The 57,671-nt window shown below is 69.5% G+C and carries 50 protein-coding genes and 1 pseudogene (1 of these 51 running past the window's edge); 26 read left to right on the forward strand and 25 right to left on the reverse strand.

From position 1 onward, the window contains the following. Positions 1-658, reverse strand: a 658-nt coding sequence (locus tag VJT49_RS19205; protein WP_324166227.1) for a hypothetical protein, incomplete at its 3' end; no start/stop codon positions are given. Positions 659-920: 262 nt separating this feature from the next. Further along, positions 921-2,303, reverse strand: coding sequence for a recombinase family protein (locus VJT49_RS19210; RefSeq protein ID WP_324166228.1), 1,383 nt, complete (start codon positions 2,301-2,303; stop codon positions 921-923). A gap of 309 nt (positions 2,304-2,612) precedes the next feature. Here VJT49_RS19210 and VJT49_RS19215 point away from each other — a divergent pair, with 309 nt between their 5' ends. Together VJT49_RS19215 and VJT49_RS19220 are read left to right on the forward strand one after the other, a co-directional pair. Further along, the gene (locus tag VJT49_RS19215) at positions 2,613-3,377 is read left to right on the forward strand and encodes an alpha/beta hydrolase (protein ID WP_324166229.1); all 765 of its coding nucleotides are present in this window, start codon (positions 2,613-2,615) and stop codon (positions 3,375-3,377) included. Between the two features lie 25 nt (positions 3,378-3,402). Further along, positions 3,403-4,278, forward strand: a complete 876-nt coding sequence (locus VJT49_RS19220; protein WP_324166230.1) for an alpha/beta fold hydrolase — start codon at positions 3,403-3,405, stop codon at positions 4,276-4,278. Here VJT49_RS19220 and VJT49_RS19225 read toward each other — a convergent pair. From VJT49_RS19225 to VJT49_RS19240, 4 genes are read right to left on the reverse strand one after another with little or no spacing between them, the layout of a single operon-like run. After that, complete coding sequence (locus tag VJT49_RS19225; RefSeq protein ID WP_324166231.1) at positions 4,172-4,699, reverse strand: GNAT family N-acetyltransferase; 528 nt, start codon at positions 4,697-4,699, stop codon at positions 4,172-4,174. The two genes, VJT49_RS19220 and VJT49_RS19225, sit on opposite strands and share 107 nt — an antisense overlap. Further along, positions 4,692-6,815 carry an NAD-dependent DNA ligase LigA gene (gene ligA, locus VJT49_RS19230; RefSeq protein WP_324166232.1) on the reverse strand — a complete coding sequence of 708 codons (2,124 nt, stop codon included), beginning with the start codon at positions 6,813-6,815 and terminating at the stop codon, positions 4,692-4,694. The genes VJT49_RS19225 and ligA overlap by 8 nt, the downstream gene beginning before the upstream one ends. 11 nt (positions 6,816-6,826) lie before the next feature. Further along, on the reverse strand, positions 6,827-7,534 hold the full coding sequence (locus VJT49_RS19235; RefSeq protein WP_324166233.1) for a hypothetical protein: 708 nt from the start codon (positions 7,532-7,534) through the stop codon (positions 6,827-6,829). A 10-nt stretch (positions 7,535-7,544) separates the two neighbouring features. Beyond that, positions 7,545-8,564: a methionine synthase gene (locus tag VJT49_RS19240; protein WP_324166235.1), complete on the reverse strand. Its 1,020-nt coding sequence runs from the start codon at positions 8,562-8,564 to the stop codon at positions 7,545-7,547. Positions 8,565-8,817: 253 nt separating this feature from the next. On the opposite strand from VJT49_RS19240, the gene VJT49_RS19245 reads away from it, so the two are divergent. After that, the gene (locus VJT49_RS19245) at positions 8,818-9,441 is read left to right on the forward strand and encodes an LURP-one-related/scramblase family protein (protein ID WP_324166236.1); all 624 of its coding nucleotides are present in this window, start codon (positions 8,818-8,820) and stop codon (positions 9,439-9,441) included. A 70-nt stretch (positions 9,442-9,511) separates the two neighbouring features. Then, complete coding sequence (locus VJT49_RS19250) at positions 9,512-10,576, forward strand: MBL fold metallo-hydrolase (RefSeq protein ID WP_324166238.1); 1,065 nt, start codon at positions 9,512-9,514, stop codon at positions 10,574-10,576. A 43-nt stretch (positions 10,577-10,619) separates the two neighbouring features. Here VJT49_RS19250 and VJT49_RS19255 read toward each other — a convergent pair whose 3' ends face one another. Both VJT49_RS19255 and VJT49_RS19260 read right to left on the reverse strand, forming a co-directional pair. Then, positions 10,620-12,443 (reverse strand): ABC transporter ATP-binding protein, encoded by a 1,824-nt coding sequence (locus VJT49_RS19255; protein ID WP_414636035.1) that lies wholly within the window; start codon positions 12,441-12,443, stop codon positions 10,620-10,622. Positions 12,444-12,484: 41 nt separating this feature from the next. Further along, the gene (locus VJT49_RS19260; protein ID WP_324166239.1) at positions 12,485-14,218 is read right to left on the reverse strand and encodes an ABC transporter ATP-binding protein; all 1,734 of its coding nucleotides are present in this window, start codon (positions 14,216-14,218) and stop codon (positions 12,485-12,487) included. 200 nt (positions 14,219-14,418) lie between these two features. Here VJT49_RS19260 and VJT49_RS19265 point away from each other — a divergent pair, with 200 nt between their 5' ends. Then, positions 14,419-15,018 (forward strand): TetR/AcrR family transcriptional regulator, encoded by a 600-nt coding sequence (locus VJT49_RS19265; protein WP_324166240.1) that lies wholly within the window; start codon positions 14,419-14,421, stop codon positions 15,016-15,018. A 23-nt stretch (positions 15,019-15,041) separates the two neighbouring features. Here VJT49_RS19265 and mnmA read toward each other — a convergent pair whose 3' ends face one another. The 7 genes from mnmA to VJT49_RS19300 form a co-directional block, all read right to left on the reverse strand. Then, complete coding sequence (gene mnmA / locus VJT49_RS19270; RefSeq protein ID WP_324166241.1) at positions 15,042-16,163, reverse strand: tRNA 2-thiouridine(34) synthase MnmA; 1,122 nt, start codon at positions 16,161-16,163, stop codon at positions 15,042-15,044. Further along, a complete protein-coding gene (locus VJT49_RS19275) occupies positions 16,163-17,350 on the reverse strand; it encodes a cysteine desulfurase family protein (protein WP_324166243.1) in 1,188 nt (395 codons plus the stop codon). Before VJT49_RS19275 ends, mnmA begins: the two co-directional genes overlap by 1 nt. Before the next feature lie 26 nt (positions 17,351-17,376). Next, positions 17,377-18,741, reverse strand: a complete 1,365-nt coding sequence (locus tag VJT49_RS19280; protein WP_324166244.1) for an MFS transporter — start codon at positions 18,739-18,741, stop codon at positions 17,377-17,379. Next, entirely contained in the window at positions 18,738-19,607 is an 870-nt protein-coding gene (locus VJT49_RS19285) for a lysophospholipid acyltransferase family protein (protein WP_324166245.1), read from the reverse strand. Before VJT49_RS19285 ends, VJT49_RS19280 begins: the two co-directional genes overlap by 4 nt. Beyond that, the gene (locus VJT49_RS19290) at positions 19,604-20,377 is read right to left on the reverse strand and encodes a GNAT family N-acetyltransferase (RefSeq protein ID WP_324166246.1); all 774 of its coding nucleotides are present in this window, start codon (positions 20,375-20,377) and stop codon (positions 19,604-19,606) included. Before VJT49_RS19290 ends, VJT49_RS19285 begins: the two co-directional genes overlap by 4 nt. 354 nt (positions 20,378-20,731) lie before the next feature. Further along, positions 20,732-21,691: an electron transfer flavoprotein subunit alpha/FixB family protein gene (locus VJT49_RS19295; RefSeq protein WP_324166247.1), complete on the reverse strand. Its 960-nt coding sequence runs from the start codon at positions 21,689-21,691 to the stop codon at positions 20,732-20,734. A gap of 18 nt (positions 21,692-21,709) precedes the next feature. Next, a complete protein-coding gene (locus VJT49_RS19300; protein ID WP_324166248.1) occupies positions 21,710-22,495 on the reverse strand; it encodes an electron transfer flavoprotein subunit beta/FixA family protein in 786 nt (261 codons plus the stop codon). Between the two features lie 213 nt (positions 22,496-22,708). Here VJT49_RS19300 and VJT49_RS19305 point away from each other — a divergent pair, with 213 nt between their 5' ends. The 4 genes from VJT49_RS19305 (at position 22,709) to VJT49_RS19320 (ending at position 26,299) form a co-directional block, all read left to right on the forward strand. After that, the gene (locus tag VJT49_RS19305) at positions 22,709-23,551 is read left to right on the forward strand and encodes a DegV family protein (protein ID WP_324166249.1); all 843 of its coding nucleotides are present in this window, start codon (positions 22,709-22,711) and stop codon (positions 23,549-23,551) included. Between the two features lie 65 nt (positions 23,552-23,616). After that, the gene (locus VJT49_RS19310) at positions 23,617-23,928 is read left to right on the forward strand and encodes a hypothetical protein (RefSeq protein ID WP_324166250.1); all 312 of its coding nucleotides are present in this window, start codon (positions 23,617-23,619) and stop codon (positions 23,926-23,928) included. Between the two features lie 71 nt (positions 23,929-23,999). After that, positions 24,000-24,776: a class I SAM-dependent methyltransferase gene (locus VJT49_RS19315; RefSeq protein WP_324166304.1), complete on the forward strand. Its 777-nt coding sequence runs from the start codon at positions 24,000-24,002 to the stop codon at positions 24,774-24,776. Beyond that, positions 24,773-26,299, forward strand: coding sequence for a glycoside hydrolase family 57 protein (locus tag VJT49_RS19320; RefSeq protein ID WP_324166251.1), 1,527 nt, complete (start codon positions 24,773-24,775; stop codon positions 26,297-26,299). Before VJT49_RS19315 ends, VJT49_RS19320 begins: the two co-directional genes overlap by 4 nt. A gap of 37 nt (positions 26,300-26,336) precedes the next feature. On the opposite strand, the gene VJT49_RS19325 is transcribed toward VJT49_RS19320, so the two are convergent. After that, on the reverse strand, positions 26,337-28,085 hold the full coding sequence (locus VJT49_RS19325) for a glycoside hydrolase family 2 protein (protein ID WP_324166252.1): 1,749 nt from the start codon (positions 28,083-28,085) through the stop codon (positions 26,337-26,339). Positions 28,086-28,228: 143 nt separating this feature from the next. Here VJT49_RS19325 and VJT49_RS19330 point away from each other — a divergent pair, with 143 nt between their 5' ends. Next, positions 28,229-29,482: a glycosyltransferase family 4 protein gene (locus tag VJT49_RS19330; RefSeq protein ID WP_324166253.1), complete on the forward strand. Its 1,254-nt coding sequence runs from the start codon at positions 28,229-28,231 to the stop codon at positions 29,480-29,482. A gap of 144 nt (positions 29,483-29,626) precedes the next feature. Here VJT49_RS19330 and aceB read toward each other — a convergent pair whose 3' ends face one another. Then, complete coding sequence (gene aceB, locus VJT49_RS19335; RefSeq protein ID WP_324166254.1) at positions 29,627-31,270, reverse strand: malate synthase A; 1,644 nt, start codon at positions 31,268-31,270, stop codon at positions 29,627-29,629. A 70-nt stretch (positions 31,271-31,340) separates the two neighbouring features. Next, positions 31,341-32,621, reverse strand: a complete 1,281-nt coding sequence (gene aceA / locus VJT49_RS19340) for an isocitrate lyase (RefSeq protein WP_324166255.1) — start codon at positions 32,619-32,621, stop codon at positions 31,341-31,343. A 213-nt stretch (positions 32,622-32,834) separates the two neighbouring features. Between aceA and VJT49_RS19345 the strand changes: the two genes are divergently transcribed. The 3 genes from VJT49_RS19345 (at position 32,835) to VJT49_RS19355 (ending at position 35,866) form a co-directional block, all read left to right on the forward strand. Next, entirely contained in the window at positions 32,835-34,259 is a 1,425-nt protein-coding gene (locus VJT49_RS19345; protein ID WP_324166256.1) for a short-chain fatty acyl-CoA regulator family protein, read from the forward strand. 95 nt (positions 34,260-34,354) lie between these two features. Beyond that, a complete protein-coding gene (locus VJT49_RS19350; RefSeq protein ID WP_324166257.1) occupies positions 34,355-34,894 on the forward strand; it encodes an NADPH-dependent FMN reductase in 540 nt (179 codons plus the stop codon). Between the two features lie 228 nt (positions 34,895-35,122). Next, positions 35,123-35,866 (forward strand): GON domain-containing protein, encoded by a 744-nt coding sequence (locus tag VJT49_RS19355; RefSeq protein WP_324166258.1) that lies wholly within the window; start codon positions 35,123-35,125, stop codon positions 35,864-35,866. A 413-nt stretch (positions 35,867-36,279) separates the two neighbouring features. Here the strand turns inward: VJT49_RS19355 and VJT49_RS19360 are convergent. Together VJT49_RS19360 and VJT49_RS19365 are read right to left on the reverse strand one after the other, a co-directional pair. Beyond that, a pseudogene (locus tag VJT49_RS19360) lies at positions 36,280-36,734 on the reverse strand (DUF2332 family protein). Positions 36,735-36,856: 122 nt separating this feature from the next. Then, positions 36,857-37,612 (reverse strand): acyltransferase, encoded by a 756-nt coding sequence (locus VJT49_RS19365; RefSeq protein WP_324166260.1) that lies wholly within the window; start codon positions 37,610-37,612, stop codon positions 36,857-36,859. An 89-nt stretch (positions 37,613-37,701) separates the two neighbouring features. Between VJT49_RS19365 and VJT49_RS19370 the strand changes: the two genes are divergently transcribed. Further along, positions 37,702-38,664, forward strand: a complete 963-nt coding sequence (locus VJT49_RS19370) for a nucleoside hydrolase (RefSeq protein WP_324166261.1) — start codon at positions 37,702-37,704, stop codon at positions 38,662-38,664. A gap of 1 nt (position 38,665) precedes the next feature. Here VJT49_RS19370 and VJT49_RS19375 read toward each other — a convergent pair whose 3' ends face one another. The 3 genes from VJT49_RS19375 to VJT49_RS19385 all read right to left on the reverse strand — a co-directional run bounded on the left by VJT49_RS19375 (position 38,666) and on the right by VJT49_RS19385 (position 42,056). Further along, on the reverse strand, positions 38,666-40,174 hold the full coding sequence (locus VJT49_RS19375) for a plasmid pRiA4b ORF-3 family protein (protein WP_324166262.1): 1,509 nt from the start codon (positions 40,172-40,174) through the stop codon (positions 38,666-38,668). Positions 40,175-40,204: 30 nt separating this feature from the next. Further along, entirely contained in the window at positions 40,205-41,794 is a 1,590-nt protein-coding gene (locus tag VJT49_RS19380) for a glycoside hydrolase family 13 protein (RefSeq protein ID WP_324166263.1), read from the reverse strand. A 100-nt stretch (positions 41,795-41,894) separates the two neighbouring features. Then, entirely contained in the window at positions 41,895-42,056 is a 162-nt protein-coding gene (locus tag VJT49_RS19385) for a hypothetical protein (RefSeq protein WP_324166264.1), read from the reverse strand. Positions 42,057-42,293: 237 nt separating this feature from the next. On the opposite strand from VJT49_RS19385, the gene VJT49_RS19390 reads away from it, so the two are divergent. After that, positions 42,294-47,738, forward strand: a complete 5,445-nt coding sequence (locus tag VJT49_RS19390) for a carboxyl transferase domain-containing protein (RefSeq protein WP_324166265.1) — start codon at positions 42,294-42,296, stop codon at positions 47,736-47,738. A gap of 67 nt (positions 47,739-47,805) precedes the next feature. Here the strand turns inward: VJT49_RS19390 and fxlM are convergent, their stop codons facing one another. Next, the gene (fxlM, locus tag VJT49_RS19395) at positions 47,806-49,011 is read right to left on the reverse strand and encodes a methyltransferase, FxLD system (protein WP_324166266.1); all 1,206 of its coding nucleotides are present in this window, start codon (positions 49,009-49,011) and stop codon (positions 47,806-47,808) included. 39 nt (positions 49,012-49,050) lie between these two features. Here fxlM and VJT49_RS19400 point away from each other — a divergent pair, with 39 nt between their 5' ends. The 7 genes from VJT49_RS19400 (at position 49,051) to VJT49_RS35335 (ending at position 54,095) form a co-directional block, all read left to right on the forward strand. Beyond that, the gene (locus VJT49_RS19400; RefSeq protein WP_324166267.1) at positions 49,051-49,455 is read left to right on the forward strand and encodes a hypothetical protein; all 405 of its coding nucleotides are present in this window, start codon (positions 49,051-49,053) and stop codon (positions 49,453-49,455) included. A 484-nt stretch (positions 49,456-49,939) separates the two neighbouring features. Continuing rightward, entirely contained in the window at positions 49,940-50,344 is a 405-nt protein-coding gene (locus VJT49_RS19405; RefSeq protein ID WP_324166305.1) for a MarR family winged helix-turn-helix transcriptional regulator, read from the forward strand. Positions 50,345-50,357: 13 nt separating this feature from the next. Beyond that, on the forward strand, positions 50,358-51,158 hold the full coding sequence (locus VJT49_RS19410; RefSeq protein ID WP_324166268.1) for an ABC transporter ATP-binding protein: 801 nt from the start codon (positions 50,358-50,360) through the stop codon (positions 51,156-51,158). Continuing rightward, a complete protein-coding gene (locus VJT49_RS19415) occupies positions 51,118-51,912 on the forward strand; it encodes an ABC transporter permease (RefSeq protein WP_324166269.1) in 795 nt (264 codons plus the stop codon). Before VJT49_RS19410 ends, VJT49_RS19415 begins: the two co-directional genes overlap by 41 nt. A gap of 92 nt (positions 51,913-52,004) precedes the next feature. Beyond that, positions 52,005-52,562 (forward strand): DUF4383 domain-containing protein, encoded by a 558-nt coding sequence (locus VJT49_RS19420; protein ID WP_324166270.1) that lies wholly within the window; start codon positions 52,005-52,007, stop codon positions 52,560-52,562. Between the two features lie 18 nt (positions 52,563-52,580). Then, entirely contained in the window at positions 52,581-53,318 is a 738-nt protein-coding gene (locus VJT49_RS19425; protein WP_324166271.1) for an SDR family NAD(P)-dependent oxidoreductase, read from the forward strand. Positions 53,319-53,522: 204 nt separating this feature from the next. Continuing rightward, complete coding sequence (locus VJT49_RS35335) at positions 53,523-54,095, forward strand: AAA family ATPase (RefSeq protein ID WP_414636032.1); 573 nt, start codon at positions 53,523-53,525, stop codon at positions 54,093-54,095. A gap of 306 nt (positions 54,096-54,401) precedes the next feature. Here VJT49_RS35335 and VJT49_RS19440 read toward each other — a convergent pair whose 3' ends face one another. Then, a complete protein-coding gene (locus tag VJT49_RS19440; RefSeq protein WP_324166272.1) occupies positions 54,402-55,409 on the reverse strand; it encodes a hypothetical protein in 1,008 nt (335 codons plus the stop codon). Between the two features lie 198 nt (positions 55,410-55,607). Here VJT49_RS19440 and VJT49_RS19445 point away from each other — a divergent pair, with 198 nt between their 5' ends. The 4 genes from VJT49_RS19445 to VJT49_RS19460 form a co-directional block, all read left to right on the forward strand. Beyond that, positions 55,608-55,790: a hypothetical protein gene (locus tag VJT49_RS19445; protein ID WP_324166273.1), complete on the forward strand. Its 183-nt coding sequence runs from the start codon at positions 55,608-55,610 to the stop codon at positions 55,788-55,790. Positions 55,791-56,004: 214 nt separating this feature from the next. Continuing rightward, entirely contained in the window at positions 56,005-56,532 is a 528-nt protein-coding gene (locus VJT49_RS19450; protein ID WP_324166274.1) for a hypothetical protein, read from the forward strand. Between the two features lie 14 nt (positions 56,533-56,546). Continuing rightward, on the forward strand, positions 56,547-57,026 hold the full coding sequence (gene bcp, locus VJT49_RS19455) for a thioredoxin-dependent thiol peroxidase (protein ID WP_324166275.1): 480 nt from the start codon (positions 56,547-56,549) through the stop codon (positions 57,024-57,026). Positions 57,027-57,287: 261 nt separating this feature from the next. Continuing rightward, positions 57,288-57,671, forward strand: partial view of a phytase gene (locus tag VJT49_RS19460; RefSeq protein ID WP_324166306.1) — the 5' portion only. 132 nt of this gene lie beyond the right edge of the window; 384 of the gene's 516 nt are visible here — the first part of the coding sequence; its start codon is at positions 57,288-57,290; its stop codon lies off the right edge, out of view.

The following is a 57,671-nucleotide window of genomic DNA, read 5'->3' on the forward strand; positions in this document are numbered from 1 at the left end:
GCTCGGACCGGATGCCAGTACTACCAGCATTTCCATAGCTCAGATGGATCATTGAAAGCATCCGAGGTGTCATGACGTCGTCGCAATGCAGGCGCTCAAGTAGGTCATCCAGGCTTCCTGAAACGGTTGGCCGTTGCACTCTGAGATAATTCTCAAAGGTCAACTCCGGAACTAAGTAGCCCGCCTTCAAGATTTCTCGATCGGGAATCTCTGGCAATAGACCTAGACACGCCGCATAGATGTCCCTCCATGGATCTTCGTCTTCTAGCGCGACACTCTCTAGGGTCTGATATTTGTCCTGCTGCCCAGGCTGTAGCAGGGCAACCGCCAACTGATAGCCATGGGCAGATTGCTGCTGCTCTGCCGGTTTCAATTTTATGGAACGAAGATGGAACAGATGAAACGCGCTAGCGCCGGAGATTCGATCGACTGCGGCGCCAGTAAGAACGCTGGCATAATCCCTGTTTAAACTACCATCTTCTTCTACTGGAAGGATGGGGTTAATCGCCCCGCCCCAGATTTGACAGATATAGCGAACGATGGATGATATAGACGTCTCTCGACTTTTGAACAAGGGGATTCCCACACGTTCGGGCCGATATGTGAGTTGAACTTCGTGCGCCCCGTCCAAAGTTTGGTCGTCAAGTAAGCCTCTCATCAAACCTCCTCGCCGCGTGACGCATCAGGGTAGCTCATGCGCACCCGCGTCAACGCGACGACACGGTGACACTTTCAGGCAATTGTGAATCAACCACGATTCGCAGAGAGAGCGAGAAAACGGCGGCCAGGTCTCGCCCGGCTCCGGCCAGGCGAGTTGGCCGACTATGCAACGACTCAGCCCTGGCTGCCGACAGATCTGCCCACTCCCGGAGAACCTGTCCCGACGGTCGGAGGGGCTGTCGCCTGCGACTGGTGGAAAGTCAGTCGTCTTCGTTGCGGAAAATAGGCTTGATTTGGTCAGGATGGAATCGGATGCCTTTCCCGGCTGATGCGATCACCACAGCAGTCAGAGTCTCGGCAATCGCCGCTTGCTTCAATTCGATGGTGAAGCTCGGCTTTTCCCATTGCTCGGCAAGGTTTGTGATCGCCGAGTTGCGGGCATCCTGTCGCGCCGCGTACCTGCGCTTTTCGCGTTTCAAGTTGGCTTCTGTGACTTCCATACGCGCCAGGCTGGGGAAGTAGTTTTCCGCCGAGTAGGTGCCAGCCTCGTACCGCATGGCCGATTCTCGCATCCGGGTTTTCAGGTCGGCAAGTTCCTTCTCTTTCGGCCACGGCGGCAGCTTTTCCAGCTTTCGGGACTGGATCTTCTGATGTTCGGCGAGAACCAACGCGCGGATATAGGCGTCCACGGGTGCCGCGTCCCGGGAGGTACTGGCGCACCCGCCTTGCCCTTTTGATGGGCACCGGTAGATTTCGACCAGTTCTCCGGATCGCTGGTTACGCCTGCTGGAACCGACCATGCGGGCATTGCATTTGCCGCACCGGACGAACGGTGACAGCAGATGATTGGTCCGATACCCGCGTCCCTTCCCGCCGACGCGGGACTGATCTCGCTCCTGCGCGGGACTCCAGGCGCGCACAACGGCCGCGTGCTGGTCATCGGTGAGAATCGGCTCCCATTTCCCGCGAACCGGCTCGCCGTCCTCCCCGTTGAGAACCGCGCCACGGTAGATGACCTTTCCGCACATGCGCGGGCGAGTGAACATATTCCTCACTGTGGCTGCCCGCCACTCAACCCCGGTCACGGTGGGAATCTTGCGGTCGTTCCATTCCCGTGCCAAAGTGAGCGGACTTAGTCCCGCGATGATGCGAGGCACGGCGGCGAGGATATGTTTTGCTTCCCGCTTGTTCACGGCGATTCGGTCCTTGCGCCAGCCGAACGGACGATTGGGGCCTCCGTGAGTCTTACCGGCCTGAGCGGCGTGACGTTTCCCGTCGGTGACGCGACGCGACGTGTTGCGGGATTCGGCGTTACGTTGATTGACCAGCCGTCGCGCGGAGTCGATTCCCTCATCGGTCGTCAGATTGATGTTTCCGGTCATGCTGACGACGTAGATTCCGTACAACTCGACCGCGTCAATGAGGTCTTCCAAGATGCGCGGGTCGCGAGTCGCCCGGTCGATATCGGCGGAGGCGAGGGCGTTGCATTCACCACGGCGCAAGGCGGTGAGAATCGACTCCCAGTCCGGGCGGACCACGCGATAGCCGTAGGTGCCGTCATGCAGCAGCACGCGCCGCCGCTTGAAGGACGACACGTTGGGTTCCGGAACCTCACGATCGACCCGGCCGCCGATCGTCTTCACGAACTTCCGCAGGTCGCCGAGTTGGTTGTCGACCTGTCCCTCGCCAGGGGCATCCTGGCCTGGTACGACCCTGGACTCACGGGCTTGGAGGATCCAAACTAGCTGTTCAGGGGCGTGCTCGATCAGCGTCCGGCCCCGCTCACGGAGTGGCTGTGAAGGTCCCATGACAGCCAGTGTGCACTAGAAGAGTCGTAGCTACGCTCAGGAAGTACCGCAGCTGCCGTAGCTCCATGATTCATCACCAACCATGATCAGTATAGGAGCGGACTGATCATTGGTCCGGAGGCTCGGGGCGCGTTTGCTGAAGGCATGAGTTACCTGCGGATCAACGGAACCGATCTGTACTACGAAGACGAAGGCGCCGGACGGCCGATCTTGTTCCTGCACGGCTGGGGCACCAGTGGCCGGGTCTGGCACGCGCAGCTGCCCGAGTTCGTCCGCGACCACCGGCAGGTGGTCCTCGACTGGCGCGGCTGCGGCCGGTCCGGCCGGCCCGTCGCGGGGAACGACATCGACGGCGCGGTCGCCGACCTCGTGGGCGTCCTCGACCGCCTCGACCTGGACCAGCCCGTGGTCGCCGGTTCCTCGATCGGCGCCGTGTTCGCCATCGAGCTGGCCCTGCGTCACCCGGAACGGGTGGGGCACGTCGTCGCGGTCGACGGCCCGGGGTACTGGCCGTCGACCGGTATGACGGGCAAGCTGGCCGAGCTCCGCGAGGCGCTGGTCGGCGACCGGGCCCGGACACTGGCCCAGTGGGTGCCGAACTGGTACGCCCCGGGCACCTCCCCGGCGCTGGCCGACTGGACGGTTCGCCAGATCCTGGACTCCGGCGTCCACATCGACCAGCACTTCACGGAGCTCACCACCTACGATCCACGGCCCGCGCTGCCGTCCCTACGGGTGCCGGTTACCTACATCCACGGGGAACTCGACCCCCAAATCCCGGTCGAAGTGGCCGAAACCTGCGCCGAGCTGACGCCGGACGCGAAGCTCGTCGTGATCGAAGGCAGCGGCCACATGCCACACCAGGAAAAGGTCCCGCAGTTCAATGCCGCCCTGCGCGCGGTCCTCTGACACACCGAAAGGAAACGTTTCCCCAATGCCCGACGTGCGACTCGAAATCAGCGGCGGCGACACGACCGTCCACTACGACCTCGACGGAACGGGCCCCGGGCTCGTCCTGGTCCACGGGACCGCGGCCACGAGAGAGCAGTGGCTGCCGCTCACCGACGCGGTCAAGGACCGGTTCACCGTGGTGGCACCGGACTACTCGGGTTCCGGCCTCACCGCCGACCACGGTGGTCCGCTGACCTTGGCGGACCTCGCCGACGAGATCGTCGCGGCCGCCACCGACGCCGGTCTCGGCAGCTTCCACCTGGTCGGGCACTCGCTCGGCGCGGCGATCGCCACGTACATCGCGGGGACCCACTCCGGCAGGGTGCGTTCGCTCGTGTTACATGCCGGATGGGTCCACACCGACACCAAAATGGACGCCGAGCTGATGTTCTGGCGCGAACTCCTGCAGGCCGGCACCGGCCTGTTCGCCCGGATGTTGCCGCTCGCCGCGCTGGGACCGAAGTACTGGGGCGCCACGGACCCGGCGGCGAACGAGGCGCTGATCGCCGAACTGGCGGCGAACATCGCACCCGGCACCCAGCGCCAGATCGAGGTGGACCGCGCGGTCGACCTGCGCCACCTGCTCGGCAGGATCACCGCGCCCACGCTCGTGCTGGCCAGCGCCCACGACCGGATCATCGACCCGGCACAGCAGAAGGCGCTTCTGTCGGGAATCGCCGGTGCCCGCTACGCCGAACTCGACGCAGGTCACGGCGCGCACGCGGAGGACCCGGAGAGTTTCTTCGCCGCGATCACCGAGTTCCTGGATCAGCACCGGAACGCGCGTACAGATCGAGGGCGAAGGTGCGGATCCAGAAGGACGGGACGGGTTCCCAGTCGCGTTCGGGGAGGCGGGTGAAACCGAAGCGGGCGTAGAGGCGGTGGGCCGCCTTCATGGCGTCGGGGCTGGACATCACCACCTGCCGGGCGCCGAGCTGGCGGGCGCGTTCGACCACGGCGCGGATCAGGGCTTCGCCGACGCCCCGGCCGCGGGCCGCGGGTGCGGTGGCGAGCATGCGGAACTCCAGCTCGCCCTCGCGGGAGACCTCCGCGTACGCGGTGCCGGGCCGAACCACGGTCACCGAGCCCAGCAGGTCGCCACCGGCGCTCACGGCGACCAGCAGCTCCGCCTCCGCGGCCCGGCGTGCCGCGTCGGCCAGCTCCTTCTCGTACTCGCCGTCACCCTCCAGGAAGCCGTCCGCGCGATAGGCGGCGACGGTGAGCGCGCCGACGGCGTCCAGCTCCTCGGGCCGGGGCGCCCGCACGATGAACTCACTCATCCGACTCGGCGGCTTCGGTGGGGAGCGCGACCTCGGCGGCCGCTTCCGGGCCGCGGTCGAGCAGGACCTCAAAGCCCGGCTCGTCCAGCACTGGCACCTTCAGCTGGACGGCCTTTTCGTACTTCGAGCCGGGCGCGTCGCCGACCACCACGAAGGCCGTCTTCTTCGACACCGAGCCGGCCGCCTTGCCACCGCGGGACATGATGGCCTCCTTGGCTTCGTCCCGGGAGAAGCCGGCCAGTGAGCCGGTGACCACGATGGACAGACCTTCCAGGTTGCGCGGAACGGACTCGTCGCGCTCCTCCGCCATGCGCACACCCGCCCGGCGCCACTTCTCGACGATCTCACGATGCCAGTCGACCTCGAACCACTCCCGCACCGCCCGCGCGATGGTCGGCCCGACCCCGTCGACCTCGGCCAGCTCCTCCTCCCCGGCCGCCTCGATGGCGTCCAGCGAGCCGAATTCGCGCGCCAGCGCCTGCGCGGCGGTGGGCCCGACATGGCGGACGGACAGCGCCGTGATCACCCTCCACAATGGACGATCCTTGGCGGTTTCCAGGTTCGCGAGCAGCCTGCGGCCGTTGGCCGACAGCTCCCCTTCCTTGGTACGGAACAGCTCGACCCGGAGCAACGCCTCCTCGTCGAGCGAGAAGATGTCCCCCTCGTCGGACACCACGTCCGACGAGATCAGCGCGGTCGCCGCCTCGTACCCGAGCACCTCGATGTCGAACCGCCCGCGCCCGGCCAGGTAGAACAGCCGCTCCCGGCGTTGCGCGGGACAGAACCGCGAGTTCGGGCAGCGGATGTCGACATCGCCCTCCTTCTGGTACGCCAGCCGGGTGTGGCATTCCGGGCACCGGTCGGGCATCACGAACTCGCGCTCGTCGCCGGTGCGCACGTCCACCACCGGCCCGAGCACCTCGGGGATCACGTCGCCGGCCTTGCGGATGACCACCCGGTCGCCGATCAGCACGCCCTTGCGCTTGACCTCCTCGGCGTTGTGCAGGGTGGCCATCGCGACCGTCGACCCCGCCACCTTCACCGGCTCCATCACCGCGAACGGCGTGACGCGGCCGGTCCGCCCCACGTTGACCTGGATGTCGAGCAGCCTGGTGGTCGCCTCCTCCGGCGGGAACTTGTAGGCGATCGCCCACCGGGGCGCCCGCGAGGTGGCGCCGAGCCGCCGCTGCAGCGACACCTGGTCGACCTTGATCACCACGCCGTCGATCTCGTGCTCGGCGTCGTGCCGGTGCTCGCCCCAGTAGCGGATGTGCTCGAGCAGTTCGTCCGCCGTGTCGACCACCTTGGTGTGCGTGGACACCGGCAACCCCCAGGCCGCGAGCGCCTGGTACGACTCCGACTGCCGGACGGGCTCGAAGCCGTCGCGCTTGCCGAGACCGTGGCAGATCATCCGGAGCTTACGGCTGCGCGTGACGCGCGGATCCTTCTGCCGCAACGATCCCGCCGCCGTGTTGCGCGGGTTGGCGAACGGGGGCTTGCCCGCCTCCACCAGTTTCGCGTTGAGCTCCGCGAAGTCCTCCACCCGGAAGAACACCTCGCCGCGCACCTCGACCACCGCCGGCACCGGAAACTCCGGCGTGCCGGTGAGCCGCTCCGGCACCTGCTCCAGGGTGCGGACGTTCAGCGTGACGTCCTCGCCCGTGTGCCCGTCGCCGCGAGTGAGCGCCCGGGTGAGCCTGCCCTCCTCGTAGACCAGGTTGATGGCGAGGCCGTCGATCTTGAGCTCGCACAGGTACCGGGTGGACCCACCGACCTCGCGCTCCACCCGGTCCACCCAGGCCAGCAGCTCGTCTTCGGCGAAGACGTTGTCCAGGCTGAGCATCCGCTCCAGGTGGTCGTAGGCGGCGAAGTCGGTGGAGAACGTGCCGCCCACGCTCTGTGTCGGCGAGTCCGGGGTGGCCAGGCCCGGGTACTCGGCCTCCAGCTTCTCCAGCTGGTGCAACAGCTCGTCGAACTCGCCGTCGGAGACGACCGGCGAGTCGAGCACGTAGTAACGGAACTGGTGACCGCGGATCTCCTCGGCGAGCGCACCGTGCCGCTCGCGCACATCGGCGGGCACGTCGGTCACATCCTGGGCAACGGGTGGTTCGCTCACGGTTTCAAAGCTTATCCGTCACCACCGACAGGACCGGGTCGTCGCCGGTCCAGCCCGCGCACCAGATCCCGCAGTTCGAGCAGGGTGATCGCGCCCTCCGGCTCGTTTTCGGCCACCTCGACCCGCCGCAACCGCTCCCCCGCCAGCCGCTCACCCAGCGTGACGTCCAGCGGGAGGAAGGTCATCGCCGAGCGTGCGGCCTCGTCCAGCCCGGCCAGTCCGGGATGGTGCACCGCGACATCCACCACCGCCGCCTCCTCGTCCACCAGCACCGCGACCCGGACGTCGCCCAGCGCGATCCGCCGCGCGCCGAGGTTCACGGTGACCTCGGTGGGGTCGGGTACCGGGGGCACGGAGTCGTGGTACTCCCAGATGGCGTCGTCCTCCGGGGCGGCCGCCCGCCACGCGTCGGTGTACGGCCGCAGCCGCGGATCCTCCTGCCCGCTGAGCACGAGCGCGTAGACCGCACGCTGGCCCCGGTCCAGCGAGAAGTGCAGGTCGGGATGCAGCCGGGCGACGAGCCGGCACAGCGCGTACTCGACCCGCTGGGGCTCACGGTCGCCGAGCGCGGCGTTGACCTCGGGCAGCAGGTCGAACCAGGCCCGCCAGAACTCGGTCGCGGCGGCCTCCGGATCCGGTGGCACGGGCTGGTCGGGCCAGGCCGTACGCACCTCGGGCACCTCCGGGGTCCGCGTGGCGCGGCGGCGGAACAGTCGCATGGGTCCAGGACTACCAGCCTTCGGGCGGCTCCACGAAGGCTTTGCCCAGATCCCTCGTCAACGACAGGGCCCGGCGCATCCAGGTCATCGTCGAGCCCGCGAAGCCACAGGTCGGCGTCGGCACCGCGCGGTCGGCGAGGATCGAACGGTTGAAGCCGAGACGATCCGTGAGGTGGAGCGCGGGCAACGCGACCTCACGCAGCGTCGGCGGCGTCGAAGGCGGGAGAGCCGGGACCAGGCCGAGGAACAGCGTCACGCCGCTGTCCCACGCTTCGCCGAGTTCGTCGAGCAGTTTGGCGGGCGAGCCCGCCAGCAGGGTCGCGTCCAGCGCGAGCGCGCCCGCCCCGGCCGAACGCAGCAACGCCACCGGCGGCTGCGGGGCGCAGCAGTGCACCACGACCGGCCGGCCGGTGAGCTCACCTGCCCGCGCCACCACCGTCGCGAGCAGATCGCGCGCCTCGGGTTCTCCCACCGCGGCCACCGTGCCGTAACCGGACGGCGTCGGCAGCGACCCGGCCAGCACCTCCGGCAGGCTCGGCTCGTCGAACTGCACGACGACCTCCGCGCCGGTGCGGGCCTTGAGCTCGGCGACCTGCGCGGCCAGCCCTTCCAGCATCGACTCGGTGAACTCGCGGACCGCGCCGCGGTCGGTCAGGACGCGGTGCCCGCGCGGCAGTTCGATGCCCGCGGCCAGCGTCCACGGACCGGCCACCTGGGTCTTGATCACCGGCGGGGTGGCGTCTTCGAACGCGTCGAGGTCCCAGCGGAGCAGGTCGACGGCCCTGCGATGGTCACCCCCCGGGCGGGCGGTGACCCGGTAGCCGCTGGGCACCACCTCGACCGCCAGGTCGACCAGCAGCGCGGCCGTCCGCCCGATCAGGTCGGCGCCCACGCCACGGGCGGGCAACTCGGGCAGATGCGGGAACTCGGGCAGCTCGCCGAGCACGATCGCGGCGGCCTCCGCGGCATCGGTGCCCGGCATGGAGCCGATGCCCGTCGCGGCGCCGAGGGGCCAGGCATTTTCACTCACCGCGCCATTATCCCGGGTACGGTAGCCGTAACGGGGTCTGGGTGCTGGTCTTCCCCGAACTGGGCCCGACCGGTGAAGGCGCCGCGAATCGCACCGTTCGCCGACGTGGGACCGGGACTGTTACGGCACGGGCCGGAACGGTTGATAAACAAGAACGGTACAGGGCGACAACATGACAACACGGAAAGGGACATTTTCCACAATTCGCCGCGGCCGCCCCACGATGCCTATTATCTGGCTACCCTGTGCACACATGACGAGTAATTCCCGGCGAGCCGGTGGTGGCACCCTGTTCACCGAGCCGGTCCTGGTGGTGCACCAGAAGGCCAGGCTGGTCGAGACGGCGAACGAATTCGGCGTCTTCGACCGGCACGGCCGGCCGCTGGGCGCGGTGGTCGAGGTGGGCCAGAGCTTTTTCCGCAAGCTCCTGCGGGTTTTGACGAAATACGACAAATACCTCACGCACAAGTTCGAAGTGCGGGACGTGGGTGGCAGCGTCGTGTTGAAGGTCACCCGCCCGGCGAAGATGCTGAAATCCCGGTTCGTGGTAACCCGCGCGGACGGCACGCCGATCGGTGAAGTCATCCAGGAGAACGTCTTCGGGCGGATCCGCTTCGCGTTCGTCGCGGGTGAGCGGCCACTGGGCGGGATAGATGCGGAGAACTGGCGGGCCTGGAACTTCTCGATCACCGACTCGTCGGGCACGGAGGTCGCGCGCGTCACCAAGACCTTCGCCGGGGTACTCAAGGAAGCGTTCACCACGGCGGACAACTACGTCGTCGAGGTGTACCGGCAACTCGCGGAGCCGCTGGCCAGCATGGTGGTGGCCAGCGCACTCACCATCGACACGGCGTTGAAACAGGACGAAACGGATTGAAGCAACACGGGTGATGGGCGTCTCACCGCTTCGTGTGGACAAGCGGTGCTTAGCGTCTCAAAGTGAATCGGTGCAAGCAGTCGCCGAGGACAACGCCCGCCCGTGGACCGAACCCGGGATCTACACCGTCGCGCCCGGTGTCTACCGGATACCGCTGCCCCTGCCCAACGACGGCCTCCGCGGGGTCAACGTCTACGCGCTCACCGACGGATCCGACCTGGTCCTGATCGACTCCGGCTGGGCGCTCGAGGCGGCGCGCCAGCAGCTCTCCGGCGCGCTGAAGGGGATCGGCGCGGAACTCGGCGACATCAGCCAGTTCCTGGTGACGCACGTGCATCGCGACCACTACACGCAGGCCGTGGCGCTGCGGCGGGAGTTCGGCGGCAAGATCGCGCTCGGCCAACAGGAGGAAGCGTCGCTGCTGGCGTCGGCCGACCCGGACGGCACGCCGTTGCACGCCCAGCTCGCGGTGTTGCGCCAGTCCGGGGCCGAGCCGGTCCTGGACGCGCTCAGGAAGATGTTCGGGGAGCAGGCCCACGCCACCGAAGCGAGTATCTGGGAGACGCCCGACGAATGGCTGACCCCGGGCAGGCGCAGCGTACTGCCCGGCCGTGACCTCGACGTGGTGCACACGCCGGGCCACACCACGGGTCACGTGGTCTTCGACGACGGTGCGGGCGGGCTGATGTTCACCGGTGACCACGTGCTCCCGCACATCACGCCGTCGATCGGCTTCCAGCCGAAGGCCGCCGAGCTTCCGTTGCGGGACTACCTCGGCTCGCTGCGACTGGTGCGCGGCATGCCGGACCGCCGGATGCTGCCCGCGCACGGGCCGGTGTCGGACAGCGTGCACCAGCGCGTCGACGAATTGCTGGACCACCACGAGGAGCGGCTGTCCCGCACCGCCGAAACCATTGTGGACGGCGCGACGACGGCGTACGAGGCGGCGTTACGGCTGGGCTGGACACGGCGGCGGCGCAAACTCGGCGAACTCGACGCGTTCAACCAGATGCTGGCCGTCGGTGAGACCCGCGCGCACCTGGATCTGCTGGTGTACCAAGGAAAACTGACCGCGGCCGAAGAGGACGGCATCCGCCGCTACCGGCCGGCCTCCACAGGCGACTCGCCCGCCTGAGGGCAACTCGCGCATCGGCGCGAGTTGCCCGGTCGCGGGCGGCTCAGGCGGTCGCGGCGAACTGCGCCGAGTAGAGCCGGTGGTAGGCCCCTTGGGCGGCAAGGAGTTCGCTGTGGGTGCCCTGCTCGACGATCCGGCCCGACTCCATCACCAGAATGAGGTCGGCGTCGCGGATCGTGGACAGCCGGTGCGCGATGACAAAGCTCGTGCGTGACGTGCGCAGCGCCGCCATCGCCCGCTGCACCAGGGCTTCCGTCCGGGTGTCGACCGAGCTGGTCGCCTCGTCGAGGATCAGCAGCGAAGGGCTGGCGAGGAAGGCGCGCGCGATGGTCAGCAGCTGCTTCTCGCCCGCGCTCACGTTGCTGCCCTCGTCGTCGATCACCGTGTCGTACCCGTCGGGCAGGGTGCGCACGAACCGGTCGACGAAGGTCGCCTTCGCCGCGACCAGGATCTCCTCCTCGGTCGCGTCCGGCTTGCCGTAGGCGATGTTGTCCCGGATCGTGCCGCCGAACAGCCAGGTGTCCTGCAGCACCATGCCGATCTGCGACCGCAGGTCCTCCCGGCGGAGGCTGGTGACGTCCACGCCGTCGAGGGTGATCCGGCCCGAGTCCAGCTCGTAGAACCGCATGATCAGGTTGACCAGGGTGGTCTTGCCCGCCCCGGTCGGGCCGACGATCGCCACCGTCTGACCCGGCTCGGCGACCAGCGAGAGGTTCTCGATCAGCGGCTGGTCCGGGCGATACGAGAAACTCACGTGCTCGAACTCGACCCGGCCCCGCGGGTCCGCCGGAAGCGACGCGTTGGCCGGATCCGGCTCCTGCTCCTCGGCGTCCAGCAACTCGAAGACCCGCTCGGCCGAGGCGACCCCGGACTGCATCAGGTTCGCCATCGACGCGACCTGCGTCAGCGGCTGGGTGAACTGCCGCGAGTACTGCAGGAAGGCCTGCACCTCGCCCAGGCTCATCGTGCCGGAGGTGATCCGCAGCCCGCCGACCACCGCAACGACGACGTAGCTGAGGTTGGACAGGAACATCATCGCCGGCATGATCAGCCCGGAGATGAACTGCGCGCCGAGCGAAGCGTCGTACAGCTTTTCGTTGCGTTGCCGGAACTCGGCCTCCGACTCCCGCTGCCGCCCGAAAACCTTGACCAGCTGGTGCCCGGTGAACGCCTCCTCGATGTGCGCGTTGACCGCTCCGGTGTGCTTCCACTGCGCGATGAACTGTTTCTGGGAGCGCTTCCCGATCTTGGCGGTGACCAGGAACGTCAACGGGATCACCGCGAGCGCGAACAGTGACAGCAGCGGGGAGATCGACAGCATCATCACCAGCACGCCGAGCACCGTCAGGACGGACGTCAGCAGCTGGCTCAGAGTCTGTTGCAGGGTGGTGGAAATGTTGTCGATGTCGTTGGTGACCCGGGACAGCAGCTCGCCCCGGGGCTGACCGTCGAAGTACCGCAGGGGCAGCTTGTGCAGCTTCGCCTCGACGTCGGCGCGCAACTGGTAAACGACCCGCTGCACGACGCCGTTGAGCAGCCAGCCCTGTGCCAGCCCGAACAGCGACGAGATCAGGTAGAGCGCGAGCACCCAGGCCAGCACGGTGGCCAGCGCGCCGAAGTCGATACCCGCGCCGGGCACGTGCCGCAGGTGCGCGAGCACGCCGTCGAAGATGATGTCGGTGGCCTGGCCGAGGATCTTCGGTCCGGCGACGGAGAACCCGACGCTGATCACGCCGAGCGCGACGACCGCGGCCAGCTTGATCCGTTCCGGGCGCATCCGTCCCACGAGCCGTTTCGCCGAGGGACCGAAGCTCTGCGCCTTGCCCACCGGCATGACCATGCCGGGGAAACCCCGGCCGCCGCCCATCGGGGACGGCTGGGGTCTCGGGGTGGTGGTGGTAGTAGTCATCAGGCCGCCTGTTCCGGGGTCAACTGGGACTCGACGATCTCCAGGTAGGTCGGGCAGGTTTCGAGCAGTTGCTGGTGGGTGCCGATGCCGACGATCGATCCGTTGTCCAGCACGACGATCTGGTCGGCGTCGAGGATCGTGGAAACCCGTTGGGCCACCACGACCACGGCCGACTGCCCGGTGTGCGGGCGCAGCGCGGCGCGCAGCCGCGCGTCGGTGGCCAGATCGAGCGCGGAGAACGAGTCGTCGAAAAGGTAGATCTCGGGTTTGCGGACCAGCGCCCGCGCGATCGCGAGCCGCTGCCGTTGCCCGCCGGAGACGTTCGTGCCGCCCTGGGCGATCGGCGCTTCGAGCCCGTCCGGCATCGCCTCGACGAAGTCACGGGCCTGGGCGATTTCCAAGGCCTGCCACAGCTCTTCGTCGGTCGCGTCCGGGTTGCCGTAACGCAGGTTGCTCGCGACGGTGCCGGTGAACAGGTACGGCCGCTGCGGCACCAGCCCGATCTTGCTCCACAACAGGTCGGGGTCGAACTCGCGCACGTCCACGCCGTCGACCAGGACGCTGCCGTCGGTGACGTCGATCAGCCGGGGAATGAGCGAGACCAGCGTGGTCTTGCCGGCCCCGGTGCTGCCGATGACCGCGGTGGTCCTGCCCGCCTCCGCGCGGAAGAAGATGTTGCGCAGGACGGGATCCACCGCGCCGGGGTAACGGAACTCGACGCCGCGGAACTCCAGTTCGGCACGGGCCCGCAGCTCGCGCACCGGCGCCAGCGGCGGCCGCACCGACGGCTCGGCGTCGAGCACCTCGTTGATCCGCTCGGCGCAGACCGCCGCGCGCGGGATCATCGTGGCGATGAAGGTCGCCATCATCACCGACATGAGAATCTGCAGCAGGTAGTTGAGGAACGCGGTCAGCGCGCCGATCTGCATGTCCCCCGCGTCGACGCGATACGCGCCGAACCACAGGACGGCGATGCTCGAGGCGTTGAGGATGAGCATCACGGTCGGAAAGATCATCGCCTGCAACCGGCCGACCCGCAGGGCAGTGGCGGTGAGCGTGGCGTTGGCGTCGGCGAACCGCTCGGTCTCCGCGCGCTCACGGACGAACGCGCGCACCACGCGGATACCCGACAGCTGCTCCCGCAGCACGCGGTTGACCTGGTCGATCCGTTCCTGCATGCGGCGGAACTGCGGCACCATCCTGATCACGATCGAGCCGATCGCGATCACCAGCACCGGCACGCACACCAGCAGCAGCCAGGACAGGCCGACATCTTCGTTGAGCGCCAGCACGATGCCGCCGACGCACATGATCGGGGCGGTCACCAGAATGGTGCAGACCAGTACCAGCAGCAACTGCACCTGCTGCACGTCGTTGGTGGTGCGGGTGATCAGTGACGGAGCACCGAACCCGGCGACCTCGCGGGCGGAGAACTCGCCGACCCGGTGGAAGATGGCGGAGCGGACGTCACGCCCGAAGGCCATGGCGGCGCGGGCACCGAAGTAGACGGCGCCCACGGAGCACAGGATCTGCAGCACCGTGACGCTGAGCATCCAGCCGCCGGTGGACAGGATGTAGCCGGTGTCCCCCCTGGCCACCCCGTAGTCGATCACGTCCGCGTTGAGGCTCGGCAGGTACAGCGACGCGATCGTGCCGATCAGCTGCAGCACCAGTACGGCCGTGAGCTCGCGCCGGTACGGCCGCAGGAATCTGCGTAACAGGCGGTTGAGCAACGAAACCCCCGTAGAAGAAGACTGGAAGAAACGAACCGTGTCTAATATGGGAAGGGTAGACCGCCCGGATAAGACACGCAACGTATTTTACCAAGGAGACCGGAATGAGCCCGGCCCGAGTGACCGGCAGCCGACCTACGTTTGGGATGTCGCGACACTTCCGGTTGGATTGGTATCTGTCGGCACGGTAAGGGGCACGGGTGGTGGAGACGACGAAGACGCGCCGTCGCGGGCAGGAGCTGGAGCAGGCCATCCTGGACGCGGCGTGGGACGAGCTGAGCGAGGTGGGCTACGCCAAGTTCACCATCGAGGCGGTGGCCGCCCGGTCCGAAACCAGCAAGCCCGTCATCTACCGCCGCTGGCCCAGCCGGGCGGAACTGGTGCTCGCGGCATGGCAGCGCCAGGTGCCCACCGAGCACCAGCCGATCGACACCGGCTTCCTCCGCAGCGATCTGCTCGTCCTGTTCGAGCGGGTGGCACGGCGGGTGGACACCATGATGAGCGAGGTGATCGCCGGAGTGATGGGCGAGACGTTCCGGCACCCGGAGATCACCGCGGTCATGCGCGAGCGGCTCGCCAAGGCGTCGCCGCTGCAAGACGTGATCCAGAAGATCGTGCGCCGCGCGGTCGAACGCGGCGAACTGCCACCCATCCGGCTGTCGGCGCGGGTCGCGCGGCTCCCGATCGACCTGATTCGCAACGAGGCGATGCTCTGCGGCGGTCTCATCACCAGCGACGTGATCGCGTCACTCGTCGACGACGTCTACCTGCCGCTCCTGCGCGGCCTCGCCGGGCGATAGCCAGGCCCCACCGCTCTCAGCGGCTACGCGCCCGTGGTGGTGATCTTGGCGCTGCCCAGCACCAGGTCACCGGTCGGGTCCGGGCGGTAGAGCACCACGACCTGCCCGGGCGCGACCCCGCGCAGCGGTTCGCGAAGCTGGATGGTCACGCCGTCACCGGTGGCCTGGGCCACGGCCTCCGCCGTGCCGCCGTGCGCGCGAACCTGGATCACACACTCGGTCGGCCCGTCCAGCGGCCGCTCACCCGGCCAGACCGGCCGGTCGCCGCGGATCTCCCGGACGGCCAGCTTGTCCACGGAACCGACCTTCACGGTGCCCGAAACGGGCTCCAGCGACAGCACGTACCGGGGCTTGCCGTCGGGCGCGGGCGCGTCGATGCCGAGGCCCTTGCGCTGCCCGATGGTGAACCCGTGCACGCCCGCGTGCCGGCCGAGCACGGCGCCGGTCTCGGCGTCCACCAGTTCACCGGAATGCCGGCCCAGCTTGTTCTCCAGGAACTTCCTGGTGTCGCCGTCCGGGATGAAACAGATGTCGTGGCTGTCGGGCTTGCGGGCCACCGCCAGTTCACGCCGCTCGGCCTCGGCGCGCACGTCGGGCTTGCGCGAATCGCCGAGCGGGAACAACGAATGCCTCAGCTGCTCCGGCGTCAGCGAGGCGAGCACGTAGGACTGGTCCTTACCCTCGTCCACCGCCCGCCGTAGTTCCGGCACGCCGTCCACAATGGACAACCGGGCGTAGTGGCCGGTGGCCACCGCGTCGAAGCCGAGCCCGATCGCCTTCTCCAGCAGCGCCTCGAACTTGATCTTCTCGTTGCACGTGACGCAGGGGTTCGGCGTACGGCCCGCCGCGTATTCGCCGACGAAGGTGTCGATGACCTCCTCGGTGAACCGCTCGGCGAAGTCCCAGACGTAGAACGGGATGCCCAGGATGTCGGCGGCCCGGCGGGCGTCGCGCGAATCCTCGATCGTGCAGCAGCCTCGCGCGCCCGTGCGCAGCGTGCTGGCCCGGGGGCCCGGGGGGCTCCCCCGATCCGACCGCGCGGACAGCGCCAGGTGCACACCGACGACCTCGTGCCCGGCCTCCACCGCGCGCGCGGCCGCCACCGCCGAGTCCACTCCCCCGCTCATCGCGGCCAGTACCCGCATCACACCTCCTGCCGGGTCTTGCGCATGCCGGTCAGCCCTGCCTGCCGGGCCCGTGCGACCACGCCGCCGATCTCGCGCGCCAGCGCGTCCACATCGTCCTGGGTGGACGTATGGCCGAGCGAGAACCGCAGCGAGCACCGCGCGGACTTCGCGTCGGCCCCCATGGCCAGCAGCACGTGACTCGGCTCGGCGACCCCGGCGGTGCACGCCGAGCCGGTCGAGCACTCGATCCCCTTGGCGTCCAGCAACATCAGCAGGCTGTCGCCCGCGCAACCCGGGAAGGTGAAGTGCGCGTTGCCCGGTAGCCTGCCCTCGCCCGCCGGCGCCCCGTTCAGCACCGCGTCCGGCACCTCCCGCAGCACGGCCTCGATCAGGTTGTCCCGCAACGCGGCGATGCGCTCGTGTGACTCGGCGACGGTGGCGCGCACGGCCGTGGCGAAGGCGTGGATCGCGGGAACGTCGAGGGTCCCCGAGCGAACGTCACGCTCCTGCCCGCCGCCGTGCAGCAGCGGCACGCACGGGGTGTCACGGCCGAGCAGCAGCGCGCCGACGCCGTAGGGACCGCCGAGCTTGTGCCCGGTCAGGGTCAGCGCGTTGGCGCCGCTGGCCGAGAAGTCGACGGGCACCCCGCCGATCGCCTGCACGGCGTCGGTGTGCAGGGGGATCTCGTGCTCGGCGCAGACCGCCGCCAGCTCGGGCATCGGGTTGACCGTGCCGACCTCGTTGTTGGCCCACATCACGGTGACCAACGCCACGTCGGCGGGATCGTGCTCGATCGCCTTCCGCAGCGTCTCGGGCAGCACGCGGCCGAACTCGTCGACGTCCAGCCAGGTCACCTCGGCACCGGCCTGGTCGGCCAGCCACTGCACCGCGTCCAGCACCGCGTGATGCTCGACGGTGCTCGCCACGATCCTGTGCCGCGCCGGGTCGGCCGCCTTGCGCGCCCAGAAGATGCCCTTGACCGCGAGGTTGTCGCTTTCCGTCCCGCCCGCGGTGAAAATCACCTCGGACGGGCGGGCGCCCAGCGCCGCCGCGATCGCCTCCCGGCTCTCCTCGACCATCCGGCGGGCGCGCCGTCCCGAGGAATGCAGGGAGGAAGCGTTGCCCACCGTGGACAGCGCCTCGCTCATCGCCGCGATGGCCTCCGGCGACATGGGGGTGGTCGCCGCGTGATCAAGGTAAGTCATTTCCCTACCAGGGTAGACCGTCCGGGTTACCCGTGTGCGGGCCACCGCCGCGTGACGAACACCCCGAGCAGCGCGACCCCGGCCAGGCACACGGCCAGCACGGTCATCGCGGCCGACGGGTGCCGGGCCGAGGCGACCAGGCCCAGCAGCACTCCACCGAAGCCCACGGTCACCGCCGAAAAGACCCAGTCGGCCAGTTGCAGTGCCGAGGTGTTGAAACCGCGCTCGGCCACCGGCGAGAACCGGAGCAGCAGCAAGGACAGCGACGGGTAGGCGGTGCCCATCCCGGCGCCGGCGATCGCGCAGCCGGGGAACGCCGCCCACCCGGGAAACCACGGCTGCGAGACGAACGCGAAGATCACCAGCGCGAGGGCGAGCAGGCCGAAACCGGTCCGCAAGGCCGCTTCGCGGGACCAGTCGGGGTGACGGCCCTGGACCGCCGACGCGGCCGACCAGCCCAGCGCGTTCACGGTCAGCGGCAGGCCCGCCAGCGCGGGACTGTAGCCGTGTACTTCGGCCATGGTGAGCGGCAGGTAGGCCTCCAGGCCGGCGAACGCCCCGCCCAGCAGCGCGCGGGACGCGATCACCGTCGGCAGGCCGGGCCTGGCCGTCAGCGTCCCGGACGGAAGGAGGTTCCGCAGCGCGAAGGCCAGCGCGACCACCCCGATCGTCGCGTAGGCGACCGCGGAGGCCGACGGGTGCTGAGCGGCCCAGGTCAGGGCCGTGACGCCGAGCGCGGCGGCGGCCGCGACCAGGACCCCGGCGCGGCGGCGTCCGTCAGTTCGCCGCCGCGGGCCGAGACGCCGGGCCACGGGCACCAGCAGGCCGAGCCCGAGCAGGGCCAGCGGCACCAGCCCGAGGAACACCCACCGCCAGCCGAGCCGCTCGGTGACCAGCCCCGCCACGAAAGGACCGGCCACCGCGGGCAGGATCCACGCCGCCGCGTTCGCCGCGTACATCACCGGCCGCTCACGATCGGTGAAGACGAGCGCGATGAGCAGGGAGACGGCGACGAGCACGGTGCCCGAGCCCAGGCCCTGCAGGACGCGGCCGGCCAGCAGCATCGGCATGTTCCTGGCCGCGCCGCACACCAGCAGCCCGCCCGCGAAGATCGCCGGGCCGGCCAGCAAGGAGCCGGCCAGACCACGGCCCCTGTCACAGATCCGCCCGGACAGCACGGTGGCCACCACGCTGGCGACGAGGAACGCCAGGAACGGCCAGGAATACAGGGACTGCCCCCGCAGCGCCGCGACCATCGTCGGCATCGCGGTCGCCACGCCCATGCTCTCGAAGGCGACCAGCGTGACGACCAGCAGGCTCGCGATGGTGGTGGTGCGGTGGGAGCGTGTCCAGAGCACGCTCCACGACTCGGGCCGATCCTCGACGATCATGCCCCTGACCGTGCAACCTCCAGCCCGGTGGAGGTCAAGCTCGGGAGCGCGAGACTCTTGTGGCACAACGCCGTCCTGACCGCGGATTCGGCCAGTGCGGCCAGTTCCCGGCGATTCGCGGCACGGCCGGGCGCGATCTCCTCACAGACGCGCATTTCCAGGACCAGCCCGCGCAGCCGCGCGACCCGGCGCAGGGAGTCGATCAGCGACTCGGTCCCGACGAACGCGGGCTGCGTGGTTTCGCGGCCGTCGGCCAGCCGGTAACGCAGGGCGATCGGGCGCACCGGCACGCCGCCGTCGATCGCGGCCTGGAAGGTGGCCGTGGTGAACCGGCCGGACGCCAGGCCACACCACGTCGTGCCCTCCGGCGTCACGTTCACCAGCGACCCGCGCCGCAGCGCCGCCGCGAGTTCCGCGATCGTCGCGGGCAGGGTGGAAAGCGCTTCCCGGTCGAGGAAGATGCTCCCGCCACGAGCGACGAGGCGGCCCAGCACCGGCCAGTCCGCGATTTCGCGTTTCGCCAGGGCCCGCATCGGCCGCACCGCGTTGATCGCCACGATGTCCAGCCACGAGATGTGGTTGTTCACCACGAGCGCACCACGACCCGCTTCGGCGGCGACGAACCCGTCCCCGCCGTGTACCTCGAGCCGCACCCCGAAGGCGCGCAGGACACCACGGAAGACCAGGCGTACCAAGCGGTTCCGAGCTCCGGGCACGAGCAGGAACGGCAACACGAGGAAGGCGGACAGCACCACCCCGCACGCGGCGGCGACCCGCAGCACGCGCCGCGGCGGCGCGACCGACCGCGCGCCCGGGGTGAGGCACCCGTCGCCGCACGGCGAGGCGGGCATCCACGGATGCTTCATGACTTCTCGGCTCCGAGAAAGAACTTCAGGTAGCGCTCGTCGAGCTGGCGCAGGTCGAGCAGGGTGAAGAAGTCCGCGACGCCGAAGTCGGGGTCGTGGGCCGGCGGGCCGCACACCTTCGCGCCGAGCCGGATGTACCCCCTCAAAAGCGGCGGCAGCACCGACCGCGCCGGGCGCTCGATCCCCTCGGTGTGCCACGGATGCCACGGCGTCACCCGCAGCTCTTCGGGCGCGTAGTGCTTGGCCCGGATGACATCCCAGACGCCCGCCGCGTACGCGCCGCCGTCGGCCAGCGGCACGGAGGCACACCCGGCGAGGTAGCGGTGCCCGGCCAGCAGCATGTAGCGGCCGATTCCCGCCCACACCAGGCTCACCACGGCGCCGCTGCGGTGATCGGGGTGCACGCACGACCGTCCGGTCTCGACCAGAGAACCGCGCAGGCCGGCCAGCGAGGTCAGATCGAACTCGGTGTCGGAGTAGAGCTTGCCCGCTTCGGCGGCGCGTTCCGGCGGGAGCATCCGGTAGGTGCCGACGATCTCACCGGTGCCGTCGTCGCGCACCAGGAGGTGGTCGCAGAATTCGTCGAACGAGTCCGCATCGAGACCGTCCACAAGGGAGTCGAGCCGGGCGCCCAGTTCACCGGCGAACACCTGGTGCCGGAGTCTTTGCGCGGCAACGACTTCGTCGCTGCGAGAAGCGACGAGCAGGGAGTACCGTGGCGCCTGGGCGCCGTCCGCATTGGTGCTGACCAGTACCTGAGACCGCGTCATGGGTCAAGGTGTACCGGCCACTCGGGAACCTGGGGCAGTACCCGGCGGTGACCACCTCATGCACGTTACGTGAACCGCAGGTTCGGGACGAATCACTCGCGGGTAGCTCAGGGGGCGAGCAGAAGGGAGAGGAATCTCCGAGGCCTGGTGGTGGTTCCTGTCGGCGCTGGCCGTCGCGGTCGGGGTGTTCGGGGTGTTTCTCGGTGCCGAGCACCTGCCGAGGCGGATGCCGCGCCGCTGGGGCAAGCGCGCCGCCCTGCCGGGCGCACGGCCTGGTTGAGCAGCCGCCGGACCAGCGACACGGCAAGGCCGCCGTACGGCGGTCCGTACGGCGGCCTTGCACCGATCGCGGGCTCAGCCTTTGCGCTTGCCGACTTCCTCGGCGAGCTGCGGGGAGACGTTGAACAGGTCGCCGACCACGCCGAAGTCGGCGATCTCGAAGATCGGCGCCTCCGGGTCCTTGTTCACCGCGATGATCGTCTTCGAGGTCTGCATACCGGCCCGGTGCTGGATCGCGCCGGAGATGCCCAGCGCGATGTACAGCTGCGGCGAGACCGTCTTACCGGTCTGGCCGACCTGGAACTGCGCCGGGTAGTAGCCGGAGTCGACCGCGGCCCGGGAAGCGCCGACGGCCGCGCCGAGCGAGTCGGCCAGCTTCTCCACGACCTCGAACTTCTCCGCCGAGCCGACCCCGCGGCCACCGGAGACCACGACCGAAGCCTCGGTCAGCTCCGGCCGGTCGCCGCCGACCACCGGCTCCACCCCGGTGATCTTGGCCGACCTGGCCGGGTCGACGGCGGGCAGCTCGACGGCCTCCTCGACCGCGGCAGCGTCGGCCCGCACCGCCTCAACGGCGCCGGGACGCACCGAGATGACCGGGAAACCTTTGGTGGACTTGGACTTCACCGAGAACGCGCCACCGAAGATGGACTGGCCCACGGTGCCGTCCGAGTTGACGTCCACCGCGTCGACGAGCAGGCCCGCGCCGACACGCGCGGCCAGCCGTCCGGAGACCTCCTTGCCCTCGGCGCTCGCGGTGACCAGCACCGCGGCGGGCGCGGACTTCGCGACCAGCGCGGCGAGCGCGTCCACCTTCGGCGTCACCAGGTAGGAACCCGCGTCCACGGACTCGGCCACGTAGACCTTCACCGCACCGTAGGAGGCCAGCGACTCCTTCAGCTTGCCCGCGGTGCCCGGGGCGCCGACCACGACCGCGGCCGGCTCGCCCAGCTCGCGAGCGGCGGTCAGCAGTTCGTAGGTGACCTTCTTCAGCTCGCCGTTCAGGTGATCGACGAGAACCAGAACCTCAGCCATTGTCACGTCTCCTCAGTCTCAGATGAGCTTCTGGCCGACCAGGTACTCGGCGATCTTGACGCCGCCGTCACCCTCGTCCTCGACCCGCTGCCCGGCCTGGCGCGGCGGCTTCGGAGCGGCCTCGGTCACGGACGACCACGCGTTGCCGAGACCGACCTCGCCCGCGTCGACGCCGAGGTCGGCGATGGTGAAGGTGTCGACCGGCTTCTTCTTCGCGGCCATGATGCCCTTGAAGGACGGGTAGCGCGGCTCGTTGATCTTCTCGGTGACGCTGATCAGCGCGGGCAGCGGCGCCTCCAGGGTGGTGCGCCCGTCGTCGGTCTCGCGCACACCCTTGACGGTGCCGCCCTCGACGGTCACCTCGCGCAGGTGGGTCAGCTGCGGCACGCCGAGCAGTTCGGCGACGACGGCGGGAACGGCGCCGCCCCGGCCGTCGGAGGCCTCGTTGCCCGCGATGACCAGGTCGTAGCCCTCGACCTTGCCGATCGCGGCGGCCAGCACCTTCGCCGTGGCGATCAGGTCGGAGCCCCTGAGCGCCTCGTCGGAAACGTGGATGGCTTTGTCGGCGCCCATGGACAGCGCCTTGCGGATGGCGTCGGTCACCCGGTCCGGGCCCACCGAGACCACGGTCACCTCACCGTCGCCGGCTTCCTTGATCTTGAGCGCCTCTTCGACGGCCCGCTCGTTGATCTCGTCGAGCACCGCGTCGGCGGACTCGCGGTCGAGCGTGTGGTCGGACTCGTTGAGCTTGCGCTCCGAATAGGTGTCCGGCACCTGTTTGACCAGGACAACGATCTTCGTCATGGGTCCCCTTCGACCTCCCGCGTAACCTGCTCTACTGGCCAGTAGCGTAGGGAAGATTCGCCAGCTTGGCGCCCTGAGGTGACAGCATTCACCTGGATACGCGTTTTGTTGGGACGATAGTCCCGCTTTCTCTGGCATGGAGCGCGTCGCTTCGAGTGGAATCGACCCGGACGGGTTATACAGACTGCGTCCTTCGGGCTAGCCTCGCGGTTCGTGTCCAACCATGTAGCCGTTGTAACGGACTCCACCGCGTCCCTGCCGGACGAGTTGGCCAGGCAATGGGGTATCAAGGTCGTTCAACTTCAGCTCAATGTGGACGACCAGACCGACGACGAGAACAGATTCGACCGCGGCGAGCTGTACACGGCGCTGAGCGCGGGCCGGCGCGTCACCACCTCTCCCCCGGACCCCGGCGCCTTCTTCTGGGCCTACCAGGACGCGGTGAGCGCGGGCGCGAACGCGGTGGTCAGCCTGCACCTCTCCGAACGCATGTCGGCCACGGTCCGCGTGGCACGGCAAGCCGCCGAGCAGATACGGATTCCCGTGTACACCCTCGACAGCGGGACCACCGGGATGAGCCTCGGCTTCGCCGCGCTGTCCGCGGCACGGGCGGCGGGCGCCGGTGCGCGGGTCAGCCGGGTGGTCGAGGCCGCCGAACGCCGGATCCTCGGCAGCAGTGAGCTGATCTACCTCGACACCCTCGAATACCTCCGCCGTGGCGGCCGGATCGGCGCCGCGGCCGCGCTGATCGGCACCGCTTTTTCCATCAAACCGCTGCTCACCGTGACCGGCGGCGAGGTCGCCCCGCTGGCGCGGGTTCCCGGCGCCCGCCGCGCGCTGGCCCGGCTGGTCGACCTCACCACGGAACGGGCGAAGTCCCGTCCGGTCGAGCTGGCCGTGTCCTGTTTCAAGCAGAGCGGGCGCGAGCTGAGCCTGGTTGAGCAGCTCCGTGAGCGGATCCCGGACGAGCGCGAGGTGCTGATCGTGGAGGCCAGCACGGTGATCGGCGCCCACACCGGGCCAGGTGCGCTGAGCATCACAGTCTCGCCTCTGTAAAACTCGACCGAGTTAACCCGATAGCGGTGCTCCCCCTACGCACCAGCGGGAGCGGCCGAGTGCACATGGGGACTACGACACGCGAAGCAACCGGCGAAGAGCAGCGCTTGGCCGCCGAGGTCAGACGGTTTTCGACGGCTCCCTTCGACGGCCGCCCGGTGCGGACCGCGGACGAGGGCGACCTCGACCTCCGGCTGTTCCGAACCACCTACCTGCCCGCCTTCGTCGCCGCCGAGGCCCTCGAAGAGAACCAGCGCCCGATCGCCTGGCTGCGGCTGACCACGCCGAGCGGAGTCCCGACCGCGCTCGGCGATGGCGCGCGGGAGGCGCGGTGCCGGAGTTCCGCGTCGACGCCTCGTCCTGGTCGGTCATGCTGAGAAGTGGCCGTAATAGGGTCACCGGGGTGACCACCTCATTGCCCTCTGGAGGGGCAACCCCCAGACCCCGCCTGGAGGCAAGCCCCCAGACCCCCTGGGAGGCGCTGCATCTCACCGGCGAACGAACCGTGCCCGGGATACCCGAGGAAAACTACTGGTTCCGCCGGCACGAAGCGGCGTATCTGGCGCTGCTGCCCTACTGCGCGGGCGCGACGGTGCTGGAGGCGGGTTGCGGCGAGGGCTACGGTGCCGGGCTGATCGCGGAACGGGCCGGGCACGTGCTCGCGCTGGACTACGACGAAGCGACCACGGTCCACGTCGCGCGGCGCTATCCCCGGCTCTGGACGGTGCGGGGAAACCTGGCCTTCCTGCCCCTCGCTTCGTCCACTGTGGATGTCGTGGCGAACTTCCAGGTGCTCGAACACCTGTGGGACCAGGCGGCCTTCCTCGCCGAGTGCCACCGGGTGCTGCGTCCCGGCGGGCGGCTGGTGGTCACCACACCCAACCGGCTCACCTTCACCCCGGATTCGGACACGCCCCTCAATCCCTACCACACCAGGGAACTCGCACCGTCCGAACTGGACGATCTGCTGCGGGAGGCCGCGTTCTCCGTCGAGTTGCTGCACGGTCTGCACCACGGGCCCGGGCTGCGCGCGCTGGACGAGCGGTACGGTGGATCGATCATCGACGCACAACTGCGAGTCGTGCTGGGCGAGTTGCCCGGCCAGGCGGTCTGGCCCCCGGAACTGCTGGCGGATGTCGCGGCGATCAGCGCGGGTGATTTCGAGATCCACGGCGAGCACCTGGCCGAAAGCCTCGATCTGGTCGCGGTGGCGGTGCGCCCGTGACCAACCAGTCCGAGGGAACGTTCTGCCTCGTCCTGCACAGCCACCTGCCCTGGCTGGCACACCACGGTTCCTGGCCGGTCGGCGAGGAATGGCTCTACCAGGCCTGGGCACATTCCTACCTGCCGGTGGTCGACCTCGTGCGGCGGCTCGCCGACGAGGGCAGGCACGACGTGCTGACCCTCGGCGTGACGCCGGTGCTCGCCGCCCAGCTCGACGACCCCTACTGCCTGCGGACGTTCCACCAGTGGCTCGGGCATTGGCAGCTGCGTGCGCTGCAGGCGAGCACGCTGTGGCGCGGCGATCCGTTGTTGCGTGACCTCGGCGCGGCCGAGTACCGCGCCGCGGTCCGGGCGGCCGAGTCCTTCGAAACGGTTTGGCGGCACGGCTTCTCCCCGATCCTCCGATCCCTTGTGGACTCTTCGGCGATCGAGCTGATCGGCGGGCCGCTGACGCATCCGTTCCAGCCTTTGCTGGATCCCCGGCTGCGCTCGTTCGCGTTGCGCGCCGGCCTGGACGACAGCGAACTGCGGGTGGGGCACCGTCCGGCGGGCATCTGGGCGCCGGAATGTGGTTACGCGCCGGGCATGGAGGACGGTTACGCGGCGGCCGGAGTACGGCGGTTCCTTGTGGACGGTCCTTCGCTGCGCGGCGAAACCCACGCCGCCCGCACGGTCGGCTCGTCGGACGTGGTGTGCTTCGGCCGGGATCTCGAAGTGACTTATCGCGTGTGGTCCCCGAAGTCGGGCTATCCGGGACACGCCACCTACCGCGACTTCCACACCTGGGCACACGAGGTCGGGCTCAAGCCGTCGCGGGTGACGGGCAGGCAGGTCGCGCCCCCGGACAAGGCGCCCTACGACCCGGCGCTCGCGGCGGACACGCTTCGCCTGCACGTCAAGGACTTCGTGGACACCGTGGTGACCCGGCTGCGCGCGCTACGGCAACGGCACGGCCGCGAGTCGCTGGTGGTGGCTGCCTACGACACCGAACTGTTCGGGCACTGGTGGCACGAAGGCCCGGCGTGGCTGGAGGGTGTGCTGCGGGCGCTGCCCGAGGCGGGTGTGCGGGTGACGACGCTCGGCGGCGCGCTCGACGCCGGACATCTCGGCGCTCCGGTCGAACTTCCCGCCTCGTCGTGGGGCTCGGGCAAGGACTGGCGGGTCTGGGACGGCGAACAGGTGGCCGACATGGTTCAGTCCAATGCCGGGCTGCAGCGGCGCCTGCTCGCGCTGCCCCCGCAGGGCGGCGCCGGGGACCGGGTGCGAGACCTGGCGGTGAGCGAGGCGATGCTGGCCCTGTCGAGCGACTGGGCGTTCATGGTGACCAAGGATTCGGCGGCCGACTACGCGCGGCGGCGGGCACGGCTGCACACCGAGCGTTTCGACCGCCTGGCGGCGCTCCTCGGTGAGCGCGACATGCCAGAAAGTCGCGTGCCCGCTTCCCCGCACCATCTCGACAGCTTTCAGGCCGAGGACAGCCCCTTCGGTCACCTCGACGCCCGCGCCCTCCACGTCCCGCGCTGACCCGTCCCCTGCCGCCGACTCGCGTGCGCGAACGAAGCTAGGAACCGGCGGCGGCGATGACGGCGCGGTTGTGGGCGGCGACGACGGCGACGTCCGGCTTCATCAGCCGGCGGTCGTAGGTCAGGAAGCCGTTGACCTCGTTCTCCACGTCGGTGATCTGGGTGTAGATCGCGCCGGAGAGGCCGAGGTCGGGCACCAGCTCCGCCAAGTCCTCGCTGAGCGAGACATACCGTTGCGTCAGTTGCGCCGGGCTCGTGGTCATCTCGTACGCGACCGGCTCGCCCGGCCAGACGTGCCCGGGCACGACCAGCCCGAAACCGCCGTACTCACCGTCCACAGTGGCCCGACCGTCGCGCACCGCCGGCCGCCCTGGGCCGACATAGGTGTGGTCGTCGTAGATGTCGCCCGCACCGGAGTCGGGATGCGAGTAGCAACAGTTGACGCCGCTGGCCGCGGTGACAAGCCGGGCCGGGTCGGCGGTCTTGACCACCTCGGCGATGCGCGCGGTGTCGTACTCGCCCCAGCCCTCGTTGAACGGCACCCAGCCGATGATCGACGGGCTGCCGCCCAACTGGTCGATCATCGCCCGCAACTCGTTCTCGAAGTGCGCCCGCGCCGCGGCGGGCGGTGGTGGCTGTGGCGCGACCGGGGCGGAGAGGTCGATCGGCAGCGACGGCATGTCCTGGAACACCAGCAGGCCCAGCCGGTCCGCCCAGTAGTACCAGCGCGCCGGTTCGATCTTGACGTGCTTGCGGACGAAGTTGAAGCCCAGTTCCCTGGTCTTGTCCAGGTCGTACCGCAGCGCCGCGTCGGTCGGGGCGGTGTGCCCGCCGTCCGGCCAGAACCCCTGGTCCAACGGACCGTGCAGAAAGGTGATCCGGCCGTTGAGCGCGATCCGCGGGCGGCCGCGCGCGTCGGCGACCAGCCCGATCGTGCGCAGCCCGCCGTAGCCGCGCACCTCGTCGACCACCTCGCCGCCGGGCTCGGTCAGCCGCACGACGATGTCATAGAGATAGGGGTCCTCCGGCGTCCACAGCTGTGGTTGAGCCACCTCCAGCCGCAGCGGGCTGCCCGGCGGGCCACTCGCCTTGGCCGCCTCGCGCCCGTCCGCGGACCGGACCACGACCTCCGCGTGCTGCCCGGTCACGCCGGAAACCCTTGGCGTCACGGTGAAACCGCTGAGATCTCCGGTGATGGCGAGCTTTTCGATGTGCGCCGTGGGCACCGGCTCCAGCCACACCGTCTGCCAGATGCCGGACGAGCCCGTGTACAGGATGCCGCCCGGCGCCCTCCGCTGCTTGCCGACCGGGAACGGCGCCGCCTCGTCGCGGTCCTCGGCCCGCACCACGATTTCCTGCTCACCGTCCGGCCGCAGCGCGTCGGTGATGTCGGCGCTGAACGCGGTGAAGCCGCCTTCGTGCGTGGCGACCTCCCGGCCGTTCACCCGGACCGTCGCGATCTGGTCCACCGCGCCGAAGTGCACCAGCACCCGCTGCCCGTGCCAGTCCGGCGGCACGGTGAACGCGCGCCGGTAGGTCATCACGTCGTCGTGCCGCTGAATTCCCGACAGCGCCGACTCGGGCGGGTACGGCACGAGGATCTGCTCGGAGTCGTTGTAACGCCACAGGCCGTTGAGGTTCTGCCAGGCCGACCGGACAAGCTGAGGACGTGGGTACTCGGGCAACGCGTTGTCCGGGCCCACGCTGCTCGTCCACGGCGTGCTCAGCGGCGCCGTCTTGGGCGACCAGCCGGCCGCGCCCGCTTGGGAAGGTTCCACCAGCGACATAACGAAACCGACGATAACGGCTACCGCAAGCGCCGTCGTCCGCAAGAGCCCGCCCCACTTCGAGATCACGTGACCAATCTCACTTGGGTACCGGGCGGTTCGGGTGGTTCTGGTCCTTGCTGACCGGTGAGTAACCTTCCGTCATGCGCGTGCTGATGTTGTCCTGGGAGTACCCGCCGGTCGTCGTCGGCGGGCTCGCCCGCCACGTGCACGCCCTGGCCCGGCACCTGGCCAGGGACGGGCACGAAGTCGTCGTGCTGTGCCGGCACGCCGCCGGGACGGACGCCAGCACGCATCCGAAGTCCGACCGGATCGTGGACGGCGTGCGGATCGTCCGGGTCGCCGAGGATCCGATGCACGTGACGTTCGAGCAGGATCTCATCCCCTGGACCCTGGCGATGGGTCATGCCATGGTCCGCGCCGGGCTTGAGCTGTTCCGCGGCTGGCAGCCCGAGGTCGTGCACGCGCACGACTGGCTGGTCACGCATCCCTCCATCGCCTTGGCCGAAACCGCCCGGACGCCTCTGGTCGGGACTATTCACGCCACGGAAGCCGGCCGCCACTCGGGATGGCTGTCGCACCCACTGAACCAGCAGGTGCACTCGGTCGAGTGGTGGCTGGCCAACCGCGCCGACGAGCTGATCACCTGTTCGCAGGCCATGCGCACGGAGGTGGCGCGCCTGTTCGACCTCCCGGCCGGCGACATCACGGTGATCCACAACGGGATAGAGGAACGCGGCTGGCGGGTCCCGGCGGACGAGGTCGAGACCGCGCGCCGGACCTATGCTCAGGCCGGCGAGCCGCTGCTGCTGTATTTCGGCCGCCTGGAATGGGAAAAGGGAGTGCAGGACCTGCTCGCCGCGCTCCCCGGGATCCGGCGCGCGCACCCGGGCACCCGCCTGGTCGTCGCGGGCCAGGGACGCCACCGCGACGAACTGATCAAGCAGGCTCGCAAGCTGCGGATCCGGCGTGCGGTCTCCTTCGCCGGGCACCTGTCCGACCGGGAGTTGCGGGCCGTGCTGGCCGCGGCCGACTCAGTCGTGCTGCCCAGCCGGTACGAGCCGTTCGGCATCGTCGCGCTGGAGGCCGCGGCCGCGCAGGCGCCGCTGATCGCCTCCACCGCGGGTGGGCTCGGCGAAGTCGTGATCGACGGGGTGACCGGCCTCGCCTTCACTCCCGGCGATGTCCCGGCGCTGACCGTGGCCGTGGACACCGTGCTCCGAAACCGCCGCGCCGCCGCCCGCCGCGCCCGCACCGCGCGGTCCCGCCTCGCCGTCGACTTCGACTGGGCCCAGATCGCGGCCGCCACCGCCGAGGTCTACCGCCGCGCCAAGACCGCCGAGCAGACCGAGTTCGGTCGCCCGAAGATCCCCACCGGTAACACCTTCGAGCCGTGAAAAACCGGGCCCGGCGGGGAGGGTGTTCCCGCCGGGCCCGGTGCCCGCGCCCGTCCGGCCACAGGTGGGGCGCGGAGCCGATTTTCCCGGTCAGGTAAGGAAAATCGGGGTTTTGTGTCGCCGCGGATCGGGGTCTTCACCTGCCTACAGTTCGGTCAGGTACCGCGCGTAGGCACCGGTGGTGAGAAAGCTCGGCAGCTTCTCGCCGAGCGCGGTCTCCTCGAAGATCGCCCGTGCGTCGTCGAGTCGTAGCCGGTCGCCCTCGCCCAGTTCGACGCTGACGGAGGCCAGTTCCTCGTTCAGGAAGCCGCGCACCAGTTCCGTGGTGATCGCGGTGCCGTCGGCGAGCTTGGTGCCGTTGCGGATCCACTGCCACACCTGGCAGCGGGCGATCTCCGCGGTGGCCGCGTCCTCCATCAGGTTGGAGATCGCCGCCGCGCCGGTGCCCCGCAGCCAGGAGTCCACATAGCGCAGTGCCACGTTGATGTTGGCGCGCAGGCCCTGCTCGGTGACGTCGCCGCCCGCGCTCGCCACGTTCAGCAGGTCCTCGGCGGTCACCGAGACGTCCTCACGCAGCCGGCCGAGCTGGTTCGGCCAGCCGCCGAGCACGCTGGTGAAAACCTCGTCGCACACCGGCACCAGTCCCGGATGCGCCACCCAGGAACCGTCGAATCCGTCGCCCGCCTCGCGTTCCTTGTCCTGGCGCACCTTCTCCAGCGCGGTAACAGTGATCTCCGGGATGTCCGGGATCTCCGGGATCTCCGGGATCCCCGGGTCCTTGCCGGGAATGAAGGCGGCCATCCCGCCGATCGCGTGCGCGCCGCGTTTGTGGCAGGTGCTCACCAGCAGTTCGGTGTAGGCGCGCATGAACGGCACGGTCATCGTGACCTGGGCGCGGTCGGGCAGCACGTAGTCCGCGCCGAGGGAACCGAAGGTCTTGATGATGCTGAAGATGTAGTCCCACCGTCCCGCGTTGAGACCCGCCGCGTGCTCACGCAGCTCGTAGAGGATTTCCTCCATTTCGAAGGCCGCGGTGATCGTCTCGATCAGCACGGTGGCCCGGATGGTGCCGCGTGGGATGCCGAGTTCCCGTTGCGCCAGCAGGAAGACGTCGTTCCACAGCCGGGCTTCTTCGTGGCTTTCCAGCTTGGGCAGGTAAAAGTACGGCCCGCTCCCCCGCGCGAGCAACTGGCGGGCGTTGTGGAAGAAGTACAGTCCGAAGTCCACCAGGCCGGCCGAAACCGGGCGGCCGTCGATGCGCAGGTGCTTCTCGACCAGGTGCCAGCCACGCGGGCGGGCGACGATGGTGGCGGGGCTGTCCCCGATCGCGTAACGCTTTCCGCCGGCGGTGAAGTCGATGGCGCGCCGGATCGCGTCGAACAGGTTGAGCTGCCCGCCGATCACGTTGTCCCAGGTGGGCGAGGTGGCGTCCTCGAAGTCGGCCAGCCAGACGCGCGCCCCGGAGTTGAGCGCGTTGACGGTCACTTTTCGGCCGGTGGGCCCGGTGATCTCCACCCGGCGGTCCTCCAGGCCGGGCGCGGGCGGGGCGACCTGCCAGGTCGGGTCGTTGCGGAGCCACCGGGTCTCCGGCCGGAAGTCGAGGGTTTCCTCGCCCGAGGCCAGCTTCTCGCGACGCAGGCGGCGCGCGTCGAGCAGTTCGCGGCGGCGGCCGGCGAACTCGTTGTCCAGGCGCGCGACGAAGTTCAGCGCGGCCGGGGTGAGGATCTCGCCGAACCGGTCCTTGAGCGGACCGGTGACCTGGATCCGGGACGTGAACCTTGCTGACATGACAAGCCTTCCGCGAGGGTGGGCGCCTCCCGGACGCCGTTGGCCGGGAGGCGCGGAGTCATGAGTGGACTCAGTGGAACTGGTCTTCTTCGGTGGAGCCCTTGAGCGCGGTGGTGGAGCTCTCCGGGTTCAGCGCGGTCGAGACCAGGTCGAACCAGCCGGTGCCGACCTCGCGCTGGTGCTTGGTCGCGGTGTAGCCACGCTCCTCCGCACCGAACTCGCGCTCCTGCAGGTCCACGTAGGCGGTCATGCCCTCGCGGGCGTAGCCGTGCGCCAGGTCGAACATCGAGTAGTTCAGGGCGTGGAACCCCGCCAGCGTGATGAACTGGAACTTGTAGCCCATGTGGCCCAGTTCGCGCTGGAACTTCGCGATGGTCGCGTCGTCCAGGTGCTTCCGCCAGTTGAACGACGGCGAGCAGTTGTAGGCCAGCAGCTGGTCCGGGTACTTCGCCTTGATCGCCTCGGCGAACTTCCGGGCGACCTCCAGGTCGGGCGTGGAGGTCTCCATCCACAGCAGGTCCGCATACTCGGCGTAGGCGAGGCCGCGGTCGATACACGGCTCGATGCCGTTACGCACCTTGTAAAAACCCTCCGAGGTGCGCTCGCCGGTGAGGTACTTCTGGTCGCGCTCGTCGACGTCGCTGGTGATCAGCGTGGCCGCCTGGGCGTCGGTGCGGGCGATGACGATCGACGGCACGTCGAGCACGTCGGCGGCCAGCCGGGCGGCGTTCAGCGTGCGCTCGTGCTGCTTGGTCGGGATGAGCACCTTGCCGCCGAGGTGACCGCACTTCTTCTCGGACGCGAGCTGGTCCTCCCAGTGCACGCCCGCGGCACCGGCCGCGATCATGCCCTTCATCAGCTCGAACGCGTTGAGCGGACCGCCGAAGCCCGCCTCGGCGTCGGCGACGATCGGGGCGTAGAAGTCGATGTCGGTGTTGCCCTCGGCCCAGTTGATCTGGTCGGCGCGGCCCAGCGCGTTGTTGATCCGGCGGACCACCGCCGGCACCGAGTTGGCCGGGTACAGGCTTTGGTCCGGGTAGGTCTGCCCGGCCAGGTTCGCGTCCGCCGCGACCTGCCAGCCGGACAGGTAGATCGCCCTGAGCCCGGCCCGGACCTGCTGGACGGCCTGGTTGCCGGTGAGCGCGCCGAGCGCGTGGATGTAGTCCTCGGTGTGCAGGAGGTGCCACAGCTTCTCGGCGCCCCGGCGGGCCAGCGTGTGCTCCTCGACCACGCTGCCGCGCAGCTTGATCACGTCGGCCGCGCCGTAGGACCGCTTGACACCCTGCCACCGAAGGTCGGTCTCCCACCGCTCGGCCAGCTCCGCGGCGGCCTGCTCGAACTGCTCTGCCATGAGTACTTCTCCACCTTTGCGAAGGTTGCGTACGGTCGCTTGCTGGTTTGACCATGACATGACCTGGGGAACAGTGGCCAGCGCTCCAATTTGCCAAGTTTTGCAAATTTTTCGTAGCATGTTGCGAACGTTGCGAACGAACCGGTTCACAACGCCGGAGCTGAACCGGTTTCTTGATCGGTAAGGCCCGGAAAACCTTCGGAGGAAACCGCGATGGACAAGACATTCGCCGGCGCGAAACTGAGGCATCTGCGGGAAAGCCGCGGGATGAGCCAGGCGGACCTGGCGCGCCTGCTGGAGATTTCCCCCAGTTATCTCAACCAGATCGAGCACAATTCGCGCCCGCTGACCGTGCCCGTCCTGCTGCGGATCACCGAAGCCTTCGGCGTCGACACCAAGTTCTTCGCCAACAACGACACCTCGCGCCTGGTCGCCGACGTCCGGGAGGCGCTGATGGACGAGGTGCTCGGGGTGGAGGCGACCCGCGGCGAGCTCAACGACCTGGCCACCAACCTGCCCACGATCGCGCAGGCGCTGGTCCGGCTGCACCGTAGCTACCGCAACGCGGTCGAGACCACCGCCGCGCTCGTCACCGAGAACGGCACGGGGCTGCACGGCAGCGCCGCCGCTTCCCTGCCCCACGAAGAGGTGCGGGACTTCTTCTACGACCGCGAGAACTACGTCGTCGAACTGGACGAACGCGCCGAGCGGATGGCCTCGGACATGGGACTCCAGCGCGGCGAGGTGCACGGCGCGCTCCAGGACCGCCTGGCCGAACGCTACGGCGTGCGGGTCACCAGCGAGGGCATCGACGAGGCCGGCGGCGAGCAGCACCGGTACGAGCCTGCCGCCCGCGTCCTGCGGCTCGCGCCCAGCCTGCGGATCGGGCAGCGGGCGTTTCGCATGGCCTCCCAGATCGCGCTGCTGGAGTACGACGACCTGATCACCGACCTGGCCGACTCATGGGCCTTCTCCGGTCCCGCCGCACGCTCGCTGGGCCGGGTCGGCCTGGCCAACTACTTCGCGGGCGCGCTGATCCTGCCCTACGGCGCCTTCCTGTCCGCGGCCGAGCGGCACCGGTACGACATCGAGCGGCTGTGCGACCACTTCGGCGTCGGGTTCGAAACGGTCTGCCACCGGCTGTCCACGTTGCAGCGGCCGAAGATGCGCGGGGTGCCGTTCTCCTTCGTGCGCGTCGACCGGGCGGGGAACATGTCGAAACGGCAGTCGGCGGCCGGGTTCCACTTCTCCCGGGTGGGCGGTGCCTGTCCACTGTGGAACATCTACGAGGCGTTCACCGCCCCCGGCAAGATCGTCACGCAGATCGCGACCCTGCCGGACGGCAAGAGCTACTTCTGGGTGGCGCGAACGGTGTCCCGCAACATCGGCGGCCACGGCAGTCCCGGCAAGATGTTCAGTGTCGGGCTCGGCTGCGAGTTGCGGCACGCGCGCCGGCTGGTCTACTCGACCGGCCTGGACCTTGACGACCGCGACGCGGCGACGCCGATCGGCATGGGCTGCAAGGTGTGCGAACGCCCGGCCTGCCCGCAGCGCGCTTTCCCGACCATCGGCAAGCAACTCACGGTGGACGAGAACACCAGCACCTTCGTTCCGTACCCGGCGGTGCCCAAGAGTTAGGACAGCGCTGTCGAGGGTGGTGGCGGGAGAGACAGGGTGACAGGAGAGATAGGGTGACAGGAGAGATAGGGTGGCGGGAGAGATAGGGTGACACTGTGACGACCACCTTCCCGCTGCTCACCATCTGTGGGAGCACCCGCGCCGGGTCGACGAACGCGGCGGTGCTGCGCACGGTGGCGGCGGTGGCCCCGGAGCCGGTGGTGGTCGACGGTTACGACGGCCTCTCCGGCCTCCCGCACTTCAATCCCGACGACGACCGCGAACCCCTGCACCCGGCGGTCGCCGACCTCCGTGGCCGGATCAAGGAGGCCGGCGCGCTGCTGTTCTGCACGCCGGAATACGCCGGGGCACTGCCGGGCTCGTTCAAGAACCTGCTCGACTGGACGGTGGGCGCGGAAGCGATGTACCACAAGCCGGTCGCCTGGATCAACGCGTCCTCCTCACTCACCGGCGCGAAGCACGCCCACGAATCGCTGCGGATCGTGCTGGGCTATCTCAACGTCGACCTGGTCGAGCAGGCCTGTGTGCACATTCCGGTCGGGCGCGATCTCCTCGGCGAAGACGGACTCGTCCACGACGAGCGGACCCGGGAACGAATCGCGGCCGCGGTGACCGCGCTGGCCTCGCACCGCTGAGACGGGCGAATCGCGCGTCACCGAATCGGGCCATTCAGCCGGCCACGCCGGGTCGTCCGGGTGACCGTTCCGCTCTTCGTCGACACCCCGATCGGGTCGTGGTGATCCAATTGTTTGGTTCCGTATTCACGCGACTACCCGCCGGAATTGAAGCTGCTAGGCTCCGACTGCTGGAATGATTCACGACGGGTGAATCACCAGATTTCATTCAACGCCGATTGGAGTCTCATGAAAAGACGTGGTTCCGGCAGATCCGCTTTTCTGCTGGCCCTGCTCGCCTCGTTGCTGGCCCTGGGCGCGCTACCCGCCCACGCCGATCCGGTGACCTGGCTGTTCACCAGTTGCCAGGACGTCCGCACCCATATTCTGCGCGCCCCGGACGGCGAATACGTACTGTCCAACAGCGGCCGGGTCTTCACGGTGTACTGCCACGACATGGCCGGAACGCCCCGCGAATACATCGACCTGACCGGCACCGGGCCGAACACGAACTTCTCCCAATACACCGCGGGCGGGGCGGCACCGGGCACGGACGTGCGCACGACCTTCACGAAGCTGCGCGTCGACCCGGCCACGCTGACCGTGGACATCGGAGACCTGACCTTCGCATCATCCACCGGGTCGCTGCTGCACGGCGGTCAAACGGTGACCGGCATGCCCTACGGCGTGGCGATGTCCTGCGTCGGTCCGAACAATGCCGCCGGCGCCGGGAACATCGACCTGCGGAACACCCCGTACCAGGTCGCCAACGCTTTCGTGGTCGGCGGTTTCGCGGCCACCGGATCCGCCACCGTCAGCCCGGACAACCAGGTAATCAATCTGCGGGGCGGCGGTTACTGCGGCTGGGTCACACCGGCCCCGGCGATGTACAACCCGTTCAATCCGAGCCCCGGTAACTACCATTTGAAGCTGGCCTGCGCGCCGACCGCGCCCGCCACCCCGCAGCGTCCCTTCTGCGTGAACGCCGCCTGATTTCTTTCCCGTTTCCGTTTCCGTTTCCCGAAGTGTGGCCGTCGTCTGCCCGGCGACGGCCACACTTCGTGCTCAGGACCCTGAGGCGAGCCAACTTTCGAAAATCAGTGCGCGGGCGGTGACAACGATCGGGACCCGGAAAAGGAGGACCATGCGGAAAATCCCGACTTTGTTCGCCCGCGATCCGGAAGACCTGCGTAAGGTGACCCGCGACGTCCGCCCGGCCTGCCAATGGGTGCTCGACGACGAAGGCGGCGCCACGCGGAAGTACGACGGCGCCTGCGTGCGGCTGAACGAGGCCCGGCCACTGGCGGGCGCGCCGGGAAGTCAAGGGGAGGATCGGCTACGGCGACCTCGATGGCCGCCCACAGCCGGTGGCGCCGGTCCTCCTGGTCTGGGCCAGATGAGCGCGTTCAAACCACGCGCGATCCTTCCTCGTCGGTCACATCGAGCGGGTTGAGGTCGAGTCCCGCCCGCCAGACGATCTCGGGTACCCGCTCCGGCAACGGGGTGGCGGTGTCGACCCGGCACGGAAACACCGGCGTTCCGGGAAGAACACGCTCGCCGTAGTCGTAGTCGTAGTCGTAGCGGTCCGGCGGCAGGCACAGGCCCGCCGAGGCACCGACTTCGAGGAGCGCGAGCGGCCCCGCAGCGCGGCGAGAGCGGGGAGAAGGGTCGCACAGCGCGCCGGTTCGTTGGTCCGCGTGCCGCGTTCCGCCATCACCTCGCGGATTTCGTTTTCGCGCTCGGCGAAAGCGGTTTGGAAAGTGGACCAGCCCCGGACCGGGCCGCACGGGTAGCCAACGGCGCCGAAGAACAGGTTCGGCTGCCGTTGCGGCGGCGGAAGTCCGGCGAGAAAGCCGATCATCCGCGGGTCGTCGGCAACTTGCGCGGAAATCTCCACGTACACGGCGAGTACCCCTTGGCCTCCCCTTCGGCGAACCCACGGGAGATCCGTGCGATCCGCCCGGTGGTTTCGCCAGCCATCGGTCAGGCTTCTTCGAGGGTTTTCTGGAGCGCCTCGTCGGCTTTGCGGGCCATGTCCTTGATGGCTTCGCGGCGTTCGGCGTCGGCCTCGTAGTCGGCGCGGCGGTCCCGCACCACGCGGGCCGGGGAGCCGACGGCGATGGCGTAGTCCGGGATGTCGCCGCGCACCACCGCGTGCGCGCCCAGCACGCAGCCGCGACCGATGCGGGTGCCGCGCAGCACCGACACCTTCGTGCCGATCCAGGTGTCCGGCCCGATCCGCACCGGCGACTTCACGATCCCCTGGTCCTTGATGGGCAGGTTGATGTCCGTGGTGACGTGGTCGAAGTCGCAGATGTAGACCCAGTCGGCGACCAGCGTGGCCGCGCCGAGCTCGATGTCGAGGTAGCCGTTGATCACGTTCTGCCTGCCGAAGACGGCCTTGTCGCCGATCCTCAGCGAGCCCTCGTGGCAGCGAATGGCGTTGCCGTCGCCGATGTGCACCCAGCGGCCGATCTCCATCCGCCCGTAACCGGGGCGGCAGTGGATCTCCACGTTCTTGCCGAGGAACACCATGCCCCGCAGGATGATGTGCGGGTTGGCCAGCCGGAACTTCAGCAGCCGCCAGTACCGCACGAGGTACCAGGGCGTGTAGGCACGGTTGCGAAGGGCCCAGCGCAGCGAGTCCCCGGTCAGGAACCGGGCCTGCCTCGGATCGCGGCGGGCCTGCCACCAGGCGTGGGCGCGGGAAATCACCGGCGCTCCCCACATCGATGTCATAGCATCGAGATTAGCCGCGGCGCGACGCGTCTCCGTTGAGGGTGGAGGTGGGCGCCGGGTGGGGTAGACCAGAGAAGGGAAACGGCCGAGTGGGCACCAAGCTGATCATCGACACCGACCCGGGTGTGGACGACGCGTTCGCGATCGCGCTGGCGGCGTTGAGCGAGGACGTGGACCTGCTGGGGGTGACCACGGTGTTCGGCAACGTGCCGCTGGAGAGCACCACTCGCAACGCGCTCCGTGTGCTCGCCCTGTGCGGCCGCCCGGACGTGCCGGTCGCGGCGGGTGCCGACCGGCCGCTGGTGCACCCGCAACGTCGCCGAGCGGCCCACATCCACGGATCCGACGGCCTGTCCGGCCGGTCCGCCGCGCTGCCCGAAGCCGGCCGTGAGCCCGACCCGGCGGGTGCGGTGAGCCTGCTCGTCTCCCTGCTCGAGGCCGCCGACGAGCCCGTCACCATCGCCCCGATCGGCCCGCTGACCAATATCGCGCTGCTGCTCGCCGCGCATCCGCGGGTCCGCGACAAGATCGCCAGGATCGTGGTCATGGGTGGCGGGCTCGGCGGCGGCAACATCACCGCGGTGGCCGAGTTCAACATCTGGAGCGACCCCGAAGCGGCCAGGCGGGTGCTGGTCGAGGAAAACGTGCCCTGCGTCCTCGTGCCGCTGAACCTGACACTGCGCTGCGCGGTGGATTCCGCCTGGCTGGGCAAGCTCGCCGCCGCCGGGCCGATCGGTACCGCCCTGAACGCCCTGACCCCCGACTACCTCGCCTCCTACCGGAAGGTGCTGGGCTGGGACGGGATAGCCATGCACGACGCGGTCGCGGTGGCCGAGGCGATCAGCCCCGGAATCCTGCGCACGGAGTCCTATCCGGTCGAGATCGACTGCACGCTGGGACCGGGCCGCGGCGCGACCCTGGTCGACCTGCGCCCTGAAGGTGCGCGCGACGAAGGCGAGGGCGACGTGACACCCTCGACGATCGAGGTCGCCGTCGACACCGATCTCGACGGGCTGCGGGGCTTCGTGCTCGGCCGGCTTTCCCGTCCGTGAATCACGGCTGAGGGATCGCCAGCCCAGCCAGGTCGCGGCTGAGCCGATCCCGGTCGCCTTCTCCAAGAGCGACGCAGCGCGGGTAGGTCATGCCGACGCCGGGATCGAGAATGCGCTCGCAGGCGATCTGGCATTCCTCGGCCCCGTAACGGTATTTGAGGCTCCTGCCCGGCCGTGGGAACGCTGTGGACAGCCGGATCTCGTGCTCGTCCCGATGCCCGGCCAGGCCGTGGAACGGATCCGAATACCGCAGGCCGCCGACGTCGAACGCGTGCACCTGCTCGCCGTCCCGGCCGTGCTTTCCGGGGGCCCGACTGATCATGATCACCTGGACGATCTCGTGCAGCACGCCGAGGGTGACGCAGGCGGGCACCTGAACCCGCCACCACAGCGGTGGCCGGGTGAGCTTGAGCTGGTGCACGCGGATCCGCGCGGACGCGGCGAACCGGCGCAGGGCCTCGTGCAGCTCACCGGCCCCGGGATGGTCAGTGGCGGCCACGACATCCAGACCGCCGCGGTCCCGCACATAGTGGTAGGCGTCCTCGACGCCCCGGCGTGCCCGCGTGGAAAGCGCATACTCGGTGACCAGCCAGCGGCGCTGTGTCTCGTCGATGCCGGGGCCCTCGTCCCAGTCGGCCAGCGCGGCCAGCGCGTGCGCCCGCAGGTTCCTGTACCGCAACGCGCTTCGCCAGGCCGGGAGCACCTCGTCCGCGAAGCCCGCCACCACGTCGACCGCGGCCACCCGCTCGACCGGCGCGGCGAACTCCGCGGCGTGCAGCATCCGCGCGGCCCCGTCCACCGGGCGGCGCGTGCCGAACCACCGCAGCGCCTGCCGCCAGGCCTCTTCCTCGGGCAACGGGGCGAGCCGGGCCAGCAGATCGGCGACCGGCAGATCAGAAGTCACGGCCTCGGGCGCGCGGGCGTCGAACTGTTCGCGGGCCCAGCGACCCAGATCGGTCAGCCGCCCCTGTTCGATCGCGCCGAACGTGGACAGCAGCGCGACGGCCGCTTCCACGGCAAGGCCCTCACCCTGCCGGAACGCCTTTTCCGCGGCTGAGGCGTCGTCGGCGTCGTAACCGTCGAGGATGTCCGACACGGCCTCTTCGCCGGCCTCGTGACCATTGGCGAGCACGGTGAGGATCGCGCGGCACAACGTAGGCGCCCCATGGCGGTTCGCGTCCTGCGATTCGGTGCGCAGCACGGCGTCGAGCCCCTTGAGCCACAGCTGCGGTGGGTCACCGTCGGCCTTGCGCGCGACGGCCCTCGCGGTACCGACCTCGATGAGCCCGGCCGCTTCGGCCGCCACCCACGGCCAGTGGATCGGTGGCACGTCGGCCGCGGTCCGCACCTTCGCCGGGGCCTGCACGCCCAGCGCCGCCGCCGCGGCGGGCAGGTCGGCCGGACGCAGCACACCCTTCGCCGTGACGGGCCTGCCGCTGCCCACCCACGCGGTGAGCTTCACGGCGGGCGAGAGGGCATGACTTGCCAAAGTGGACAGCTCGGAAGTCACCCGGAGGACTGTAGCCCTGACCGCCTGTGGTCAGCCGCGCACCTTCCACCACGCCGCACAGTCGGCGGGCAGTGCCACCCCAGCTGCCACCCCAGCTGCCACCCCAGCTGTCACCCCAGCCGTTGTCTCCGCCGCTGCCGGTGCGCTGCTCACCAACAGTTCGCCCGGCCGGTCCAGGCTGACTTCGGAGTCCGTGAAGTTCACCGTGCACACGAAATCGGAGCCGCGCCGGAAACTCAGCACACCCTCGGGCGCGTCGAGCCACCCGAACTCACCACCGATCTCCCGGCGCAAGCGGATCGCCTTGCGGTACAAGGAAAGCGTCGAATTCTCGTCGCCTTCCTGCGCGGCCGGGGTCAGTTCGGCCCACGAATCCGGCTGCGGGAGCCACGAACTCGTGGTGGAGAAGCCGAACGGCGCCGCGGTGCCCGACCACGGGATCGGCACCCGGCAGCCGTCCCGGCCGCGGTCGGTGTGCCCGGAGCGCTCCCACTGCGGATCGGCGAGCACCTCGTCGGGCAGATCGGTGACCTCGGGCAGGCCCAGTTCCTCGCCCTGGTAGACGTAGGTGACCCCGGGCAACGCGAAGGTCAGCAACGAGGCCGCCCGCGCCCGCCGCACGCTGCCGAGCCTGGTCGCGTGGCGCACGATGTCGTGATTGGACAGTACCCAGGTGCTCGGCGCGTTCACCCGGTTCGCCGCGTCCAGGGACTCCGAGATGGCCCGACGGAACTGAGCGGCGTCCCACCGCGCCTTCACGTAGTGAAAGTTGAACGCCTGGTGCAGTTCGTCGGCCCGGAGGTAGCGCGCGAGCCGTTCCGGGCTGGGCGCCCACGACTCGGCGACCCCGATCCGCTCGCCGGGGTAGGAATCGAGGATCTTGCGCCACCTGCGGTAGATCTCGTGCACGCCGTCCTGGTCGAAATAGGGCAGCTCGGCCAGCCCGGCGTGCCCGCGCCGCTGGCCCGGCCCGGCGTCGGGCAGGCCACCGGCCTTGATCAGCCCGTGCGCCACGTCGATGCGGAGGCCGTCGACGCCGAGGTCGAGCCAGAACCGCAGGATGTCCTCGAACTCGGCGCGGACCTCCGGGTTCTCCCAGTTCAGGTCGGGCTGTTCCGGGGCGAACAGGTGCAGGTACCACTCACCGTCATCGCCGGTGCGGGTCCAGGCGGGGCCGCCGAACACCGACTCCCAGTCGTTGGGCGGGCGGTCGCCGGTCCCGTTCCGGAAGAAGTACCGGGCCCGGGCCTCGGGCTTGCCGGCCAGGGCGTCGGAGAACCACGGGTGCTTCGAGGAGGTGTGGTTGGGCACCAGGTCCACGATCACCCGCAGGCCGAGCGCGTGTGCCTCGCCGAGCAGCGCGCGGAACTCGCCGAGATCACCGAACAGCGGGTCCACGTCACGGTAGTCCGCGACGTCGTAGCCGCCGTCGGCCATCGGTGAGGGATAGAACGGAGTGATCCAGACGGCGTCCACGCCGAGGCCCGCGAGGTAGTCCAGCCGGCTCCGGGCGCCGGCGAGGTCGCCGACCCCGTCGCCGTTTCCGTCGGCGAAGCTGCGGATGTAGATCTGGTAGACGACGGCGGCGCGCCACCAGCCGGTGCTCTCGCTGCTCTTCAAAAGGCTTCCCCTCAGGACTCGGTCGGCGCCAGCCCCAGGATGCCCGCGGGCCGAGGGCGACACCACCCACAAGCACTTCCTCGAAAACGCTTTCAACCATTCAGCCGAGCGCGTTGTAGAGCCGCTTGCTTGCCGGGGCGTAGCCGATCCGCTGGTAGCCGCGCCAGGAGTGCTCGCCCGGCCCGGCGCCGAGTACGCCGATTTGTGCACATACTCCTAAATCCTTGCCCCGGAGGTCAGGGGTGTGACCAGGACCACTCACGTCGGCGGATCCGCCCGCACGCAGGCCCTGAACCACCTCAGAGCGGGCGGGTCGAGAGAGGGCGGTCACTCGCGCGACTTGTCGACAAGTAGGTGGTTGGCGGGATCCCACAACTTTCGGCCCCGGCAGGTGGTGGGTCCCACGATTCCCGTACCGGACGGTAGCGGACAAGGTAGGGAACCGGAGATCCCTGCCCCGGAAAGTTCCGCTGTAACCGATCTTTGGGAGGCTAACTCGGTGTTCAGCCGCATCGCCATCGTCAACCGGGGAGAGGCCGCCATGCGGCTGATCCACGCCGTCCGCGAGTTCAATGCCGAGACCGGGGCTCTGATCGAGACCATCGCGCTCTACACCGAAGCCGAGCGCACGGCCACCTTCGTGCGCGAAGCGGATCACAGCCACTGCCTCGGTCCCGCGTCCGCGCGACCCTATCTGGACCACGCCGTCCTGGAACGTGCACTGGTCGAGACGCGAGCCGACGCGGCGTGGGTCGGCTGGGGCTTCGTAGCCGAAGACCCTGCCTTCGCCGAACTCTGCGAGAAGATCGGTGTCACCTTCATCGGCCCGAGCGCCGAGGCCATGCGCAAGCTCGGTGACAAGATCGGCGCGAAGCTGATCGCCGAGGAGGTCGGCGTGCCGGTCGCCCCGTGGAGCCGGGGCCCGGTGGAAAGCCTGGACGCCGCACTCGAGGCCGCCGAGCGGATCGGCTACCCGCTCATGCTCAAGGCGACCGCGGGCGGCGGCGGCCGGGGCATCCGCGTGATCCGCGACGCCGGTGAACTCGCCGACGCCTACGAGCGCACCAGCCTGGAGGCCGAGCGCGCGTTCGGCAGCGGCGTGGTGTTCCTGGAACGGCTGGTCACCGGCGCGCGGCACGTCGAGGTGCAGGTGATCGCGGACGGGCAGGGCACCGCGTGGGCGCTGGGCGTGCGCGACTGCTCGGTGCAGCGCCGCAACCAGAAGGTCATCGAGGAGTCGTCCTCCCCGCTGCTGTCACCCGAGCAGGCGGCCGAACTCAGGACCTCGGCCGAGCGGCTGGCGCTGGCCGTGGACTACCGGGGCGCGGGCACCGTGGAGTTCCTCTACCACCCCGGCGAAAAGCTGTTCGCCTTCCTGGAGGTCAACACCCGGCTGCAGGTCGAGCACCCGATCACCGAGGCGACCACCGACTTCGACCTGGTCAAGGCGCAGCTGCAGGTCGCCTCGGGCGGCAGGCTCGACGGCGGATGCCCGGCCGAGTTCGGCCACGCCATCGAAGCCCGGCTCAACGCCGAGGACCCCGACCGCGACTTCGCGCCCGCGCCCGGCCGGATCGCCCGCCTCGACCTCCCCAGCGGTCCCGGGATCCGGGTGGACACCGGGGTCGCCGAGGGCGACACCATCCCGGCCGACTTCGACTCGATGATCGCCAAGATCATCGCCTTCGGACGGACCCGCGACGAGGCGCTGGGCCGGCTCCGCCGCGCGATGTCCGAGACCACGGTGATCATCGAGGGCGGCGCCACCAACAAGAGCTTCATCCTCGACCTGCTCGACCAGCCCGAGGTGATCGACGCGAGCGCCGACACCGGCTGGATCGACCGCGTGCGCGCCGAAGGCCGTCTGGTTTCCACGAAGAACTCCGGGATCGCGCTCGCCGCTGCGGCAATCGAGGGGTATGAGGACGAAAAACTCGTCGAACGTCAGCGCCTGCTGTCGACCGCGCACGGCGGCCGTCCACAGGTCCAGCACAAGAGTGGGCGCCCGATCGACCTCAAACTGCGGGGCGCGACCTACCGCGTGGCGGTCGCGCAGATCGGGCCGCGGCGCTTCCGGGTCGGCATCGGCGACGGCCATATCGTGGATGCCCAGGTCGAGCGGTTCGACGAGCACGCCGGCCGGATCACCGTCAACGGGTCCCGGTTCCGGCTGGTCACCGCCACGCATGGGCCGATCCACCTGGTCGAGGTGGACGGCGTCACGCACCGGGTGAGTCGCGACGAGGGCGGCGTGGTCCGCTCCCCCGCCCCCGCGCTGGTGGTCGCCACGCCGCTGGAGCCCGGTGCGGAGGTCGAGGCGGGCGCCCCCGTGCTCGTGCTGGAGAGCATGAAGATGGAGACCGTGCTGCGCGCGCCGTTCAAGGCGAAGCTGCGCGAGTGCCTGGTCTCCGTGGGCAGCCAGGTCGAGACCGGCGCGCCACTGCTGCGCCTGGAACCGCTGGGCGAGCCAGGCACGGAAGGGGCCGTGCCGGCCGAGGCGGTCGATCTCGAGCTGCCACCCGGGCCTGCCGAACTGTCCGCCGAAGCCCGTGTCGCCCGGGGCATCACCGATCTGCGTGCCCGCATGCTCGGCTACGACGTCGACCTTCGCGACGAACGCCGGGCCCTGTCGGACTATCTGGTGGCGCGCGCCGAACTGAGGCACCGGCCGCTCGAAGACGAGGTCGAGCTGCTGCGTGTGTTCGCCGACCTGTCCGAGCTGAGCCGCAACAAGTCGGCGGGCGAGGAGACCAGGGCGGACACGCGGGTGCACAGCCCGCGCGAGTACTTCCACACCTACCTCCAGAGCCTCGACGTCGAGCGGGCCGGGCTGTCCGAGACCTTCCGGAACCGGCTGGCCAAGGTGCTCGGGCACTACGGAGTGACCGACTTCGAGCGGACGTCTGCCCTCGAAGAAACCGTTTTCCGGATTTTCCTTGCCCAGCAACGGGCTTCGTCGGACGTGGTGATCGCCACGAAGCTGCTCCAGCAGTGGCTTTCCGAGCCGCCGCCCGGAAACGGCCTGCGCGAGCTGGTCGGCCAGGCGCTGGAACACCTGATCCTGGCCACCCAGGTCCGCTTCCCGGTCGTCGGCGACCTCGCGCGCAGCGTCGTGTTCCGCTGGGCCGCCCAGCCCATGTTGCGGCGCAAGCGGGCCGAGGTCTACGCCGCCGTCCGCGACCATCTGAAGCACCTCGACCGGAACCCCGAAGCGCTGGACCGCGCGGAACGGATCGCCCGGATGGTGGCCTCGCCCGAGCCTTTGGTCCGGCTGCTCGGCCAGCGCATGAGCAAACCGGGCCTGGACCACGGCCCGATGCTCGAGGTGCTGAGCCGCCGCTACTACGGCAACCGCGGGGCGACCGAGGCCCGGTGCCGGCAGGTGGACGGGCACTCGTTCTTCACCGCCGAATACGACCTGGACGGTGCGCCGTTCCGGCTCGTCGCCGCGGCCACGGACTTCACCGAACTGGCTTCGACGCTGCGCACGGTCGCCGAACTGGGCGGCGGCGCCTTCGTCGCCGACATTTACCTGACCTGGCACGACCAGCCGGACGTCGACGCCATGGCCGCCTCCCTGCGGGAGGTGTTCGACGCCGCCGCGCTGCCCGCCGGGGTCCGGCGCGTGACGATGACGGTGGCCGGGCGCACCGGCGCGGTCATGCACCACCACTTCACGTTCCGGCCGGGCGCCGGCGAGGACCGGCTGATCCGGGGCCTGCATCCGCTGATCGCCCGGCGGCTGGAGCTGCAGCGGCTGCGCGACTTCGACCTGACCCGGCTGCCTTCGGCGGACGAGGAGGTCTACCTCTTCCGCTGCGTCGCGCCGAAGAACCCGTCCGACGAACGGCTCGTCGCGATGTCCCAGGTCCGCGACCTCACCCCGCTGAGGGACGCCGAGGGCCGCATCATCGCGCTGCCCGCGGTCGAAGGCTCGCTGGACGCGTGCCTCGACGCGATCCGCAAGGTACAGGCGCAACGTCCGGCGAAGAAACGGTTCGACACCAACCGGATCTTCATCTACGTGTGGCCGCCGAGCGAGCTGACCCTGGAGGAGCTCAACGGCCTCGCCCAGCGCGTGCTGCCGACCACGGCGGGCGCCGGGCTGGAGGAGGTCCAGTTCCTGGGCCGCCAGCGGGACAGCACGACCGGGGAACTGCACGACATCGCGGTGCGGATCTCCTACGACAACGGCATCCGGGTGTCGGTCGACGAACCGACCGCCGAGCTGATCCAGCCGCTCGACGACTACCGCCAGAAGGTGCTGCGCGCGCGGCGCCGGGACACCGTCTACCCCTACGAACTCACCGACATGCTCGCCGGCCCGCGCGGCGGCTTCACCGAGCACGATCTGGACGACACCGGCAAGCTGGTGCCGGTCGACCGGTCGAAGGGGCAGAACAAGGCGGCGATCGTCGCGGGCGTGGTGAGCACACCGACCGAGCGGTATCCCGAAGGCGTCACCAGGGTCGTGCTGCTCGGCGACCCGACCAAGGCGCTCGGCGCGCTGTCCGAGCCCGAGTGTGCCCGGGTGATCGCCGCGCTCGACCTCGCCGAGGAGATGGGCGTGCCGGTCGAGTGGTTCGCCCTGTCGGCCGGCGCGCGGATTTCCATGGACTCCGGCACCGAGAACATGGACTGGGTCGCGGCCGCGCTCAAGCGAATCGTGCGGTTCACCCAGGACGGCGGTGAGATCAACATCGTGGTCGCCGGGATCAACGTGGGCGCCCAGCCGTACTGGAACGCCGAGGCCACGATGCTCATGCACACCAAGGGAATCCTGGTGATGACCCCGGACTCGGCGATGGTGCTGACCGGGAAGCAGTCACTGGACTTCTCCGGTGGCGTGTCGGCCGAGGACAACTTCGGCATCGGCGGCTACGACCGGGTGATGGGCCCCAACGGCCAGGCGCAGTACTGGGCGCCGGACCTGCGGTCCGCCCGCAACGTCCTGATGGCGCACTACGACCACGCCTACGTCGCGCCGGGCGAGCCGGGCCCGCGGCGGGCGGCCACGTCGGACCCGGTGGACCGGGACATCTCGGGCTACCCGCATGCCGTGCCGGACAGCGACTTCACCACGGTGGGACAGATCTTCTCGCGCGAGACCAACCCGGACCGCAAGAAGCCGTTCAACATCCGGACGCTGATGCGGGCCGTCGCCGACGCCGATCACCCGATCCTGGAACGCTGGGCGGGCATGGCGGACGCGGAAACCTCGGTCATCCAGGACGTGCACCTCGGCGGCTGGCCGGTGTGCCTGGTCGGGATCGAGTCCCGTTCGGTGCCGCGACGCGGTTTCCCGCCCACCGACGGGCCCGACACCTACACCGCGGGCACCCTGTTCCCGCGGTCGTCGAAGAAAACGGCGCGGGCGATCAACGCGGCGAGCGGGAACCGGCCGCTGGTCGTGCTGGCCAACCTCTCGGGCTTCGACGGCTCACCCGAGTCGATGCGCAAGCTCCAGCTCGAGTACGGCGCCGAAATCGGCCGGGCGATCGTGAACTTCCAGGGCCCGATCGTGTTCTGCGTGATCTCGCGGTACCACGGCGGCGCGTTCGTGGTGTTCTCCAAGGCGCTCAACCCGAACATGACGGTGCTGGCGGTGGACGGCTCGTTCGCGTCGGTGATCGGCGGTGCGCCCGCGGCCGCGGTGGTGTTCGCCGGCGAGGTCAACGCGCGCACGGCGAGCGACCCGCGGGTGGTCGAGCTGGAAGCGCGGCTCGCCGCGGCGACCGGCGCGGAACGGGCGACGCTGGCCACCCAGCTGTCCGAGCTCCGGTCGTCGGTGCGGGCGGAGAAACTCGGCGAGGTGGCCACGGAGTTCGACGCGGTGCACAGCATCCAGCGCGCCGTGGAGGTCGGTTCGGTCGACGCGATCATCCGGCCCGAGGAGCTGCGCCCGCAGATCATCGCCGCGATCGAGCGAGGCCTGTCCCGTTAGCTCAAACCACCTTCAAGATCAAGTAAGTTCGGGTTGGCCGCTTGAGGCCACCTCACCCGAGGTGGCCTCAAAGGTCCGGCCAGGACAGGGCCAGCCGGGTGTGCGTCTTCTCGAGGATCACCCCACCCGCCGGCCCGGCGCTCGATCTGTCCGATGTGGACCGTGGGTAGGCGTCGATGCGGAGGGCACGTTCGCCCGGGCGGCCTGCCGCGTCCCACGCCCGCACGCCCTCGGCGAGCGCGGCGGCCAGCTCCTCGCCGGCGGGCCCGTAGCCGAGGGCTTCCTCATGACCGAAAACGGCGACGCTGTCTCGCGTGTGGAGGCCCGCGGTGTACCGCCGGTCCTGGATGCGCAGAGGGGCCGACAGCAGGGCCCCATGGCTCGCGGTGGTCGACTCGAACAGCACGCACCAGCGCGGATCCCCAATCGCCAGCGACAGGCCGAGCCCGCCGAGGAGCTGCCGGGGATCGATACCCACCCCGGTCGGTCGCCGGACCGGCGGCCCGCCGAGCGCGGCCAGCAGCGCCTGCGGGTCAAGGTCACCACCCAGCGGCAGCGTGATCGCCAGCCCGGAATCCGCGTCGAGCACCCGCGTCCGTTCCGGCCCGGCGAAGGCGCCGCGCAGCCGCATGAACCCGCAGGGCAGCGCGGACCGGCTCGTCAGGTGACCGTCGCCCACCGCCTCGAACGCCACCGACCGCTGGGTTCCGGCCAGGTCCAGCGGCACCACGATCCGCCCGCCCGGGGCGAGCTGCGCCAGCCAGGCCGGCGCGAGGTCCCAGACGCCGACCGTGGCGATGATCCGGTCGTGGGGGGCGCGTGCGGGGTAACCCTCGACGGCGTCCGCGCAGACCACGGTGACGTCCGGATGTCCGGCCCGCGCCAGGTTTTCACGCGCTCCCGCGACCACGTCCTCGTCGATGTCCATGCTGACGACCTCGCCACCGGGTGACACGAGGTGCGAGATCAGGGCCGCGTTGTACCCGGTGCCCGCGCCGATCTCGAGCACCCGCTGACCCCGCTGGAGGCCGAGCTGGTCCAGCATCAGCGCCATGATCGCGGGTTGCGAGGACGAGCTGACCGGCTGGCCGTCGGCGTCACGTTTGATCACGATCGCCTCGTCCTGGTACGCCGTCTCGGGTGGGACCCCAGGCAGGAACAGGTGGCGGGGCACCGCCTCGAACGCGCCGAGCACTTCTTCGCTGATGGTGCGGTAGCTCCCCCGCAGCCACTGGACCATGCTCGCTCGGAGCGCCGCCGGACCGGGTGTCACCCGATAATTGGATCACGACACCATAAGGAGGGAAAATCGATGGGACTGGCCAAGGTCTGGGTCCACACGTTCACCGACGGCCTCATCCGTGCCGATCACATCATCGGCCTGTCCACACACCCGACCCCCGCCCTGTCCGGCAAGGCGGCACACTGGCTGGTGGACGCCACCCTGGCGGTATCGGTGGGCAGCGGGACCGCGGACGGACTGAACATCAGCGTCCTGCACCGGACGTTGATCCAAACCCGCGCCGAACCCCTGGGCGCGATCGAGGCGTTCGCGCAGCTCCTGGCGAGGCTCCACGACGGCGACCCGGCCGGCATCATCACCGCCCGGATCGCCGAAGCGACCGCGGTCACCCCGGGAACCAGCCGCGTCGAGTTCAGCTTCAAACCCTTCACCGACGCGGCCGACCTCACCACCAGCGGCAACCACACCCCCTGACCCACCCGAGTCCACCCCCCGCGCCAGGCGAGTCGGGCTTTCGCGACAAGCGAGTCGGGCTTTCGTGACGGGCGAGTCGGGCTTTCGTGACGGGCGAGTCGGGCTTTCGTGACGGGCGAGTCCAGCCCACACGACGGGCGAGTCCGGCTCCCGCCCCAGGCGAGTCCAGCCCTCGCGACGGGCGAGTCCGGCTTTCGCGACGGGCGAGTCCGGCTTTCGCGACAAGCAGTCCGTCATTCGCGACGGCCAGGCTGCCAAACAGGAACGGGTGCGGCGCGAAGACGGAACGCGGGCCGCGGAATGCGGACGGTCACCAAAAGCCGGACTCACCTGTCACCAAAGCCGGACTCGCCTGGCGCGAAAGCCCGACTCGCGTCTCGAGCTCGTAAGGAGCTCTCGCAGTCCCAGAAACTAAGCCTTGCTAATAGCTCTCACTAGGAGCTAACTTGGAGGGGTGGCGACGACGCGACTGGCCGAGAACCTGATGGCGCACATGACCGGCCTGCGCCGCGTGGTCCGCCGCCGGGTGCGGGAGAAGCTACCCGGCGCCCCGCTCCGCGGCGCACAGGCGGAGTTGCTGCGCACGGTGGAGGAGCAGCCGGGTATCGGCGTCGCGGCCGCCGCGCGGGCACTGCACCTGGCGGGCAACTCGGTGAGCACGCTGGTCAACCAGCTTGTCGAGGCCGGGATGCTGGAACGGCACATCGACCCCGCCGACCGCAGGGCAGTCCGACTGGAACTGACCAAGGCCGCGCGGGCAAGGCTCGCGACCTGGCGCCGCACCCGAACGGAATTCGTGGCCGGCGCGCTGACCCGACTGTCCGAAGAGGACCGATACGCGATCGAAGCGGCGCTGCCCGCTCTCGGCAGGCTGCTGGAAGCACTGTGAAATCGGAGGCACGATGACACCGGCAGTGCGCTGTACCGGGCTCCGGCATTCGTTCGGCACCAACGTCGCCGTCGACGGCGTCGACCTGGAGATCGCGGCCGGGACGGTGTTCGGCCTGCTCGGCCCCAACGGCGCGGGCAAGACCACGACGATCCGCATGATCACCACCCTGCTGCCGGTCGGCATCGGCACCGTCGAGGTGTTCGGGCTGGACGTCACCCACCGGAAGATGGCGGTCCGCAGGCTCATCGGCTATGTGCCGCAACAGCTTTCCGCCGACTCGGCGCTCACCGGCCGGGAGAACGTCGCCCTGTTCGCCCGGCTCTTCGACGTGCCGAGAAGGTCCCGTACCGTCCAGGTTGACGCGGCGCTCGAAGCGGTCGGCCTGCTCTCCGACGCCGACCGCCCCGCCGCCGGGTACTCCGGCGGCATGATCCGGCGCCTCGAGCTGGCCCAGGCGCTGGTCAGCTCGCCACGGTTGCTGATCCTCGACGAGCCCACGATCGGCCTCGACCCGATCGCGCGGTCGAACGTGTGGGACCGCATCGAGCAGATCCGCGCGGACACCGGGATGACCGTGCTCGTCACCACGCACTACATGGACGAGGCCGAGCAGTACTGCGAGCGGGTCGCGCTGATGCACCGCGGCCGGATCCGCGCGCAGGGCAGCCCCGCCGAACTCGAACGGCAGCTCGGTCCGGATTCCACTTTGGACGACGTGTTCCGTGTCGTGACCGGTGACGAACTGGAAGAGGCGTCAGGAGGGATGCGCGATGTCCGTGCCACTCGCCGTACAGCCCGCCGCCTGGGCTAGGTTTCCCGCCCGCGTGGGTGCGATGTGCCTGGTGGAGTTGCAGAAGCTCCGCCGCGACAAGTCGGAACTGATCACCCGCGCGATCCAGCCCGCGTTGTGGCTGCTCATCTTCGGCGAGACGTTCACGCGACTGCGCGCGATCCCCACCGGGAACACCCCGTACCTGGACTACCTGGCGCCCGGCATCCTGGCCCAGTCCGCGCTGTTCATCGCGATCTTCTACGGCATTCTGATCATCTGGGAGCGCGACGCCGGAGTGCTGTCGAAGCTGCTGGTCACGCCGACGCCCCGCGCCGCGCTGGTGGCCGCGAAAGCGTTTGCGGCCGGTATCCGCGCCCTCACTCAGGCCCTCATCGTGCTGGTGCTGGCCGCCCTGCTGGGCGTCGGACTGACCGCGAACCCGGTCAAGCTGCTCGGGACGGCCTTCGCGGTCGTGCTCGGCTCGGCGTTCTTCTGCTGCCTGTCGATCGTGATCGCCGGGCTGGTGATGACCAGGGAACGGGTGATGGGCATCGGGCAGGCGATCACCATGCCACTGTTCTTCGGCTCCAACGCGCTCTACCCCGTCGAGCTGATGCCGGGCTGGCTCAAGGTGCTCAACCACGTCAACCCGCTCAGCTACGAGGTTGACGCCCTGCGCGGCCTGCTGATCGGCACGCCGTCCCATCTCCTGCTGGACTTCGGGGTGCTCGCCGGCGCCACGGTCGCGGCGATCTGGGTCGCTTCGGCGCTGATGGGAAGGCTGGTCCGCTGACCGGGTTTGCCTGATCCACCCTCTGGGTACCCGCCGGGCGCAGCACTGCGTGTGATCGTAGTGGCCGATCCGGTGATAAAGGGGACGAGAGAATGGCTCGTTCGGAAAGCGCGCAAGTCCGGGTTCACGGGCTCCAGCCGGTGCAGGTACTGGCCGGCCTGGTGGGCTTGGTCTATCTCGTCGGCGGGGCGGTCGGTTTCGGCCGGACCGGCTTCGCCGACTTCGCCGGGCATCAGCACGTGATGCTGCTCGGCTTCATGATCAACCCGCTGCACAACCTGGTGCACGTCGTGGTCGGCGTGCTCGGCGTACTCACGGCCAGCGGTTCGGGGCTGTCCCGGGCCTACGGCTGGATCCTGTTCGTGGGCTACGGCCTGATCTCCATCTGGGGCCTGATGCTCACCGGGGTGATCTCGTCCAATCCGGTGTCGAATTTGGGCAACCCGCTGAACATCAACGCCGCGGACAACTGGCTGCACATCTTCACCGCCCTGCTCGGCCTGGTGATCGCGATCATGCCGGCGCGCAAGGCGGTGCACGTGCCCGCCACGCAGACCGCGCCCGCCGGTACCACCGACACCACCGCGACGACCACCGAAGAGCGCCCCGGCCGCGGCTTCCTGCACCGGCGCAGGCACGTCGCGCACTGATCGGGCAGACTGCTCCGCGTGAACGGAACGGTTCTGGTACTCGGCGGCCGCAGCGAGATCGGGCTCGCCGTCGCATCGCGGCTGGCCACGTCGCGGAAGGTCGTACTCGCGGCCCGGCGCAGCGGAGACCTCGACGGAGAAGAGGAAACGCTGCGCCAGGCCGGTGCGGCCGAGGTGGCGCGCGTGGAGTTCGACGCCGACGACATCGCGCTCCACCGGCCCGTGCTGGACGAGATCTTCGCCAAGCACGGGCCGGTGGACGTGGTCGTCGTCGCCTTCGGTGTGCTCGGCGACCAGCAGCGCGCCGAGACCGACGCGGCGCACGCAGTGTCCATTGTGCACACCGACTATGTCGCGCACGTGAGCGTGCTGACCGAGTTGGCGAACCTGCTGCGCACGCGGGGCAGCGGGCAACTCGTGGTGTTCTCCTCGGTGGCCGGGGTGCGGGTCCGCCACGCGAACTATGTGTACGGCTCGGCGAAAGCGGGACTGGACGGGTTCGCCAGCGGCCTGGCCGACGCCCTGCACGGCAGCGGTGTGCGGCTGCTGCTGGTAAGGCCGGGTTTCGTGATCGGGAGGATGACCGCGGGCATGTCGCCGGCCCCGTTCTCCAGCACGCCGGAGCAGGTAGCCGACGCCACGGTAACCGCGCTTCGCCGCGGCCGCGGCGAGGTCTGGGTTCCCGCGATCCTGCGGCCGGTCTTCGCCGTCATGCGACTGCTCCCCCGCCCGCTTTGGCGCCGTCTCCCTCGTTGAAGGGGCTTTCAGAACCGGCAAGAAATTTCACCGCCTCCCGCTCCCGCCCGGGCCGCCGGACGCTGAGTCACCCCTCCTCTCAACTGGTCCGGACCAATTCGATACTGGCGGGCTGGGGTCGGCCACCCGCACCGGGAGCCCGCCGGTGGCCACCGAAAGACCGTGCCAGCCAGCGGGGCACGAGGCGCCGGGGCCGGCAGTGGGGTGAGTCCGGGAGCGGCGGCCGAACCTTTCGTCTACGGCCCCGTGCTCGAGGCGCTTCGCACGATCTGTGCCCCGATCGGCCGGCTGAGCCCGGTCGCGGGCGCGCTCCGGCCGCCGCTGCCCGAGCTGGCCGAACTCCTGCCGCCCCAGCCGCACCAGACCGGCAGACCTCTGGAGTTCCGCACGATCCGGGAACTGCTCGACGCGTGCGGTCCCACCCTGCTGGTACTCGACGACGTGCACCGCGCCGACGAGCACACCCACGATCTGCTGCCTTTTCTGTTGTCCAGACCATCGGCCCGGCTCGGCATCGTGCTCGTCGCCGAACGGCCGCACACGCTGTCCCTCCGCCCGTCGCCCGGAGTCCGGTGGGCCCGGCTCGAACCCGGCCCGCTCGCCGCGGCCGACCTGCGCCGGCTCGCCGTCAGTTCCCTGGGCTGCCAACCGGCGACGCGGCCACCTTCGACGAGGCACACGAGACGTACGCGGACCTGCCGATGCACTACCCGGCGACACTCCCGCGGAACGCGCCGCACTGGCGCGGCTGGACGGCGGCGACCGGAAAGCCCTTGACGAGTTGAGCCGCGTCGCCGAGTGGTATCAGCGTCTCGGCGCGACCAGAGACGCCGGGCGCTATCGTCACGCCTTGCGGGAGCACGGCGCGCGAGTGCCGTCGGGGCGCGGCCGCCGCGGCTACGGGCGAGAGCTTTCGCCGCACGAACGGGAGGTCGCCCGGATGCTCGCCGAGGGCCGCACCAACCGGGAGATCGCCGCCGGCCCGTTCCTGTCCCCGCGAACGGTCGAGCAGCACGTATCGAACGTCCTGCGCAAAACTCGGCGCCCGGTCACGGACGGAGGTGGCCAGGCTGACCTCGTGACTCAGCCGCTCAGCAGGCCGCCGACCAGGTCGCCCAGGGTTCCGGTGATCGTGCCGGCCCCGTTGCCGAGCGCGCCCGGCGCCGGGGCGCCCGGGTTGCCGCTGCTGGTCGTCGAAGTGGCGTTGGGAGGCGGGTTGGGGGTCGTCTTCCCCGCGGACGACGACGGGCTGTCGCTCGTGGTGGTCGTCGTCGCGCTCTGGCTGCTGGACGATGCCGGTGGAGGCGGGTCGGTGGTCACCGCGGGAGGAGCGGGAGGTGGGAGAGGAGCAGGAGGCGCGAGAGGAACCGGAGGCGCGGGAGGAGCCGGTGGCTGGACGTCGTGCTTGGCCACGCCGCCCCAGGAACCGGAGTGCGAACTGCTTGCCGGCGCGCTGCCCGCCTGGGCCTCGACCGCGGACGGAGTCGGCAAAGTACTGGTCAACAGCTTCGAGTCGGCGTTGGCGGAGTCGCTGGCCGAGGTGGTGGGCGGGTCGATGGCGGGCCCGCCGTTGCCGCCCGGGATCGGAGCGGCCGTCTCCTGGAGCTGGCCGGTGCTGAGCACGGTCACGGCGAGACCGGCCAGCGCGGCGATACCGGCCGCGACGGCGCCCGCCTTGCCGATCCACCGGCGGTCCGTCTTGCCGGCGCCGGCGGGCTCGGGCCGGCCGTCGAGAATCCTGGTCTCGAACCGAGACTCGGCGGGCCCAGCGAACCCGGTCTCCAACCGGCCCTCGGCAGGCCCAGCGAACCCGGTCTCCAACCGGCCCTCAGCGGGCCCAGCGAACCTGGTCTCGAACGGGCCCTCGGCGGGGTCGTCGTCGCCGGACGAATCCTCTTCCGATGAGTCCTGTTCGAGTCCGTCCTCGTATCTGTCCTCGTAGAAGTCGACCGGGGGACGGTCCTCGCCGTTCTCCCGGCGAAGGAGCTCGGCCACCGGAATCAGGTCCGTCGGCGCGTCGTGCACGTCGCCGGCGGCCACGGGGAGTTCCTGAGCTATGCCTTCGCGGCGCAGGAGGTCCGCAACCGTCACCCGCCCGTCGTACTTGGACACGCCTCAAGCCCTTCCGTTCGTCACGTTCCGCAATATCATGACCGCCGTTATCAGTTTGTGTCATTAACAGTGAGAAACATCACGCAAACCTTCGACGTATCGTGCACGTCCGGTTGCGGAGCGCCCCGTCGTCATGGAAAGGCATGGGGGCAATACTGTGACGCATGGAGGTGGCCGATGTTCGCGCGTAACTCGTTCGGCTGGTTGGTGCGGGTCGCCGACTGGTTCGAGCAACGCGGCGTCTACGTGCCCGGCGAGGACAACCACACGGTGGACCCGTGGCGGGACTTCGGCTGGCTCATCGTGGTTTGGTTGATCGGGATCGGCGCTTTCATCCTCTTCTTCGCGGTCGCCAGCTGATAACCGGCGGGATCGCACTACGGGTGGCGGCGGTCACTGCTCGTGCCGCTCCGATCACGGATCGGCCACAGCCCTACACCATGTCTGCTTCAACCCCCCGATACGACTCGCCCGCGAGCGCCACGACGGCCAGAGTGGAGCGGGCCCGGCACCACCGATTACCCCGAACGGACCAGTTCCGGGCCCACATGACCAGTAAAGGAAGTGGCCTGGAGTGCGCACCCCGAGCACACTGCTGGCCGCGTTCACCTTGCTGGCGGTGACCGCTTGCGGTGCCGCCGGCCCGGTGAACAGCGGCTCGACGAGCACCGGCGGCCAGCCGCTGACCCAGGGCGCGACACCCATGCAGCAGACGATGTATTTCGGTGCGCAGTACCGGTTCGACGAGGGGCTGATAATCGGGGTGTCCACGCCCAAGTCGTTCCGGCCGAGCGGCAGCGCCTACCCGGCCAGTTCCCGGGCGGTCGCGTTCGAGATCTCCATCCGCAACGACGGCGACCAGCCCTACCAGCTCTCCGGGCTGTCGGTGTCGGCCACCGTCGCCAGCGTGGCGGCGAAACAGGTCCAGGACCCGACCCAGGGCTACAGCGGCATCATCGACGCCGGCAAGGACGTGCAGCCGGGCCGCGACACCCAGGTCACCCTGGCGTTCGCCGTCCCGGACCAGCCCACGCAACTGCAACTGTGCGTCCGGCCGTCGACGAACAGCCCGGCGGTCGCCGTCTACGGCGGATCGGCGTGACATAGGCTCGCTTCATGACCGACCAGCGACTGTCCGTGGGCGACGCGGCTCCCGATTTCACCCTGACCGACAGCCGGGGCAACAGTGTTTCACTCTCCGACTACCGGGGCCGGCACGTCGTGGTCTACTTCTACCCCGCGGCCGGCACCCCGGGCTGCACCAAGCAGGCCTGCGACTTCCGGGACAACCTTGCCGAGCTGAACGACGCCGGCTACCAGGTGTTCGGCATTTCCCCGGACAAACCGGAGAAGCTGGCCAGGTTCGCCGAGGCGGAGAGCCTGACGTTCCCGCTGCTGTCCGACCCGGACAAGACGGTACTCACCGCGTGGGGCGCCTTCGGCGAGAAGAAGAACTACGGCCGGATCGTGCAGGGCGTCATCCGGTCCACCTTCGTCGTCGACCCGGACGGCAAGATCGCCAAGGCGATGTACAACGTCCGCGCCACGGGCCACGTCGCCAAGCTCCTCAAGGACCTCGCGCTCGGCTCGGACTGACGCCAGCGCGTCGATTTCGACCCGGAATGCCGGGTGAACCAGGCCCTTGACCTGGACGAGCGAACTGGCGGGGACTACCCGGCGAAATGAATTCGTCGATAGTGCTCGCGCATTCTCTCACCTCATCAAAAGCGGCGACAGTTGTCCGAGTGTTCGATCCGGGTCGCCTACCCTGCGGGCGTGATCAAGCGCCTGCTCGTCGTCGCTTTCGCGGTTCCCCTGGTCCTCGCCGGCACGCCGGAGGCCGGCGCGGCCACGGCCGTGGTCCCCTCGTTCCAGACACGCGGCTTCGCCGACGATCCGGCCGCGAACCCGCCGGACGCCGACGATCCCGCCATCTGGATCAACCGGCGGGACCCGGCGCGACGCCTGGTACTCGGCACCCTCAAGCAAGGCGGGCTTGCCGCCTTCGACCTCCACGGCCACCAGGTGGCCTGGGTCCCCGCACCGCCCTCACCGGGCAAGGGGACGGCGCCGGGCCGCTTCGACAACGTCGACGTCATCGGCGAGCTGGCCGTGGTCAGCGATCGGGGTCGCGACCGGGTCAGTCGATCCCTCGGGCCTGCGAGACGTCACGGATCCGCACGCCCGTCCCGTCTTCGCCGCGTCGGAGTCCGAAGTGGACGAACAGCGGACGGCCTACGG

This window comes from Amycolatopsis sp. (assembly GCF_035276945.1).
Taxonomy (GTDB): domain Bacteria; phylum Actinomycetota; class Actinomycetes; order Mycobacteriales; family Pseudonocardiaceae; genus Amycolatopsis_E.

Excerpts from the sequence above, each read along its gene's own strand:
- VJT49_RS19215 (WP_324166229.1), top strand. The coding sequence starts at position 2,613 with ATGAGTTACCTGCGGATCAACGGAACCGATCTGTACTACGAAGACGAA.
- VJT49_RS19220 (WP_324166230.1), top strand. The coding sequence starts at position 3,403 with ATGCCCGACGTGCGACTCGAAATCAGCGGCGGCGACACGACCGTCCAC.
- VJT49_RS19225 (WP_324166231.1), bottom strand. The coding sequence starts at position 4,699 with ATGAGTGAGTTCATCGTGCGGGCGCCCCGGCCCGAGGAGCTGGACGCC.
- VJT49_RS19235 (WP_324166233.1), bottom strand. The coding sequence starts at position 7,534 with ATGCGACTGTTCCGCCGCCGCGCCACGCGGACCCCGGAGGTGCCCGAG.
- VJT49_RS19245 (WP_324166236.1), top strand. The coding sequence starts at position 8,818 with ATGACGAGTAATTCCCGGCGAGCCGGTGGTGGCACCCTGTTCACCGAG.
- VJT49_RS19255 (WP_414636035.1), bottom strand. The coding sequence starts at position 12,443 with ATGGGCGGCGGCCGGGGTTTCCCCGGCATGGTCATGCCGGTGGGCAAG.
- mnmA (WP_324166241.1), bottom strand. The coding sequence starts at position 16,163 with ATGCGGGTACTGGCCGCGATGAGCGGGGGAGTGGACTCGGCGGTGGCG.
- VJT49_RS19275 (WP_324166243.1), bottom strand. The coding sequence starts at position 17,350 with ATGACTTACCTTGATCACGCGGCGACCACCCCCATGTCGCCGGAGGCC.
- VJT49_RS19280 (WP_324166244.1), bottom strand. The coding sequence starts at position 18,741 with ATGATCGTCGAGGATCGGCCCGAGTCGTGGAGCGTGCTCTGGACACGC.
- VJT49_RS19285 (WP_324166245.1), bottom strand. The coding sequence starts at position 19,607 with ATGAAGCATCCGTGGATGCCCGCCTCGCCGTGCGGCGACGGGTGCCTC.
- VJT49_RS19290 (WP_324166246.1), bottom strand. The coding sequence starts at position 20,377 with ATGACGCGGTCTCAGGTACTGGTCAGCACCAATGCGGACGGCGCCCAG.
- VJT49_RS19295 (WP_324166247.1), bottom strand. The coding sequence starts at position 21,691 with ATGGCTGAGGTTCTGGTTCTCGTCGATCACCTGAACGGCGAGCTGAAG.
- VJT49_RS19300 (WP_324166248.1), bottom strand. The coding sequence starts at position 22,495 with ATGACGAAGATCGTTGTCCTGGTCAAACAGGTGCCGGACACCTATTCG.
- VJT49_RS19310 (WP_324166250.1), top strand. The coding sequence starts at position 23,617 with ATGGGGACTACGACACGCGAAGCAACCGGCGAAGAGCAGCGCTTGGCC.
- VJT49_RS19325 (WP_324166252.1), bottom strand. The coding sequence starts at position 28,085 with ATGTCGCTGGTGGAACCTTCCCAAGCGGGCGCGGCCGGCTGGTCGCCC.
- VJT49_RS19330 (WP_324166253.1), top strand. The coding sequence starts at position 28,229 with ATGCGCGTGCTGATGTTGTCCTGGGAGTACCCGCCGGTCGTCGTCGGC.
- aceB (WP_324166254.1), bottom strand. The coding sequence starts at position 31,270 with ATGTCAGCAAGGTTCACGTCCCGGATCCAGGTCACCGGTCCGCTCAAG.
- aceA (WP_324166255.1), bottom strand. The coding sequence starts at position 32,621 with ATGGCAGAGCAGTTCGAGCAGGCCGCCGCGGAGCTGGCCGAGCGGTGG.
- VJT49_RS19345 (WP_324166256.1), top strand. The coding sequence starts at position 32,835 with ATGGACAAGACATTCGCCGGCGCGAAACTGAGGCATCTGCGGGAAAGC.
- VJT49_RS19355 (WP_324166258.1), top strand. The coding sequence starts at position 35,123 with ATGAAAAGACGTGGTTCCGGCAGATCCGCTTTTCTGCTGGCCCTGCTC.
- VJT49_RS19365 (WP_324166260.1), bottom strand. The coding sequence starts at position 37,612 with ATGACATCGATGTGGGGAGCGCCGGTGATTTCCCGCGCCCACGCCTGG.
- VJT49_RS19400 (WP_324166267.1), top strand. The coding sequence starts at position 49,051 with ATGGGACTGGCCAAGGTCTGGGTCCACACGTTCACCGACGGCCTCATC.
- VJT49_RS19405 (WP_324166305.1), top strand. The coding sequence starts at position 49,940 with ATGGCGCACATGACCGGCCTGCGCCGCGTGGTCCGCCGCCGGGTGCGG.
- VJT49_RS19410 (WP_324166268.1), top strand. The coding sequence starts at position 50,358 with ATGACACCGGCAGTGCGCTGTACCGGGCTCCGGCATTCGTTCGGCACC.
- VJT49_RS19415 (WP_324166269.1), top strand. The coding sequence starts at position 51,118 with ATGTCCGTGCCACTCGCCGTACAGCCCGCCGCCTGGGCTAGGTTTCCC.
- VJT49_RS19420 (WP_324166270.1), top strand. The coding sequence starts at position 52,005 with ATGGCTCGTTCGGAAAGCGCGCAAGTCCGGGTTCACGGGCTCCAGCCG.
- VJT49_RS19445 (WP_324166273.1), top strand. The coding sequence starts at position 55,608 with ATGTTCGCGCGTAACTCGTTCGGCTGGTTGGTGCGGGTCGCCGACTGG.
- bcp (WP_324166275.1), top strand. The coding sequence starts at position 56,547 with ATGACCGACCAGCGACTGTCCGTGGGCGACGCGGCTCCCGATTTCACC.